Source organism: Vibrio sp. AH4, from assembly GCF_030710545.1.
Classification (GTDB): Bacteria; Pseudomonadota; Gammaproteobacteria; order Enterobacterales; family Vibrionaceae; genus Vibrio; species Vibrio metoecus.
This window is the reverse complement of sequence record NZ_JALAIV010000003.1, coordinates 57,672-115,342: the sequence shown is the minus strand read 5'-3', so window position 1 is coordinate 115,342 and position 57,671 is coordinate 57,672. Positions and strand designations below refer to the sequence as shown.

The 57,671-nt window shown below is 47.1% G+C and carries 45 protein-coding genes and 3 pseudogenes (2 of these 48 cut by a window edge); 28 read left to right on the top strand and 20 right to left on the bottom strand.

Annotation, left to right across the window (positions count from 1 at the left end; all coding sequences use genetic code 11):
• The 3 genes from glgB to MKA69_RS13690 all read right to left on the bottom strand — a co-directional run.
• Positions 1-723, bottom strand: partial view of a 1,4-alpha-glucan branching protein GlgB gene (gene glgB, locus MKA69_RS13700; protein WP_305848292.1) — the 5' portion only. 1,467 nt of this gene lie to the left of the window's left edge; the window shows 723 of its 2,190 coding nt (coding positions 1-723); its start codon is at positions 721-723; its stop codon lies off the left edge, out of view.
• A 212-nt stretch (positions 724-935) separates the two neighbouring features.
• Positions 936-3,116 (bottom strand): 4-alpha-glucanotransferase, encoded by a 2,181-nt coding sequence (gene malQ, locus MKA69_RS13695; protein ID WP_055027272.1) that lies wholly within the window; start codon positions 3,114-3,116, stop codon positions 936-938.
• A gap of 86 nt (positions 3,117-3,202) precedes the next feature.
• On the bottom strand, positions 3,203-5,656 hold the full coding sequence (locus MKA69_RS13690; protein WP_055030069.1) for a glycogen/starch/alpha-glucan phosphorylase: 2,454 nt from the start codon (positions 5,654-5,656) through the stop codon (positions 3,203-3,205).
• A 577-nt stretch (positions 5,657-6,233) separates the two neighbouring features.
• Here MKA69_RS13690 and malT point away from each other — a divergent pair.
• The gene (gene malT / locus MKA69_RS13685) at positions 6,234-8,942 is read left to right on the top strand and encodes an HTH-type transcriptional regulator MalT (protein ID WP_055030070.1); all 2,709 of its coding nucleotides are present in this window, start codon (positions 6,234-6,236) and stop codon (positions 8,940-8,942) included.
• Positions 8,943-9,010: 68 nt separating this feature from the next.
• On the opposite strand, the gene MKA69_RS13680 is transcribed toward malT, so the two are convergent.
• Positions 9,011-9,367 (bottom strand): YibL family ribosome-associated protein, encoded by a 357-nt coding sequence (locus MKA69_RS13680; protein WP_001050158.1) that lies wholly within the window; start codon positions 9,365-9,367, stop codon positions 9,011-9,013.
• 153 nt (positions 9,368-9,520) lie between these two features.
• Between MKA69_RS13680 and MKA69_RS13675 the strand changes: the two genes are divergently transcribed.
• Positions 9,521-11,182: a methyl-accepting chemotaxis protein gene (locus tag MKA69_RS13675; protein ID WP_055033840.1), complete on the top strand. Its 1,662-nt coding sequence runs from the start codon at positions 9,521-9,523 to the stop codon at positions 11,180-11,182.
• Between the two features lie 100 nt (positions 11,183-11,282).
• On the opposite strand, the pseudogene MKA69_RS13670 reads toward MKA69_RS13675, so the two are convergent.
• The 4 genes and pseudogenes from MKA69_RS13670 to MKA69_RS13655 all read right to left on the bottom strand — a co-directional run.
• Positions 11,283-12,185 (bottom strand): annotated as a pseudogene (locus MKA69_RS13670) (NAD(P)-dependent oxidoreductase); the annotation flags it as partial.
• 47 nt (positions 12,186-12,232) lie between these two features.
• The gene (locus tag MKA69_RS13665) at positions 12,233-12,952 is read right to left on the bottom strand and encodes a YebC/PmpR family DNA-binding transcriptional regulator (RefSeq protein WP_000533703.1); all 720 of its coding nucleotides are present in this window, start codon (positions 12,950-12,952) and stop codon (positions 12,233-12,235) included.
• Between the two features lie 87 nt (positions 12,953-13,039).
• Positions 13,040-13,249 carry a DUF3283 family protein gene (locus MKA69_RS13660; RefSeq protein ID WP_055027373.1) on the bottom strand — a complete coding sequence of 70 codons (210 nt, stop codon included), beginning with the start codon at positions 13,247-13,249 and terminating at the stop codon, positions 13,040-13,042.
• A gap of 161 nt (positions 13,250-13,410) precedes the next feature.
• A complete protein-coding gene (locus MKA69_RS13655) occupies positions 13,411-13,608 on the bottom strand; it encodes a PA3496 family putative envelope integrity protein (RefSeq protein ID WP_000026551.1) in 198 nt (65 codons plus the stop codon).
• A 317-nt stretch (positions 13,609-13,925) separates the two neighbouring features.
• Between MKA69_RS13655 and MKA69_RS13650 the strand changes: the two genes are divergently transcribed.
• Positions 13,926-14,390 carry a hypothetical protein gene (locus tag MKA69_RS13650; RefSeq protein WP_055030073.1) on the top strand — a complete coding sequence of 155 codons (465 nt, stop codon included), beginning with the start codon at positions 13,926-13,928 and terminating at the stop codon, positions 14,388-14,390.
• A 211-nt stretch (positions 14,391-14,601) separates the two neighbouring features.
• Here the strand turns inward: MKA69_RS13650 and MKA69_RS13645 are convergent, their stop codons facing one another.
• Positions 14,602-16,578 carry a replication initiator protein RctB domain-containing protein gene (locus MKA69_RS13645; protein ID WP_305848291.1) on the bottom strand — a complete coding sequence of 659 codons (1,977 nt, stop codon included), beginning with the start codon at positions 16,576-16,578 and terminating at the stop codon, positions 14,602-14,604.
• A 1,210-nt stretch (positions 16,579-17,788) separates the two neighbouring features.
• On the opposite strand from MKA69_RS13645, the gene MKA69_RS13640 reads away from it, so the two are divergent.
• On the top strand, positions 17,789-19,006 hold the full coding sequence (locus MKA69_RS13640) for an AAA family ATPase (protein WP_000817993.1): 1,218 nt from the start codon (positions 17,789-17,791) through the stop codon (positions 19,004-19,006).
• A gap of 7 nt (positions 19,007-19,013) precedes the next feature.
• On the top strand, positions 19,014-19,985 hold the full coding sequence (locus tag MKA69_RS13635) for a ParB/RepB/Spo0J family partition protein (RefSeq protein ID WP_000985771.1): 972 nt from the start codon (positions 19,014-19,016) through the stop codon (positions 19,983-19,985).
• A 59-nt stretch (positions 19,986-20,044) separates the two neighbouring features.
• Here the strand turns inward: MKA69_RS13635 and MKA69_RS13630 are convergent, their stop codons facing one another.
• The gene (locus tag MKA69_RS13630) at positions 20,045-21,079 is read right to left on the bottom strand and encodes a PotD/PotF family extracellular solute-binding protein (protein WP_305848290.1); all 1,035 of its coding nucleotides are present in this window, start codon (positions 21,077-21,079) and stop codon (positions 20,045-20,047) included.
• Between the two features lie 219 nt (positions 21,080-21,298).
• Between MKA69_RS13630 and MKA69_RS13625 the strand changes: the two genes are divergently transcribed.
• The 8 genes from MKA69_RS13625 to MKA69_RS13590 all read left to right on the top strand — a co-directional run bounded on the left by MKA69_RS13625 (position 21,299) and on the right by MKA69_RS13590 (position 29,888).
• Positions 21,299-23,305 carry a tRNA(Met) cytidine acetyltransferase TmcA gene (locus MKA69_RS13625; RefSeq protein WP_305848289.1) on the top strand — a complete coding sequence of 669 codons (2,007 nt, stop codon included), beginning with the start codon at positions 21,299-21,301 and terminating at the stop codon, positions 23,303-23,305.
• Positions 23,306-23,560: 255 nt separating this feature from the next.
• The gene (locus MKA69_RS13620) at positions 23,561-24,163 is read left to right on the top strand and encodes a thermostable hemolysin (RefSeq protein WP_000681792.1); all 603 of its coding nucleotides are present in this window, start codon (positions 23,561-23,563) and stop codon (positions 24,161-24,163) included.
• Positions 24,164-24,172: 9 nt separating this feature from the next.
• Positions 24,173-25,672 carry an AMP-binding protein gene (locus MKA69_RS13615; RefSeq protein ID WP_305848633.1) on the top strand — a complete coding sequence of 500 codons (1,500 nt, stop codon included), beginning with the start codon at positions 24,173-24,175 and terminating at the stop codon, positions 25,670-25,672.
• A 2-nt stretch (positions 25,673-25,674) separates the two neighbouring features.
• Positions 25,675-26,358, top strand: a complete 684-nt coding sequence (locus MKA69_RS13610) for a TenA family transcriptional regulator (protein WP_305848288.1) — start codon at positions 25,675-25,677, stop codon at positions 26,356-26,358.
• A 9-nt stretch (positions 26,359-26,367) separates the two neighbouring features.
• Positions 26,368-27,165, top strand: coding sequence for an SDR family oxidoreductase (locus tag MKA69_RS13605; protein ID WP_305848287.1), 798 nt, complete (start codon positions 26,368-26,370; stop codon positions 27,163-27,165).
• A 27-nt stretch (positions 27,166-27,192) separates the two neighbouring features.
• On the top strand, positions 27,193-27,825 hold the full coding sequence (locus tag MKA69_RS13600; RefSeq protein ID WP_305848286.1) for a tetratricopeptide repeat protein: 633 nt from the start codon (positions 27,193-27,195) through the stop codon (positions 27,823-27,825).
• A gap of 4 nt (positions 27,826-27,829) precedes the next feature.
• Positions 27,830-28,486 (top strand): response regulator, encoded by a 657-nt coding sequence (locus MKA69_RS13595; RefSeq protein WP_305848285.1) that lies wholly within the window; start codon positions 27,830-27,832, stop codon positions 28,484-28,486.
• 61 nt (positions 28,487-28,547) lie between these two features.
• Positions 28,548-29,888 (top strand): sensor histidine kinase, encoded by a 1,341-nt coding sequence (locus MKA69_RS13590; protein ID WP_305848632.1) that lies wholly within the window; start codon positions 28,548-28,550, stop codon positions 29,886-29,888.
• Positions 29,889-30,042: 154 nt separating this feature from the next.
• Here MKA69_RS13590 and MKA69_RS13585 read toward each other — a convergent pair whose 3' ends face one another.
• From MKA69_RS13585 to MKA69_RS13565, 5 genes are all read right to left on the bottom strand, one after another.
• The gene (locus MKA69_RS13585; RefSeq protein WP_305848284.1) at positions 30,043-31,686 is read right to left on the bottom strand and encodes a phosphoethanolamine transferase; all 1,644 of its coding nucleotides are present in this window, start codon (positions 31,684-31,686) and stop codon (positions 30,043-30,045) included.
• A gap of 263 nt (positions 31,687-31,949) precedes the next feature.
• Entirely contained in the window at positions 31,950-33,332 is a 1,383-nt protein-coding gene (locus MKA69_RS13580; protein WP_305848283.1) for an ABC transporter ATP-binding protein, read from the bottom strand.
• Positions 33,329-34,120: an ABC transporter permease gene (locus tag MKA69_RS13575; protein WP_000766238.1), complete on the bottom strand. Its 792-nt coding sequence runs from the start codon at positions 34,118-34,120 to the stop codon at positions 33,329-33,331. The genes MKA69_RS13580 and MKA69_RS13575 overlap by 4 nt, the downstream gene beginning before the upstream one ends.
• A 1-nt stretch (position 34,121) precedes the next feature.
• Positions 34,122-35,078, bottom strand: coding sequence for an ABC transporter permease (locus MKA69_RS13570; protein ID WP_305848282.1), 957 nt, complete (start codon positions 35,076-35,078; stop codon positions 34,122-34,124).
• Entirely contained in the window at positions 35,071-36,603 is a 1,533-nt protein-coding gene (locus MKA69_RS13565) for an ABC transporter substrate-binding protein (RefSeq protein ID WP_305848281.1), read from the bottom strand. The genes MKA69_RS13570 and MKA69_RS13565 overlap by 8 nt, the downstream gene beginning before the upstream one ends.
• 268 nt (positions 36,604-36,871) lie before the next feature.
• Here MKA69_RS13565 and MKA69_RS13560 point away from each other — a divergent pair, with 268 nt between their 5' ends.
• The 14 genes and pseudogenes from MKA69_RS13560 (at position 36,872) to MKA69_RS13500 (ending at position 50,437) form a co-directional block, all read left to right on the top strand.
• On the top strand, positions 36,872-37,141 hold the full coding sequence (locus MKA69_RS13560) for a lipid asymmetry maintenance protein MlaB (protein ID WP_000906364.1): 270 nt from the start codon (positions 36,872-36,874) through the stop codon (positions 37,139-37,141).
• A 10-nt stretch (positions 37,142-37,151) separates the two neighbouring features.
• Positions 37,152-37,511 (top strand): response regulator, encoded by a 360-nt coding sequence (locus MKA69_RS13555; protein ID WP_055027279.1) that lies wholly within the window; start codon positions 37,152-37,154, stop codon positions 37,509-37,511.
• A 47-nt stretch (positions 37,512-37,558) separates the two neighbouring features.
• A pseudogene (locus MKA69_RS18225) lies at positions 37,559-38,285 on the top strand (Hpt domain-containing protein); the annotation flags it as partial.
• 215 nt (positions 38,286-38,500) lie between these two features.
• Positions 38,501-39,742 (top strand): annotated as a pseudogene (locus MKA69_RS18220) (chemotaxis protein CheA); the annotation flags it as partial.
• Positions 39,743-39,751: 9 nt separating this feature from the next.
• Entirely contained in the window at positions 39,752-40,279 is a 528-nt protein-coding gene (locus MKA69_RS13545) for a chemotaxis protein CheW (RefSeq protein WP_001083298.1), read from the top strand.
• A complete protein-coding gene (locus tag MKA69_RS13540; protein WP_055027282.1) occupies positions 40,276-40,740 on the top strand; it encodes a chemotaxis protein CheW in 465 nt (154 codons plus the stop codon). Before MKA69_RS13545 ends, MKA69_RS13540 begins: the two co-directional genes overlap by 4 nt.
• A gap of 10 nt (positions 40,741-40,750) precedes the next feature.
• Positions 40,751-42,799 carry a methyl-accepting chemotaxis protein gene (locus tag MKA69_RS13535; protein ID WP_305848279.1) on the top strand — a complete coding sequence of 683 codons (2,049 nt, stop codon included), beginning with the start codon at positions 40,751-40,753 and terminating at the stop codon, positions 42,797-42,799.
• Between the two features lie 14 nt (positions 42,800-42,813).
• Entirely contained in the window at positions 42,814-43,644 is an 831-nt protein-coding gene (locus MKA69_RS13530) for a protein-glutamate O-methyltransferase CheR (protein ID WP_000881711.1), read from the top strand.
• Entirely contained in the window at positions 43,631-44,284 is a 654-nt protein-coding gene (cheD, locus tag MKA69_RS13525) for a chemoreceptor glutamine deamidase CheD (protein WP_305848278.1), read from the top strand. Before MKA69_RS13530 ends, cheD begins: the two co-directional genes overlap by 14 nt.
• Positions 44,281-45,321 (top strand): chemotaxis response regulator protein-glutamate methylesterase, encoded by a 1,041-nt coding sequence (locus tag MKA69_RS13520; protein ID WP_305848277.1) that lies wholly within the window; start codon positions 44,281-44,283, stop codon positions 45,319-45,321. Before cheD ends, MKA69_RS13520 begins: the two co-directional genes overlap by 4 nt.
• A gap of 28 nt (positions 45,322-45,349) precedes the next feature.
• Complete coding sequence (locus MKA69_RS13515; protein WP_055031853.1) at positions 45,350-46,504, top strand: methyl-accepting chemotaxis protein; 1,155 nt, start codon at positions 45,350-45,352, stop codon at positions 46,502-46,504.
• Between the two features lie 11 nt (positions 46,505-46,515).
• Positions 46,516-46,815 carry an STAS domain-containing protein gene (locus tag MKA69_RS13510; RefSeq protein WP_000116149.1) on the top strand — a complete coding sequence of 100 codons (300 nt, stop codon included), beginning with the start codon at positions 46,516-46,518 and terminating at the stop codon, positions 46,813-46,815.
• A 32-nt stretch (positions 46,816-46,847) separates the two neighbouring features.
• Positions 46,848-48,530 carry a SpoIIE family protein phosphatase gene (locus MKA69_RS13505; protein WP_000634459.1) on the top strand — a complete coding sequence of 561 codons (1,683 nt, stop codon included), beginning with the start codon at positions 46,848-46,850 and terminating at the stop codon, positions 48,528-48,530.
• Between the two features lie 236 nt (positions 48,531-48,766).
• Entirely contained in the window at positions 48,767-50,437 is a 1,671-nt protein-coding gene (locus MKA69_RS13500) for a DUF342 domain-containing protein (protein WP_055034776.1), read from the top strand.
• A 100-nt stretch (positions 50,438-50,537) separates the two neighbouring features.
• Here the strand turns inward: MKA69_RS13500 and MKA69_RS13495 are convergent, their stop codons facing one another.
• Genes MKA69_RS13495 through MKA69_RS13480 form a run of 4 tightly spaced genes read right to left on the bottom strand, consistent with a single transcriptional unit; the run spans position 50,538 to position 56,645 of the window.
• On the bottom strand, positions 50,538-52,652 hold the full coding sequence (locus MKA69_RS13495; protein WP_055027288.1) for a type I secretion system permease/ATPase: 2,115 nt from the start codon (positions 52,650-52,652) through the stop codon (positions 50,538-50,540).
• 14 nt (positions 52,653-52,666) lie between these two features.
• The gene (locus MKA69_RS13490; RefSeq protein ID WP_000177448.1) at positions 52,667-54,577 is read right to left on the bottom strand and encodes an EAL domain-containing protein; all 1,911 of its coding nucleotides are present in this window, start codon (positions 54,575-54,577) and stop codon (positions 52,667-52,669) included.
• Positions 54,578-54,582: 5 nt separating this feature from the next.
• The gene (locus MKA69_RS13485) at positions 54,583-55,245 is read right to left on the bottom strand and encodes a transglutaminase-like cysteine peptidase (protein ID WP_095459151.1); all 663 of its coding nucleotides are present in this window, start codon (positions 55,243-55,245) and stop codon (positions 54,583-54,585) included.
• Positions 55,246-55,253: 8 nt separating this feature from the next.
• A complete protein-coding gene (locus MKA69_RS13480) occupies positions 55,254-56,645 on the bottom strand; it encodes an HlyD family type I secretion periplasmic adaptor subunit (protein ID WP_000071272.1) in 1,392 nt (463 codons plus the stop codon).
• Positions 56,646-56,925: 280 nt separating this feature from the next.
• Between MKA69_RS13480 and pdxH the strand changes: the two genes are divergently transcribed.
• Entirely contained in the window at positions 56,926-57,561 is a 636-nt protein-coding gene (gene pdxH, locus MKA69_RS13475; protein WP_055030094.1) for a pyridoxamine 5'-phosphate oxidase, read from the top strand.
• 77 nt (positions 57,562-57,638) lie between these two features.
• On the opposite strand, the gene MKA69_RS13470 is transcribed toward pdxH, so the two are convergent.
• On the bottom strand, positions 57,639-57,671 hold the end of the coding sequence (locus tag MKA69_RS13470) for a PAS domain-containing protein (protein WP_001132607.1). It continues 681 nt past the right edge of the window; 33 of the gene's 714 nt are visible here — the last part of the coding sequence; its start codon lies beyond the right edge, outside the window; it ends in the stop codon at positions 57,639-57,641.

Sequence of the window (57,671 nt, the reverse complement as noted above, 5' to 3'; positions counted from 1 at the left end):
TTCCGTCACGGGACGCAGCTGCCATGCACTGTCTTGCCACTGATAGCTTTGATGATCGTATGTGACGGAAGCAAAAGAAGGGTATTGCTCGGCATAAAATCCCCAAGGATCGGCTTTATGCGGTAAGCCTTCTCCGTGTGGGCCTTTCAACTCAAATTTATATTGGGTGCCTTCCGGTAAGCCGGGGATAAAAATCCCCCAAATGCCGTAATCAAGGCGTTGCATCGGGTGGCGGCGGCCATCCCACTGGTTAAATGCGCCAATCAAACTGCACGCGGCAGCATGAGGAGCGTACACCAAAAAGCGCACGCCTGAGACCGCTTCACCATCGCGCTCTAAAGTGACAAATTGCGCACCCATGTGGTGATACATCTGCTTCGGTGTGTGCAGATCATCGTATTCAGCATAAATGGTGTGGTATTGGTACGGGTCATCCAGTAACTGCTCTGTACCTTCCCAATCAACAGCCAATTGGTAACGGGTAAAACGCAGGTTACGGCCATCTTTCAAAATAAAGCCGCTCTCACCTTCACGCTCTAACGTAACGCGCGGTTGCCCTTCAACCACCAACTCCACTTTATTGGCTCCCGGCATCCAGACTCGCAATGCGCCTTGTTCTGCGGGAATGTAAGGGCCTAAAAATGAAAAGGGATCAGCAAACGCAGCACGCGCCAACTGATCATAAATTTGTTGAACCTTGGATGTTTTTTTTGTGATTTTCAAACCTAACTCCTAACCTAGCTAGCGAAACATTCCCTTCCGGCTTAAAGATTTATGTCGTTTTGAATCGGTATCTTTAAGTTGTTTGGGTATAGCAGAAAGCCCGCAAACCGCGGGCAAAGCGTGTGTCCATCTTACCGGACTTCTCAAGGAGGAAAGAGTGACCAACCCTCAACTTCTTTGGGTCATAGTTAAGAAATTGGTCACTGAGTTCCTTATTGGCTGGCTTTGCTGCGCACTTCAGTCAGTCGAGCCGCAATGCGGTTCACTTCTTCGCGCGCAAAAATCTCATCCAGATTCATGGATAATTTACGTCGCCAGTTCGGGTATTCGTTCACCGTTCCCGGAATATTGACCGGCTTATCCATCTCTAGCCAATCTTCCAATTGCACACTCAGTAGCGCGGAGGAACCTGCCGCAACATGCAGTTGCAGCGCTTCGCTTAGGTAGGAATCCATCGGAACCTGCGTGGCATCGCGCCCCACTCCGGCAGGCAAATAACCGTGCCACGCCACCGAATCGAGGATGCCTTGTTTGGATTTCAGGCGATCATCAAACAAGCCTTGCAGCTGCTCTTCATCCGGATAAAGGCCAATTTCACGCCCCATTTTGAGATCATCACAGTGCCAGAAGCCGCGTAGGGTTGGCATATCGTGGGTACAGAGTGCCGCCATCGATTGCTCCGCGTAATGCGCCGGAGAAACGTAACCGCCATCTTCCTTCGAGGTTTCGAAGAAGAAGACTTTGTACGAATGCACGCCCGCATCACGCAGCAGCTCGACGATTTCATCCGGCACTGTCCCCAAATCTTCACCAATCACGCTGCACTGATGACGATGAGATTCAAGCGCCAAAATCGCCAACATATCTTTGACTGGGTAGTAAATGTACGCGCCTTTGGTGGCGTTTTCACCTTTCGGGATCCACCATAAGCGCAGCAAACCAAGCACATGGTCGATACGCAATGCGCCACAGTGCTTCATATTGGCACGCAGCAGTTTGATGTAAGCGTCATACGCCGTCGCTTGTAACACTTGCGGATTGAGTGGCGGTAAACCCCAGTTCTGCCCCAAAGGCCCCAGTACATCTGGCGGCGCACCAATGCTGACATCTTGCAGCAAGTTGCCCTGATCGGCCCACGTTTCGCTGCCAGAATCGGCCACGCCAACCGCGAGATCGCGGTACAGGCCAACGGCCATGCCTTTCTCTTCCGCTAATGATTGCGCTTCATGGATCTGCGCATCAGCGATCCACTGCAAATACATGTAGAGATGAACCTGATCTTTCTGCTCATCAATAAATTTTTGTACCGCAGCACTGTCGAAACGACGGTATTTCTCAGGGAAAACTGGCCAACCCCACACTGAAGCATCTTCCGCATGCAACTCGGCATGCAGCGCATCAAATGCCGCTTGATGCAGTAAGCTCTCACCGCCCTGTTCCACGAAATTCAAGAAAGCATGAGCACGATCAGAATGTTTATCCAGATGACGCTTTTTGAACTCAGCAAACAACAGCGGTAACACGCTCATTTTCAGCTCAGCCACTTCGCTGTAGTTCACCCAATGGGCATCACGCACTTTTTGCAGGCGCAGCTGGAACTCTGGACTCCCCACTTTTTGCTGCGCTTCGGCACTAAGTGCGAACTCAGGCACAGAGCTGACATCAATGTACAGAATGTTCAACCAACGGCGAGAGGATGGGCTGTACGGGCTTGCGCCCTCAGGGTTGGCTGGGAATAGTGCGTGAATCGGGTTTAACCCGACAAAATCGCCACCGCGCGAAGCGATATCCGCCACCAACTGTTTCAAATCGCCAAAGTCACCCATGCCCCAGTTGTGCTGAGTGCGCAGGGTATAAAGTTGAATGCTCGGTCCCCATAGCTTTTTGCCTTGTGCCAAGGCGGGTTGCTTGTAGCAAGCTTGTGGCGTAACAATCAACGTCATTTGGTAAGGTGCTTTGCGGCGCTTACGGGCAATCAATAAGGTGTGATAACCGAGCGGTAGATCATTAGGCAACGCAAACACTAATGGGCCGCCTTCAGCGCGCTCATCACGTACAATTTGTGATTGCAGATAACCTTCCAGCACCTCGCCTTGCTCGGTCTGCAAGCGCCAATCAAATTCACTTTCGCGCGCACTGACGCCGAGATAAAGCGGCACTTCAATCGCCGCACCTTGGTGCACCACGAGTACCGGATCCACCACATCTTTCTTGTGTTTTTTCTCAGCCGATTGCAGCAGGGCATCATCGCTGCTGGTGTCATAGCCAAGAGACGCCAAAAGATGACGGATTGTGTCATCTTCTACTTGAGCTTCACTGCCCCACGCGCTGACGTATCGATCGGCAATTTTTGCCATTTCAGCGACTTGTTTTAATGCATTGTCTTGATTCATCGCTCTCTCCGAAGGGACTGCTTTACCCTTCTATGTAGGGTATGTAGAAAAAGGTGAGCCAGAAAGATCTGACTCACCAAAGGGGCTTAACGCTGAACCGCGCTCAGTTTCCAAATGTTATTCACGTAATCACGGATACTGCGGTCGGAGCTGAATTTGCCCACTAACGCGGTATTGAGGATGGCTTTCTTCGCCCAGCCCGCTTGGTCACGATACTGTTTGTCGATCGCTTCATGTGCTTTCACGTAAGAGGCGAAATCCGCCAGCACCAGATATGGGTCGCCGCCATCGAGCAAGCTGTCATAGGTCGCGCGCAGTTTGCCCGCAGCACCCGGCGTAAACTCTTCGCCCACCAACAGATCCAGTGACGCTTTCAATAGCGGATCCGCATGGTAGAAATCGTATGGGTTGTAGCCACGCGCTTTCAGTGCTTCTACGCCATCCACTTCTAAGCCGAAGATGTAGATGTTGTCATCGCCCACTTCTTCGCGGATCTCCACGTTCGCACCGTCCATCGTACCTATGGTCAGCGCACCATTGAGCGCCATCTTCATGTTGCCAGTACCGGATGCTTCTTTACCTGCGGTTGAGATCTGCTCAGACACATCTGCCGCTGGAATGATGATTTCGGCCATGCTGACGCGATAATCCGGAATGAACACCACTTTCAGTTTGTTGCCGACCCGCGGATCGTTATTCACTTTTTGCGCGATCATGTTGATGGCGTAGATGATCTCTTTCGCCAAGTGGTAGCCCGGCGCTGCTTTCGCTGCGAAGAACACCACACGTGGATGCATATCAAAACTTGGGTCGTTGATTAAGCGATGGTAGAGCGACAAGATGTGCAGCATATTGAGGTGCTGACGCTTGTACTCATGCAGACGTTTGATCTGCACATCAAAGATCGCATTGGTATCGAGCTCGATGCCCATGTGATCTTTCACCCAATCGGCCAAACGCGCTTTGTTGGCTTTTTTCACTTCCATAAAGCGTTTTTGGAACGCGGCATCTTCCGCGTACTGCGCCACTTTGGTCAGTTGATCCAGTTTCGCAGGCCACTCGTGACCAATTTTCTCGGAGATGAGCGCAGACAAATCTGGGTTACAGAACTTCAACCAGCGACGCGGCGTGATACCGTTGGTCACGTTTTGGATTTTGCTCGGATAGAGCTCAACAAACTCAGGGAACAAGTCGCGCTTCACCAATTCAGAGTGCAGCGCCGCTACGCCGTTCACCGCATAAGAGCCGACCACACACAGGTTGGCCATACGCACCATGCGATGGAAACCTTCTTCGATGATCGAAAGCTTTTGCTGTTTCGCCACATCACCCGGCCATTTGGCACGCACTTGTTGCAAGAAACGGTGGTTGATCTCGTAAATGATCTCCATGTGACGTGGCAGCAAGCGTTGGATCAACGATTCGCTCCAGGTTTCCAATGCTTCTGGCAGCAGAGTATGGTTGGTGTACGCAAAAGTGTGTGAACAGATCGCCCACGCCGCTTCCCAAGACATCTGCTTTTCATCGATCAGAATGCGCATCAGCTCAGGGATCGCGATGGTTGGGTGCGTATCGTTAAGCTGAATCGTTTCGTACTTCGGCAGATCGGCCAACGCATGACCTACCGCTTCATGGCGACGCAGAATATCGCGCACCGATGCTGCACTGTGGAAATACTGCTGCATCAAACGTAGGGTTTTGCCTTTTTCGTGGTTGTCGTTTGGATACAAAACTTTGGTGATGTTGCCAGCATCGATCAACGCGTGCTGCGCTTCAAAGTAGTTACCGTTGTTGAAGCTTTCCAGTGAGAAAGGCGCGATTGCGCGACATTCCCACAAACGTAGCGGGTAAACCGTATCACTTTGGTAGCCTACTATCGGCAAATCCCACGGCATCGCTTGCACTAACATGCCCGGCACCCAGCGACGTCGCTCTTTGCCATTGTCATTGACCACTTCAACATGGCCATAGAAACCAATTTCTTGCTTCAGCTCAGGACGCGCCACTTCCCATGGGTAGCCTTCAACACCACACCATGCATCGGGGGCTTCTTTTTGGCGGCCTTCTTCGAAAGACTGTTTAAACAAACCATATTCGTAGTGCAGACCGTAGCCTACGGTTGGGAATTCTTGCGCCGCGCAAGAATCCATAAAACAAGCGGCAAGACGGCCCAAACCACCGTTACCTAATGATGGATCTCGCTCTTCTTCCAGTAGGTCAGTCAGGTTTTGGCCCAACTCTTCCATTGCTTGTGCAACGGCTTCGTACACACCCATGCTGATCAAGTTGTTGCCGGTTAAGCGGCCAATCAAAAACTCCAGCGATAGGTAGTTCAAACTTTTACTATTGAGGATGCGTTCATCCTGCTCGGTTTGCAGCAAATCAAAGGTGGTAAATTCAGCAAGGGCTCGTCCCATTGCCAAGTACCATGCACGCGCCGAAGCATGCTCTACTGTCGTAGCGTAGGTTGCGGTTAAATGGCGCTTCACGTTTTCTTGGAACGACTTCTTGTCAAACTGTTTCTGTTGAGTAGGTTTCATTGTGAACTCTCACTTTTTGGTTCTAATCCATCTGACTTCTATCCTGCCTTTACGACTTTGGCAAAACATCCTCCTACTTTTCTCATCAATTGGGAGGAGAAACTAAGGCGTAGAGACGCAGGTGTCTGGTGGTTAGTGATCTGGCTCGCATCAATTCTCTGCTCATGAACAGATAGCAGTGACTCTGATCACACCCCCCGCCGATTAACCATAGCTAGGCTTTATGAAAGTTCGGAAAACAAGAGGTTAAACATTTGTCCACTCTGCTAAATAGATCACTATAATTTCGTTTCCGTTACCCATTTTTCACTTATTTTCGTAGAGGCTGAGACAATATCCTTGCTCAGGCGCAGATTGATTAGTGACGGAAATCACAAATATAGGGCGTAGTTGTGAGCGAAACGTGAAGAACACAGAAAACTCAGTATGGATCAATAAACGCGCAGAATGACTTCAAGTAACATTCGTCCATCTGAGCGTGATATGCCTCGCGTATTCACTGCCACCCTACCCTTGGAACTGGTGTTCCAAGTTAAAAGAGCATGAAGCTCTGATTGGAATAGACGAGAGAAAGAAGATGTGGATCCCTTCGAAACTGACTCGCCCAGGACGTTTGCATAACGCCATCGTCCGTCCCCGTGTTCTGGAATTATTGCAACACGCGACTTGCTACAAACTCGTGCTGTTCCGCTCTCCAGCGGGTTATGGCAAAACCACCATGGCCGCGCAGTGGCTTGCCGATAAGCCGAATCTGGGTTGGTACAGCATTGATGACAGCGATAACGATCCGTTTCGCTTTATGAACTACCTGCTGCAAGCGATTAATAAAGCAACCCATAACGCCTGCCCCAATGCGCAAAAATTGGCAGAGAAGCGTCAGTTTTCGTCATTGCATTCGCTGTTTAGTGAAGTGTTTGCCGAGATGGCCGACTACCACGGCGAATGCTATGTGGTGCTGGATGATTACCATCTGATCAGCGATGAAACCATTCACGAAGCGATGCGCTTTTTCTTAAAACACATGCCCGATAACTTAACGCTGGTGGTAACCAGTCGTGCAACGCCACCTTTGGGTACGGCTAACTTGCGCGTGCGTGATTTAATGATTGAGATCGGCAATGAGCTTTTGGCTTTCGATACCGAAGAGACAACACGCTTTTTCAACCAACGGGTTTCCGATGGGATTGATGCACTGACCGCCCATCACCTACGCGATTATGTGGAAGGTTGGCCTTCGGCCATGCAGCTTATCGCCCTGCAAGCCCAGCATCAGCACCGCACACTCGCTCAAACCATTGAATCGGTTTCGCACTTTAATCATGCGCATCTTTGGGACTATCTGGTCGAAGAAGTGTTTGATCTGCTTGATGATGAAACTCGCTATTTCTTGATGCAGTGTTCGGTACTCGACCATTTTGACGATGCCTTGGTGAGCAGTTTAACTGGGCGTGACGATGCCTTGGCGATGATTGAATCTCTCAACCGCTTTGGCTTATTTATCTCGCCGCTGGAGGGGGAAACCAACTGGTATCGCTTTCATAATCTGTTTGCCGAATTTTTAGCGCATCAACGCCAAGCCCGCATTCCACAGCAAGAGCAAGATTTACAACGCGCTGCCGCCAAAGCATGGTTGGAAGCGGCAACGCCTCACCAAGCGCTGCGTCATGCGCGTTTGGCGCAAGATAGCGAGCTGCTGGCGAGCATTTTGAGCCAGTTTGGATGGAAGATGTTTAACCAAGGCGAGCTTGAAGTGTTGGAAGCGGCAATCAATCAGCTGACTCCCGCTCAACTGTATCGCGAACCTAAATTATGCATGTTGCAAGCGTGGTTGGCACAAAGTCAGCATCGCTATAACGATGTGGGTGCGTTGCTTGCCAAAGCGGCGCAGGAGATGCAGGCACTGAATGTTGAGCTCTCCACCAAAGAACAAGGGGAATTTAACGCGCTACGTGCGCAAGTTGCGATTAACCAAAACGAGCCAGAAAAAGCGCTGGAACTCGCCGAATTGGCTTTAAGTCAACTTGACCACACCACGTATCGTAGCCGCATAGTGGCGACCTCTGTCGTCGGTGAAGTCAATCACGTGTTAGGGCATCTCAGCCGTGCACTCTCAATGATGCAACAAACCGAGAAACTGGCGCGCCAATATCAGGTGTATCACCAAGCCTTATGGGCATTACTGCAACAGAGCGAAATTTTACTGGCGCAAGGCTATGTACAAGCGGCTTACGAGGTGCAGGATAACGCGTTTAAATTGATTGAAGAGCAGCAACTGCATCAAGTCCCCCTGCATGAATTTTTGCTGCGAATTCGCGCGCAAATTTTATGGTGTTGGAATCGCTTGGATGAAGCCGAACAAGCCGCTTATAAGGGGCTGAGTGTGCTAGAAAACCATTCGCAAAGTAAACACCTGCACTGTTATTCGATGCTAGCCAGAATCACCATCGGCCGCGGCGAATTGGATAAAGCCGGACGCTTCATAGAGCAGATCCAGCACCTGCTTAAGCAATCGACTTACCATGTGGATTGGACAGCGAACGCTTCACTCTCCCTACTACTCTATTGGCAAGCCAAAGAGAACAGCACCGAAATCCGCCAGTGGCTGCAATCCAGCATTCGCCCCGAGGAAGCGTGTAACCACTTCCTTCAACTGCAGTGGCGCAATATTGCCCGCGCGCAAATCCAATTGGGTGAACTGAATGAGGCGCGTGCGACTCTAGAATTTATTCAGGAGCAAGCGCAGAAATATCAGTTAGTCACTGATACCAACCGTAACTTGATTGTGGAAGCACTGCTGGCTATCACAACAGGCGATGACCAACAAGCTAGCGACAAGTTAAAACAAGCACTGCGCCTAACCAACCAAACGGGCATGATTGGTAACTTCCTGATCGATGGGGGCAAAATTGGCCACTTGCTCGAAAAACTGGTGCACAAAGGTGAGCTAGGGGATTTGGAGCGTCATCGCGCCCATCTGCTGCTCAAAGAGATCTCGACCACTCAACGCAGCCGCTCAATCCACTTTGACGAAGAGTTTGTCGAAAAGCTGGTCAATCATCCAAATATTCCAGAACTGGTGCGCACCAGCCCGCTCACGCAGCGTGAATGGCAAGTGCTTGGGCTTATCTACTCTGGTTTCAGCAATGAGCAAATTGCCCATGAATTGGATGTGGCAGGAACCACGATTAAAACCCACATACGGAATCTGTATCAAAAGCTCAATATCGCCAATCGTAAAGAAGCCGTGCAAACCGCCGAGCAGTTATTGCAATTAATGGGCTATTAACATTGCCTATCCCAAATGTAAAAGAGCCAGCGTTTGCTGGCTCTTTTTATTTCAATTCTTTACCGAATTTAGAATGGCTTAGGTGCAAACCCAGTCATCACTTCGACACGCAATGCTTTACCAATTTTGGTGGTAGGGTGTACGAGTACCAAGCCTTTTACCGACTTTTTCAGCTTACCCAAATCCGCTTGCTCAAGTTTCGTGATTTCGCGTGAGAAAGGCATATCAGCAATGGTTTTACGCATTTTATTCAGATCGTAATCTTGCTTGCCTTTCACACTATTCAAACGCTTGGTGAGCGTTTCTAATTCGTCGGTAAACTTGCTGACCATCTCTGAATCGGCGCGACTTTTTGCGGCATCCAACTTACGACGGCAAGTATCGATGCGATTGTTGAGTTGTTGAATATCGGATTTAAGGTTCATGATTGTCGCTCTATCGAACAGAAAGGGCGCAGAGTATAGCACGGCAAATGGGCGAATACCCAAACAACTTCCAATTGTTGACCACACAAGCTCTGCTTTTGAACTAGGCTTAGTAAGAAAGCTCCCATCGACACTACTCTGTGAGTCACTACTATGAGCCTAACTATTCGACAACGCCTATACATCCTTTCCTTGGTGCCTTTACTCACCATAGCGGTAAGTATGATGTACTTTAGCTTCAGCGAAACTCGCCAACTCAGCCAAGAGCAAATGCACAATACCCGTGAAGCCATGATGGAAATGAAGCAAGCCGAGCTGAAATCCTATTTGCAAATCGCGGACACCGCACTCACCCCACTCAAAGCCCGCCAAGCCTCACTAGAAGAAGCCCTCACTGTATTGCGTGAAATTCAGTTTGGGCAAAGCGGCTATATCTTTGGTTACGATTCAAAAGGGACTCGTCTATTGCTGGGAAAATCCACTAATGGGTTGGGCGATAACTTTATGAATATGCAAGATACGCAGGGGAACTACCTGATCCGAGATTTGATTAAAAATGCCAAGCTCGATCAATTCACCACTTACTACTTTCCGAAACCGGGTGAGCAAACGCCGTTACCCAAGTTGAGTTATTCGGTCTACATTCCGATGTGGGATCTCACCATCGGTACTGGCTTTTATACCGATGACGTGGATGCCGAAATTGCTGCAATGGAAGCTCGGGCAGAAGAACAACTGCAACAAGGCCTCTACACGATTGCCAGTATTACGTTGGTGATTGTTGTTCTGGTCAGTGTGATGGCAATTTTGATCAACCGTAGCATCATGCACCCGCTTGAACTGTTTGATCGCTCCATCAACTCCTTTGCCAGTGGAGATGCCGATCTCACCGCGCGAATGGAGCGTTTCAGTGTCCCCGAATTTTCGAAATTGAGTCAAAACTTCAACCGTTTTGTTGAGAGCTTGCAAAATATCATTAAGCGAGTCAATCAGGTTGGGCAGCAAGTTGTTGAAGAGACTAACGCCATGAGTCAACGTGCTGAACAGGTAGATCATTTGGCTTCCAACCAACGGGAAGAAACCGAGCAAGTGGCAACGGCGATGACTGAAATGACCACCACTGCACAAGAAATTTCCAACAACGCTAATAACGCCGCTCAGTCCGCTAGAGATGCGGAAGACAACGCAACCGATGTACATAAAATCGTGAATGCCGCGGCGCGTTCCGTTCAGTCATTAGCCGAAGAAGTCGCGGATGCGAGCAACGTCATTGGTAAACTGGAAGGCGATGTGAATAACATCACCTCGTCATTGGCAGTGATTCAAGATATCGCGGAACAGACGAACCTACTTGCACTCAACGCCGCGATAGAGGCGGCTCGCGCAGGAGAACAAGGCCGTGGTTTTGCCGTTGTCGCCGACGAAGTTCGTAAACTTGCCAGCCGAACCCAAGAGAGTACGCAAGAAATTCATACCATGATCCAGCAGTTAAAATCTGGTTCAGACGCGGCAGTCAAAGCCATGGAATCAAGCCAACAACGCAGTATTTCCACGGTACGTGAAGCGAACGCTGCCGCAGAAGCACTGCAAAAAATCCAAACCTCGATCGGAACCATTATGGATATGAACGCCTTAATTGCGACCGCCACCGAGGAACAAAGCATCGTAGGACAAGAAATTTCACAACGTATTGTGGTGATTTCTGATCAAAGTAGCGAATCAGCATCTCTGGCAAACCAAAATCGCCAAGGTAGCCAGGCCTTGAATGGACGTGCTCATGAACTGTATGAGTTGGTAGCACGCTTTAAGGTGTGAGTTGTTTACAGTGTAAATTGCACCGCTATACAACGGATAAACTCAACGTCATCGATTACCCAAAGCGCCTCAACTGAGGCGCTTTGTCTTGTAAACATCGTTATTTTTTGCCCGACTCTTTCACTGCTTTAATCAGAACCGAAGTATCCATACGGCCTAAACCTTGCCCAGAAAGGCGTTGATAAGCCGCAATGGTACTTTCTGTCATTGGCAATGTCAGCCCCAAGTGTGCCGCTTCATCAAGGCAGAAACCTAAATCTTTGATCATCCAGTCAATCGCAAAGCCAAAATCAAATTTCTCTTGGCTCATGGTGAGCGCACGATTTTCCATCTGCCAAGACCCTGCCGCACCATTTTTCAAACACGAAACCAGATTCGGAATATCCAACCCAGCTTGCTCTGCCAGCATAAGCCCTTCGGACAGACCATTCAGCACACCGGCAATACAGATCTGATTGACCATCTTAGCGCGCTGTCCTTGCCCTGCTTTCCCCATCAGAACCGAAGAACGTCCGTAAGCGGCAAAAATCGGCTGCATCTTGGCAAAAAGCGCGGCGTCACCACCACACATAATGGTTAAAACACCATTCTCGGCACCGGCCTGCCCACCAGAAACTGGCGCATCCATAAAATGTAAACCCGCATGTTGCGCAGCCGCTGAAAGCTCTTCTGCAAGCAATGCGGAAGTCGTGGTGTGGTCAATCAATACCGCACCCGCTTTCATAGCTGGTAGAGCCCCTGTCGGAGCCGTGGTCATACTGCGTACGTCATCATCATTGCCGACACAAGTCAGCACCACATCCGCATCCTTAACACATTCAGCGACTGTTTCAGCGTATTTCCCACCAAACTGTTTCGCCCACGCCACGGCTTTCGCTTGAGTACGGTTAAACACCGTCACCTCAAAACCAGCCTTTTGCAAATGCCCCGCCATGGGATAGCCCATCACGCCTAATCCAATGAAGCTGACTTTCATTTTGTTCTCCTTATTGTTTTTGTTCTTTTCCTAAAAGAAAAAGCCGAGCTTTCGCTCGGCTTTTAAGATAACGATTACTCGATATCCGCGTTATGGTAAACCTGCTGTACGTCGTCGCAGTCATCCAGCATATCTAGGAACTTCTGGAATTTTTCTGCGTCTTCGCCGCTGACTACCGTGCGGTTTTGTGGAACGAAAGTGATCTCTTCCACATCCAGAGTCAGATCTGGGAAAGCTTCGTTCAGAGCGGTTTTGACTTTGAAGAACTCAGTGTTAGGTGCAAACACAGTGATCACGCCATCTTCTAGTTCAATGTCTGTCACTTCCGCATCAGCCATCATCAGCGCTTCAAGAATCGCTTCTTCATCATCGCCTTGGAATTGGAAAACAGCTTGGTGATCAAACATGTGTGCAACCACACCAGGAGTACCAATTTTTGCTCCAGTTTTAACAAAGCATTGGCGAACGTCTTGGTAAGTACGGTTACCGTTGTCACTCAAACAGTCAACGATCACGCTTGCGCCGCCTGGGCCAAAACCTTCGTAACGTGCTGGTTGGTAATCTTCACCCGCACCGCCACTGGCTTTATCCAGAGCTTTTTCAATAACGTGTGCTGGTACTTGGTCTTTTTTCGCTTTCGTGATCAAATGACGAAGCGATAAGTTCATGTCAGGGTCAGTACCGCCGTTTTTCGCACAAACGTAAATCTCTTTACCGTATTTTGAGTAAACTTTAATTTTTGCGCCTTGAGTTTTCGCCATAGAGGCTTTGCGCACTTCAAAACTTCTTCCCATTGGGATGTTCTCTCTAATTCAATTTGTTGCGACGGATTTTAGCAGAAGGCTTGCTGTTTGCAATTTGCCACCTACAGAGCATAGACGCTACGCAACGCCCATCACTCTTTTGTACTTCTCTACCGACTGTTGAAACCACTGTTTTTCGCTTTCAGAAGCAATCTTGGTCATCTGCTTAGTGATCTCTTCCGGTCCTGATTTTACCTGCTTAAGTCGCCAAACAAGATAAGAAGCTTGTTTATCAAGTTCTACTTTGTTTTTCTCTTCCGCAGTCAGTAATGCAAGGTTGAAAGACATTAGTAAGCCCACAGTCAGTAAAATCGTGGAGCGAAATATAACATAGGAATGTAGAAAATTAAGAGTCAAAATGTTGCTTTGAGTGCTCAAAATCAACTAAAGCGATAAAAATAAGTAAGGGTGACCCAAGTCACCCTTAATCGATTGTTTGATGCCAAGCGCTAGTGTAGCAATCCAAGCTCTTTGGCTTCCTCTATCGTCAGACCGCTCTCACGAATCTCACGTAAGGTTTCAATACGGCGTCTTGCTTCCGCTGACTTCACGTTTTTTGTGGGTCGCTGGGATTCAATTTCTTCAATTGAATCCCATTTGTTGGTAATGCTCGTCATATCATCATGGTCAATTGAATTAATGGACATAAATACCTCCGAAAAACCATGCTAGGAACAACTCATCTGTAGCAAAGGGGCGATGCTTTGTTAAGTAGATTTAATCCGTATTGTGACTGTGGCAATACTTCACAAACCTTATCATTAAAACTATAGATATTCTTTTTGCCAACCCCCAAGTTCCTCGTTAAATTAGCCGACTATTTCGCAAAAGTCCCATCAAGACACCTTTTCCTACAACGCGTATTTGGCAAAGAGATCGATCCTCAACCACACTACTTGAACGTAGAGAAACGGGTATTCACTGAGTGTTCCGTTTCATTTCTTTGATCATCGGATCTGCCTATATGAATGAGTTGCAAGATTGGTTGAATGACGTTCATCACTGGTATCAGAATCGCAATAGCACTCCTGTGACTGAGTTACAGCCATTGATATTTAATGTCCCGCCCCAACTTTGGGGTTCGCCATTAGATGCCACTCAAAGTAAAGCCATCGCCTGTTGGCTTGATGCATGTCTACGTCAATTTGAGTTTTATCGCACTAGCAATGGATCTCAGGCTCTGCAATATCTCAATCTCGCATACAGCCGCTTTCAGTTTTGCGTTGCTCAATCTGGGGGCGATTTGGCGTTAAAATCTTGGTGTATGCGCAGGATGCAGCAATTGATGGTGCTCAGCCTTGAGCATCTCAATCAACAAACAGATGGAGAAGCTCTGTCTCATGATCTGCTCGAAGCTCATGTGAAATTCATGGCATTCCATGCATGGAACGATGATCAAGGAGTAACGCATCGCACACCCGAGCAATAACAAGGATCTCTGTTGCGGATAGGCAAATTGCAGACAAAAAAATAGCGAGTGGTTAAACTCGCTAAAAATATATGAGCCAATCTACAATTCATCAGATAGGACAAAAGGTTGTCTATTCGTGAAGCAGTGTATCCATCGCCTACGCTCAAAATGTCAACGGCTTGTCAGGTTTAAGTCACAAAAGTGACGTAAATTCACGCCCCTTTCACACTCAAACACCGGCTGCCATTTCATCTAATGCGCGATATACCGTTTCATCAACATGTCCATCTTGAACCATCTTGCACACTTTACGGCGTACGGCTAGCCCTGCAATCAGTTTTTCAATCGAAAGGTGCTTGCTCTCATTCTGGTTGTTGTAAAGCTCAAGGAGCTTGCTCAAAGTGGTATATTGAATTACATCATTTTCAACTCGTAGCCAATCAAGCTTGTCAATCAGCTCCACACACTCTTCTTTGATTGATGAAGGGGCATGTCCAGTCATGGCCGCTAAAGCCGTTATACTGCGTTCTAGCGCCTCTGGAGAGGTATAACGCGATAAAGTGATCGTAATTTCATCCGCATTGATCTCAACCAGATGTTTACGCAGTTTCACACGGCGACCCAACCGACCTCGTGGCGACGGTGCTTTACGTTGAATTGGCTCAAATTCACCATCAATAATGCTCGAAAGCTCTGCCAATTTTTGTTTAGAAACCAGTTCGTTACGCAGTGGGTTAGGCAGGGTTGGAGCCATGTTACGTTTACCGGCATTGGTCGTTTTGGCACGCGAGTAACGCAGAACTTCCTCTACATCACATTTGATGTCTACTTGGTAATCCACCACTTTGCTTTTTTCTTGCACTGTGGTCACTGTGAGATGGTATCCCCACAAGTTGACGACAAACAGATCTTCACTCCCCTTCCCTTCTGAAAGACGGCGCAGCTCGCGGATCAAATCCATTGAGAAACGCCGCCATTCAATATTTCTGGCGAGTTTCTGGTTCAATTCACTGAGCATCATGACATCTGAATGCCGACGCGACATGCGGCTACGGAAGTAGGAGTAGAGTTGGAACACCAATGTATGCTGTTTTAAGATCTCCGGTGGGAACAAGAAGAAATAATCACGTGTGAGCAATTCTTCAAAAAATGACGGCTCCCATACCAAAATGTACAGGTTCGGTTTGATGCGAATTTCGCCATCACTTCCCTCGACAGGAGCCTCTTCAGACGCTGTAATGGTGCGAGCTAAAAAGCGAAAACGATCGCTTTTGAAACCTTCTGGCATGTTTTCACTTAGCCAACGTCCTGTCAGTTCGTGTAACTGAAAATCGGTAAATTCAATGCGATCAATACTATCACGGATAGAGTCACGCGCCGGACCACTGTCTTTTTTGCCACGTAGCGAAAGAATATCCGTGATGTACAGTGGCGTCTTGTTGGGAGCTTGCTTGGCGTTAAAGTGATAGTCATCTTGATGGTGATCATGGTATTGAACGGTTAACGTAAACAGCGCAAACAACGTCATCAGATCATCGACAGTCATGATGTTTTTAGACGATCGTGTTTCGATCACTGCGCGAGTACCGGAAATCGAGACCATTGATTTTTGATAACTTTTACGGGTTCTGGGTGGCGCTAACGCTTGATCAATGATCCCTGCCCAATTGGTGGGTGATACCACAAACTGATCGGCTTCATCTTTCATTGCTGGTGGAGTATTTAAGCCATGCTCATGCAGCAAACGTTGATTTACTTGTGTTTGTGCTAGTGCTTTTGAACGTTTTTGTTTTTCACTTTGCTTTACAGACTCTGTGACCAAGCTGGTTGATCCTAACACGGAGATCAATTGGTTAGGATTGATAAAACAATGCAACATGGTTTTACCGGCTAGCCCTTCCTCAAAGCGCACTGGAATTTGTTTAAATAACCCAATAGCAACTGCTGCTCGCAGACGTTGCTGAATTGCAGCGCGAGTGAGTTGGCCATCCGTAGCATCAATTAGCTCTGTGGTTGAAACTAATCCATCTTTGCTGCGCAAACCGCGTAGTGAGATAAGATTCAACAGCTCAACAATACTTTTGGTCACCCCTTTAAAGTGTTGATACTGTTCAATCCAGTCGATTGCAGCTTCAGAGACCTCAAAAAGATGACCATCTTTGTGAGTTCTTGGCAATTTGATCAAGAGTTTTTCTTCTGAGCTCATGGTTAGATCCGTATCACACTTACCGTAATATCACTATAGTTCCAAGAGAATAAAGAAAAAGAGATCATAAATAAAGAAAAATTTATTGTTTTTAAATAACTGATCTTTCTGATTTAAATGATTAATAGTGATTAGAGTGATCTTATGATCTGGGCGCTTATTTTGGTTTAATTTATTGTAAAATAAGACTATTTTTTTTAGCCTGATAGAAGCATGATCATAGACCTAAGGAAACGATGATCAATATGAGATCGAAAGCATGATCATTTTTCTCCTAAAGCATGATCAAATGCCACTCGTATCAATGATCAACGTGATTGACTAAGCATGATCAAGGTAGCGACACAGCTTATCCACAGATCGAATTTGGAATTTAGGCATTTTCCATCTTTCCAGCTTTGAGGTCATCATTTTCGTCTCGGAAAGATGATCAAGAGTAGGCTGAATTTTGTCCTAATTGGATAAACGCTTTCCGATTCGATGTTCGATGAGCAGTGTATCTCAGTTCCTACGCCCTATATTGTTTGGTGATTTGCTTATGAAAGCATGATCATGGTGTGGGTTCTGTTTGTTGCACCGAAACTTATCTTATTATGTGCTTCGTATTTTTCATCGATTGAGGGTCAAAGCCTTACTCTGTCTGACATCATCCGTAAATTAAGATTAAATTTACATGCTTCCGCCAGTAATAGACTCTTGATCATCGATCCGTAAAAAGATCATGTTGATAGGATCATCTTTCTTCAATCTCGTAGAGATTAACCTACTTGATCATCTTTCCGGTTTATCTCTTTTCTTACGGAAGCATGATCATGCGAACCTTCTTGATCATCGTTTCGACACCATCTCGATATTGACTCAGTGGGGAGTGATGTGCGTTTTTCCTTTAATTCATCTCATACTCCAAGTGTAAATTGCATTAACCGTAAGTTAGTTGGTAAGTTCAATCGTTCCGAACCTTACTTTATTTTTGTTGGCTTTACATTGTAAATAAGTGACGTTGTAATATTTAAAATTTATTGTGGTTTTTGATGCATTATCTTCTTAGTAAATCTTCATTTTGTTGAGCTAGTTTGTCTATTTAATATCAATTTTCTGTTAGAGCTCTAATATATGTGATTTTAATACAGAGTTTACTGTTCACCTTTTTGTTGTTTTGTGTAATTTATGCTGTACAATTGGGTTTAAGTCCTAATAACGGAAATTGGCAATGAAAAGAGAACAAACGATAGAGAATCTCTACCAACTTGCACAACTGACTCAACAGGTGCAGGCGGATCGTATTGAGATTGTATTAGAGGAGCGCCGTGATGAGCACTTCCCTCCGATGTCAAAAGCGTTGATGGAAACGCGCTCTGGCCTGACTCGTCGCAAGCTCGATGAAGCGATTGCGAAAATGGAAGAAGCAGGGCATCAATTTACGAAAAATAATGCCAACCACTACTCTATCTCTCTTTCTGAAGCCCATATGCTTATGGATGCGGCGGGTGTAGCTAAGTTTCATGAGCGTAAAAAGAACAATGAAAATAAGCCTTGGATTATCAATGTGCAGAACCAAAAGGGCGGGACTGGCAAATCGATGACGGCTGTCCATTTGGCGGCTTGCTTGGCGCTCAACTTGGATAAACGCTACCGTATTTGTTTGATTGACTTGGATCCTCAAGGTTCTCTGCGCTTATTTTTGAATCCACAAATCAGTTTAGCGGAGCATACCAATATCTATTCTGCTGTTGATATTATGTTGGACAACGTGCCAGATGATGTACAAGTGGATGCTGAATTCCTGCGTAAAAACGTGATGTTACCGACGCAATACCCGAATTTGAAAACCATTTCAGCCTTCCCTGAGGATGCGATGTTTAACGCCGAGGCATGGCAGTATCTATCACAAAACCAATCATTGGATATCGTTCGTTTATTGAAAGAAAAGCTTATTGATAAGATTTCGGGTGATTTTGACATCATTATGATTGATACAGGGCCACACGTTGATCCGCTGGTGTGGAACGCTATGTACGCATCAAATGCATTACTGATCCCCTGTGCTGCGAAACGACTCGATTGGGCTTCAACGGTGAACTTCTTTCAACATTTGCCAACGGTTTATGAGATGTTCCCCGAAGATTGGAAAGGGTTAGAGTTTGTCCGTTTGATGCCGACGATGTTTGAGGATGACAACAAGAAGCAAGTTTCAGTACTAACTGAAATGAATTATTTGTTGGGCGATCAAGTGATGATGGCCACCATTCCACGTAGCCGAGCTTTTGAAACTTGTGCTGATACGTACAGTACCGTGTTTGATCTCACGGTAAATGACTTTGAAGGCGGTAAAAAAACGCTCGCCACCGCTCAAGATGCCGTTCAAAAAAGTGCACTCGAACTTGAACGTGTGCTTCATTCTCATTGGCCTTCACTTAATCAGGGGTAAGTAACTTATGGCAATTAAAACTTCTGAACTCAACGCAAAACTGTTTGGGAAGGCGGATAAACGCCGCGCAACTACGCCAGCTGAAGCTCAATCGGCGGCGAAAGCACAGGCGCAGATGATTGAACTGGCTGTGGCGGGGGAAGAGATCGTCACTTTTGAGCTGATGCGCATCCCAGCTGATGAAGTAGCAGAAAAGACGGTTGTGTTTGCTCAAAATGCTCGTGAACAGGCCTTTTTAACCGAACATGCGCTTTCTGATGTACTGACAACCTTACGCGAACGGGGGCAGCAATATCCTGCTGTTGGCCGTAAAACCGCAGAGGGCAAGATTGAAGTGCTCGATGGTAGCCGTCGTCGTATGTCTTGTATCTTAGCGGGTAAAGAGTTTTTGGTTTATGTGGCCGAAAATATTAATGCCGAGCATGCCAAGTTCTTATCCGATGTTGCGAACGCGCATAAACCTCTTTCGCTGTATGAAAAAGGCAAAGAGATGCAAGCGAAGCTCGATAGTGGGGAAGCAGAAGATCAAAAAGCACTCGCCAAAATGTTTCAGTGCAGTGAAGCCTTAGTGAGTGGTGCACTAAAAGCCGCTGCACTACCGTTGGAGCTTCTACAAGCGTACCCAAGCGTCGTTGAATTAGGACGCCCAACAATTGTGAAATTGCATAAGCAGTTTAATGAGCTGAATGAGGCTCAGCGTGACCAACTGTTGGCAAAATGCCATCAGGAGCAAGGATTCGTTTGGCAGCTTTCCCAAGCTCAAGGTGTAGCGCGAATTACCAAAGATGTGACAGAAACCATCGAAAGTTGGATTCAAGATGTACTACCGCCGAAACGCACTGAAACGCCCAAAGTTGAATGGATTAAAGGGCGTGCAAGCTATGCGCGCAAAGGCAATAACTTAGTGCTGAATTTGAAGAAAATCGATGATGAATTGATGCAAGATATTCTTGATTTTGTACAGCGTAAGCTCAATTAGTTGTGCTCGCTAATAACAAAGCCCGCTTTAGCGGGCTTTGTACGTTTTGGTTGTCAGTCTTATTGGTTTCTTAGACGCTGCCAGTATTTCTCGTAGATCGCCAACGTCTCTGAGCCAACATCGTTGATGAACTCGCCTTTTTTCATATCTTCATCGGATGGGAAGATAGTCGGGTTATCGCGCAGTTCTGCCGGTAGCAGCGCACGACCACCTTTGGTGGCAGAAGCGTAACCTAGGCTTTTTACAATTTCTGCTTGGTTTTCTGGCTGGTACATGAAGTTGATGAACTTATGCGCCAACGGGATATTTGTGCTACCAGAAGGAATAGTAAAGTTATCCATCCACAGAACTGCACCTTCTTCAGGCATTACGAATTTCAGCTCAGGCATTTCTACTTGGCCTTGATACGCGTTACCGTTCCATTGCATACCCAGTGTTGCTTCACCTGAAACGTAAGGCACATGTGGAGCATCTGAGTTATACAGCAGTACGTTATTTTTTAGTGCTACCAGCGATTCGTACGCTTTTTTGATTTCATCTTCATTTTTGGTGTTAATGCTAAAGCCATTGAGCTTCAGAGCCATGCCAAAAACGTCACGAATATCGTCGATCAGCATAACTTGCTGTTCATATTGCTTGTCCCACAGATCCGCCCACTTGGTGATACCATTTGGCAGTGTCGCTGAGTTGTAGTAAAGGCCGGTAATACCCCAAATGTAGGGGAGCGAGTATTCGTTTTGAGGATCATGTGCCAAACCGAGTACCGTTGGCATTGCATCTTTCATGTTCGGAATTTGGTTGTGATCGATTTCTGCGAGCAGCCCTTCACGGCCCATTTTTTCGATAAAATAAGCAGACGCAAACACAACATCATAACCGGTACCTTTCAGAAGTTTGAGCTTGGTGTACATTGACTCATTATTCTCAAAGGTTGAATAGTTAATAGTTACGCCTTCTTGTTGTTCAAAAGCTTTCAGCGACTTCTCTGGTAAATAACCGCCCCATGCATACACGTTAAGTGTAGGTTGTTCAGCATAGACTTGAGATGACGCAACAACTGCAGAAAGTACCAATCCTTTAATGAAAGTTTTCATTGCATTTTGATTCCTTTTTAGCCCAGCCCAATGCCGGGATTCGAGTGCATAATTAGTGAATTCTTTGTTCGGATAAAGCAAATATAATTTGTCGTTAAGAAAAAATATTTTAGCCTTCTATTAACAAATAGCGGCGTTGCTTGTGATGTGTTTCAAGGCGTTATAGCGATTTGTCCGCATGTGCTAACATAGCGCATCACCTTTGGAAATTCGTTTGTTATGACTCAATCGCTCACCGACTTAGTGCGTCTTCACCAACTGGCTAAACAGCACCATACTCGCTTTGGATGCTGGTTACGCGGTGATCCACAATGGCAGTCCTCTTTACTCAACTCATTGATTAGCCACTTTACCGATCAATCGATATTTATGTTAGGCAATACTGAGTTGGATGGTGTGACTTGTGTCGATTATCGCCAAGGTCAACAGTGGTTGGGAAAAGAGTGCCAGTGGCTGATTTGTGATTTAAACCAAGGATGGGATGCCAATAGTTTTAACGCAGCGCTTGGTACGTTAGTCGGTGGCGGATTACTTTTAGTGGTAGGCGAACCTTGTTCGCTGAATTGGGCTGCTCGTAATTGGTTGGAGTCTGCATTAGGTGAGTTAATTCAGATTGCTCCACAGTCGATATGTGCTCTGCCAAACTGTGCTGAAATTTCCTCTGTGCCAACGTATGAACAACAGGCACAGGCGATTGAGGGGATTATCAAAGTCGCGACGGGGCATCGTAAGCGCCCCTTTGTTCTTACTGCGGATCGTGGACGTGGCAAAACCAGTGCGCTTGGGATGGCTGCGGCGCAATTGATGCCGTCACGCACAATGAAGATTATTGTGACCGCGCCAGCATTAGCGTCTGTCGAACCGCTGTTTGTCCATGCTCAGCGTAAACTCTCGCATGCGAGTGTTAAGCGCGGTCATATACAATCGGGAGAATCAAGCCTAAATTTTATGGCTCCTGATGAGTTGCTTCGCAGCCAACCCGAGTGCGATTTATTGCTGGTTGATGAAGCGGCTGCACTGCCATTACCTCTATTAAAACGCTTGGTAGAGAAATATCACCGAATAGTTTTTTCATCGACCATTCATGGTTATGAAGGGTGTGGCCGTGGTTTTTCGCTCAAATTCCAGCAGTGGTTACGAGAGCAGCGCCCGCAGATGCGCGCATTGCATCTTGACCAACCGATTCGCTGGGCGGCGGGAGATACCCTGGAGCAGTGGCAAAATCGAGTGTTTTTACTGCAAAGTGAGTTAACGGAATTGCCGCCATCAGCACATCATGCATTAAGTTTCTCTCCTTTGACTCAAGGAATGGCCGTCCATCAACCTGAACGTTTGGCACAAGTGTTCTCATTGTTGGTCAATGCACACTACCAGACTTCTCCCAATGATCTGTTTTCTCTACTGAATGATGATGCGATGACGCTGTTTGGCGCTTATCAAGGGGATGTTTGTGTGGGATGTGTGTGGGCGGTGCGTGAAGGGGAGCTAGATGACGCATTGATTGATGCCATACAACGTGGTACTCGTCGCCCTAAGGGACATTTAGCCCCTGTGACACTCGCCAATCAACTAGGGATTACTGAAGCGGCGCGTCAGTCTTGTTGGCGAATTTTGCGGATTGCCGTTCATCCTGCTTGCCAGCGTGAGGGGATTGGTAGCCAATTACTCCAGCAATTTATTGAGCACTATGAGGCTGACTATTACGCGACTAGCTTCGGGGTGAGTGAAGATTTGCTGCCATTTTGGCTGATGAATGGGTTTGTTCCGGTGAAATTTGGCTCACATCGCGATCAAGCCAGCGGTTGTTATTCCATTTTAATGGTACTGGGAAGTGGGTTGAGTTGGCTGGAGCAAGCTCAACAACAATTTACCGCGCATTGGATTTTTGAACTCAGTGATTCGTTGCAAGCACTAGAACCTGAAATTATTCAGCAGTTGTTACCTCTATGTGCACCAACCCACAAAACACGGCCGTGTGTTGGATTGATTGAGCGTTACGCGCAAGGCGGCTCTAACTATGAAAGTGTTGCCGTTTGGTTATTTGCTTGGTTACTGGAAATATCGGGTTTAAACCTGACTCTTTCGCCTTTGTTGATCAGTAAAGTGTTACAACGCAAAAACTGGGGAGAGTGTGCTGAGCAGTTTCAACTTACGGGTAAACGACAAGTTGAACAAGCCTTACGTGATGATCTTTCCGCTTTGCTGAGCAATTTACACTGTAAATAACCCTCTTCTTAATCTGACCAGTGTGATGTTACAGATTTAGCCTGTTTCGGCGATTGGATGGAGAAGCCGCTCTGGTGTTGTCTTTTCTTGATCTCTTATGATTGAGCATTTTATCTTGCGCGATATCTTCGTTTGGGTGGCTCCAATAAGAGGCATTCAGCGTGCCTCATTTTTGCGTTCCTTAATTAGTGACTAAGTGATTCTTAAGTTAAGTGGATTACTTTTGGCTTAGAGAGTAAGCAAAGGGAAACGCTGATGAAACACTTACCTTGTCTATCGGATCTCACATTAGAAGTGATCAACCCAATGCACCCGCGTTGGAATGAGGCGACAGCATTGGTACGCGAGCGTTACCAACAAGCTTTTGATGCTCACCTCACGGCTTATATGCCCGCCTATTTAGCTCTGCTTGATCACAATGAAATGAAATCGGTGTGTGGTTTTCGGATTGCCGAACAAGAGTCTCTCTTTCTTGAGCAGTATCTCGATCAGCCCGCTGATGAAATTCTGGCTCAACGTTTTGCCTGCTCAATTCCTCGTGGCAAATTAATTGAATTTGGTCATCTTGCTTCATTTGGCCGTGGTTTATCGGCCTTCCATTTTCTGTTGATCGCCCAGCAATTAGTGGCGATGGGGTTTGAGTGGTGCATTTTTACCGCGACAGATCCGCTGCACGCGTTAATGCGCCGCTTTGGTTTACAACCGACTTTGATTGCCAAAGCCTCTTCTACTCGTATTCCCAATGCGTCCCAAGTTTGGGGAACTTACTATCAACACAGCCCCCGGATTTTGGCTGGGAATTTGGCACAAGGTTGCGAGCGTTTAAATCAATTATCCCTCAATCAAAAACAAGCGTGAGTCTGAATGATGAATCGAATTATCACCGCGTTACAGCAACATGCTCTACATCAACCACAAAAACTGGCGTTTGTTGGTCATGATGCGCAGCAAAAACCAGCGAGTTTAAATTATTCACAGTTGCTAGACGAAGTTAAGCAGACCGCGCAGCAGTTACAGCAATGGCAAGTAAAGTGTATTGCGCTACGTGCTGAAAATAGCTTGGATTGGGTTGTGATGGATCTGGCTGCGATGTGGTCACATATTGTGATGGTTCCGGTTCCCACGTTTTTTACGCATGAACAAGTGGCACATCTGCTGAAGGCGGCTGAAGTGGATCTTTGTGTTGGCGATTGGCCGGAGTTGGGCGAGCCCATCGCACCGTTAGGTCGGTTTTCCGCTTGGCAGTATCAATCCGATAAATCAGGTCGTGTTTTGCCAGATACGCAGAAAATCACTTTTACTTCAGGTTCGACTGGCACTCCTAAAGGCGTCTGTCTTAGTGAACAAAATTTAGAGCGGGTTTCAGTGGCTATCGCAGAGCAGATGAACGCACAAGTTGAGTTGCACTTAGTCATGTTGCCGCTATCCACCTTGCTCGAAAATATTACAGGCATCTATGTGCCGCTATTATTAGGGGTGACATCGACAGTATTGTTTGGTGAACAAGTGGGCTTATCAGGCTCTAGCCAGTTCTCCCCCGTTTGTTTTGCTCAGGCCCTCAGTCAATATTCTCCTTCGAGTTTGGTACTCACGCCAGCCTTGTTGATCGCGTTAATCCATGTGGTCAAGCAAGCCCCGATTTTGGCTCAACCGTTACAGTGGGTTGCGGTAGGTGGGGCAAGCGTTGCTGCCGAATTGATTCACTCCGCTCGTGCGCTTGGTATTCCTGCTTATGAAGGGTATGGCCTTTCTGAATGTGCTTCCGTGGTCAGTATGAACACCCCACAACATGATCAACCGGGTAGCTGTGGCAAGCCGCTAAACCATCTGCAAATCAAACTGGCTGATGATGGCGAATTGTGGGTTCGTGGCAATCGTGCACTTGGGTATATCGGAGAGCCATTTTTGGATGACTGGTTGGCTACAGGCGATCTTGCGACACTCGATGCCGAGGGTTTTCTGAGTATTGTCGGGCGCAAAAAAAATCTCATCATTACACCATTTGGGCGCAATATCGCCCCAGAATGGATTGAATCACATGCTCAAGTTTGGATGCCAGAATGCCGAGTCGTCGTGGTCGGTGATGATGAAGCCGGACTCACCGCCGTCATTGATCGGCCGTTACCTGAACTTGAACAACGGGTTCGAAAACTTAATTGTAGTTTGCCTGACTACGCCCAGATTCAGCATCTACTCTTAGTGAGTCAGCCGAACGTTTGGCAAACCTGGTTAACCGCCAATGGTCGACCGAAGCGTGCTTTGATTGAACAGGCACAACGACAGTACCGCATGGGTGTTATTGCTCCAGATTCTGGCTGGCAACGCCTATCGTTTCCCCTTTCTTCCTCTTTATTGCTAGGAGAATGATCATGACTTCATTTTTTCAACGTTTAAAAATTGAAACGCAAGCCGCGCAACAACATATGTTACAAGCTCCCATCTTTGAAGCCTGTGCTCGGGGTGAAATTACGTTGGATATGTACTTACGCTTTCTGACTCAAGCCTATCATCACGTGAAACATACGGTACCACTGCTGATGGCGTGTGGTAGTCGCTTGAGTGACCGCTATGAATGGGTGCGAATTGCCATTGCGGATTATATTGATGAAGAGAAAGGTCACCAAGAATGGATACTGAATGACATTCGAGCCTGTGGTGGTGATGCGCAAGCGGTACGTAATAATCAAGGGGAAGGCGGTGTGAGTACGCCAATCGAATTGATGGTGGCTTATTTGTATCACCAGATTGATCGTGCCAATCCACTGGGTTTATTTGGAATGGTCTGGGTGCTGGAAGGCACCAGTGTTGGGGGGGGTGGCAACATTGCACGTTTGGTTAAACAGCAGCTTAATTTGCCAGATAAAGCGATGAGTTATCTCACATCTCATAGTGAACTGGATCAAGACCATATCCGTTTCTTTGAATCTCTGATGGATAAAATCACCAAAGAAGAAGATCAGCAAGCGATCATCCATTCAGCAAATCAAGTCTTTTATCTTTATGGGCAGATGCTGCGTGAGTTAGTGCCGCTCACCAATCAGAAGGCGGCTTAGGAGCCTACAATGGACATTAAACACCAATATGTGTTGTTGACGGGAGCGTCTGGTGGAATTGGGGAGCAAATTGCTCGTGCCTTGGCGGCACGTGGAGCATGGTTGATTCTTGTTGGACGTGACAGTAAAAAGCTCGAAGTGTTACGCCAATCATTACCCACAGCAGAAAAGCACACCATTTTGAGTGCTGATTTGAGTTGTGAAGAGGGCGTGGCGCAACTTCAAGCGCTCGCTGAGGAGTTTGGCCTGCGGCATCAAGCGATCAGCGTTGTGATCAACAATGCTGGAACAAATCAATTTTGTTTACTCGCGCGGCGATCAATCGAATCGGTACAGCGTGAATTGACCTTAAACTTAATGACGCCCATCCAGATTACCCAAATGGCACTACATTGGGTCACTAAACCGGAACTCATCGTGAATATTGGCTCAAGTTTTGGGGCGATTGGGTACCCCGGATACTCGACCTATTGCGCGGCGAAAGCGGGATTGCATCGCTTCAGTGAAGCGATGAACCGAGAATTGGATGGTACAGGCGTCAAAGTGCTCTATCTGGCACCTAGAGCAACCAATACTGCTCTGAACAGTGAATCAGTCAAACAGCTGAATCAGGCATTGGGGCATCACAGTGATGAACCTGAATTTGTGGCCGAGCAAGTGGCGAAGATGATTGAAACCGAACAAAGTGTGATGTGGTTGGGTTGGCCTGAAAAATGGTTTGTTCGTCTCAATCAGCTGTTACCGAGTCTTGTCTCGGGAGCCATTAAAAAACAACAACACATTCTATTGTCATTTTTAAATCGTTAAAGCGTGAGAGTTCAAGGAGATCAAGGCATGAACACTGTGTTTAAATGGATAAGTATCAGCGCAATATTGGTGGGTTATACGGCGTCGGCGTATGCGATTACCCCTTTAGAACAAGTGCAGGCGGACTGGGCAAAATGCCAATATCAAACGCCGTCTGGCGATGAGCAAGAAAGTTGTTTTGAACGTACGATTGCCCGCACTCGGCTTGAGCTAAAGTTGGCAGGAGATAACCCAGAACTCAAAGTATGGTTAGCGATCAATGAATCCTCATTAGCTGGCGTTAGAGGGGGATTAGGTGCACTCTCGTTAGTGAAAGAGGCCAAAAGTTTATTTGAAGAGGTCATCGCGCAAGCGCCAAATACTCTGGAAGGCTCCGCGTTGACCAGTTTGGGCACGCTATACTATAAAGTGCCGGGTTGGCCTGTCGCCTTTGGGGATAAAGAAAAAGCAGAGCAGCTGCTTAAACAAGCCTTGACCGTGAATCCCAATGGCATTGATGCCAACTATTTCTACGGAGATTTTTTGCTGCAAGAAGGCCGTAGCGCAGAGGCAAAGCGCTATTTGCTGCAAGCTCAGCATGCACCCGCAAGACCGAAACGAGAAATTGCGGATGCGGGACGTCAGGGAGAGATTGCGCACTTATTGGAGAGCATCAAGTAACCTTATGCGTTTACTATTAGTTGAAGATGACACGTTGCTCGGTGAATCAATGCAAGTAGCGTTAAGCCGACAAGGCTATACGGTTGACTGGCTGGAGCGGGGTGGTGGTGTCGTGACCGCCCTGAAAACCGAGCAATTTACGGCACTGATTTTGGACCTCACCTTGCCAGATATGGATGGCTTGGAAGTCCTGCGCCAAATTCGGCGAGCGGGTTACACATTGCCTGTCATGATACTCACGGCACGGGATGATATCAGAGATCGGGTCAAAGGGTTGGATGGCGGTGCAGATGAGTACATAGGTAAGCCATTTGCTCTTGAAGAGCTGCTCGCACGCTTACGGCTGATTATTCGGCGAAGCTCGGGGAGTGCAGAGGAACTCATCTCCGTAGGCGATCTCGACCTTTCTCTCTCCAAACAAGAAATTTACTACGCTCAGCAACCTCTGAAGTTAACGCGGAATGAGTACAAAATCCTTGCCAGTTTGATGACCCAAGCGGGAAGAGTGATGAGTAAAGAGCTATTGCAGCAAGCACTGCACGGCTGGGATGAAGGCAGCAGTGATAACGCAATTGAAGTACATATTCATAATCTGCGTAAAAAATTGCCGGATAACCTGATCCGGAACGTGCGAGGTGTGGGGTACATGATTGAAAAATAAACCTCTCTTTTCCATTAAACGCCGGCTTACCCTGACTTCTGTTCTGCTGAGTACCGGTTTGATGCTGGTCTCGTTTGGATTCAGTTATTCCAACGCCCAACATGAAGTGGGAGAAGTGTACGATGCCCGTCTTGGGCAGTCCGCCAAATTATTACTGATCGCTACTTCTGTTTCGGCCAATGAATTTGCAGATCGCAATCAGCATGAGCAGTTCGATCTGTGGATGCAGCATATTCAGCGCCTCTCCAAAGCCAATGATGATGCCGCTACACTCTTTGGTCACCCGTATGAGCAGTATTTATTATTCCAGTTTTATCAAGAGGGTGAGCTTCTCTTTAGCTCTGATACTCACTTGCCTGCGCTGAGTCTCGGCCGTGATGCGAATGGTTTTAGTGATATCACGCTCAATGGCGAAAGCTGGCGTTATTTCCAGTTGAGTCTCCCTGATCAAGAAAAGGGTAAACAGTATGTTTTGGTTGCAGAAAAGCAGAGCATTCGTGATGAAGCGATTAATGAGATCGCCTTATCCACCGCACTTCCGCAATTAATCTTAATTCTGTGTTTGATTGTGGTTTTGGTGGTGCTGATTGAACGTAGCTTTCAGCCAATCCAAGCGCTGAAAGCAGCGATTGCTCTGCGCAGCATCCATAAGCTAGATCGAATTTATGTCGAAAAGCCTACGGTGGAACTTTTGCCTTTAGTGGAGACGTTGAATCAACTGCTCAATGAGCTAGAGCAAGCATGGCAGCGTGAGAAACGTTTTACTCGAATGGCGGCACATGAGTTAAAAACCCCGCTGACCGTTTTAAGAGTGAATGCCGAAAATGCCCTGCGTAGCACCAATCCGGAACAGTTAAAGCAAGATTTAGAACGTATTTTCAAAGGCATAGAGCGCACCGATAGATTGATTCATCAGCTCTTAATGCTGGCCAAAGTAGAAAGTACACAAACCTTAGCGAAACAGCCGGTTGAGCTGGCAAACCTCATTAAACAAGTGATAGCGGATTTGGCGCCTATCGCTTTTAAGCAGGATCAGCAGCTGAGTTTTGATGGCGAAAGTTCGCGTTTATGGGGAGATGAGTTACTCCTAGGCATTTTATTTAAAAATCTGCTGGATAATGCCATTCGTTATTCCGGCCACTCTAGCCAGATAGCGGTAGAGCTTAGTGACCACGATGGTGAGATTGAAGTGCGTGTGTCGGATTCGGGGTCTGCGATTGACGATCTGACTCGTGAAAAAATGTTTGATAACTTCTACCGTGCCAACAGCCAAAAAGGCGATGGCGCAGGGCTTGGCATGTCGATCTGTCGTGATATTGCAGCGCTTCATGGCGGTCAAGTGCTCTTGCTGCCACGTACTGATGAGCGCAATACCTTTGTTGTGCGTTTTCGCAATTGCTAATAACGTCCTAACTTATCATGTGACTTTATCCCCTTCCTGCTTAACGTTGTCGCGGTGTTGGCAACGTTCGTTTACCCCAAGCCATAGAGCTTGCCTATGCTCTTGGGGATGCACTCATTTGCCCGCTACCTAAGGCTAAGTTGTTTGGGTATGGCTAAGATTGGCTGGTTCTACACTTTGCAAACAGATCCAAATTGGCTTGGTACGCTTTGGTTGATACATCCATCACGCCGAGCAGTGAGTGAAACAGATTCTGGTGCGCATAAGGTAATTCACTGTTGCTGCGCAGGCATTCAACATCAATCCCTTTACTTTGGCTAAACCCAGAGGACATCCAGATAAGGAGAGGGACTCGAGTCTGGTACTCAGGCGCTAGGCTATAGGGCATACCATGCAAAAACAGGCCATTTTCACCTAATGATTCACCATGATCGGAGATATAAATCAGCGCGGTATTATATCGGTCTTGCAGTGAGTCGAGCTTGGCGAGGAGCTGCGACATCACATAGTCGCTGTAGCGGATGGTGTTGTCATAAGTGTTCACGATCTGCTCGACGCTACAGTTTTCAATATCTGCTCTTGGGCAGTCAGGCTGGTAAACTGCCATCTCTTTTGGGTAGCGTTTAAAGTAAGTGGGGCCGTGGCTACCGATGAAATGCATGAAAATCATTCGGTTACCCTGCTGCGTGGAGATCTCCTGATCTAAATTCTCTAACATCGCAATGTCGTAACAGGTGTCGCCATCGCAAATCCCTTCTCGGTTATCTCTAGCTAACTCTTTAAGCGGGATATTCTTCGCGACATTTTTATCGCCACCGTCATTTTCCTTCCAGAGCAGACTGATGCCCGCACGCTGCAGAATATCCAGCACATTGTCTTGGTTGTCCGCTCGAGAGCGATCAAAATTTTGGCGATTCATGTTGGAGAACATACAAGGCACAGAAACGGCGGTTGCTGTACCGCAACTCGCCACATCTTTAAAAAAGATCGGCTGGAAAGGGGCGGTATAAGCATTGGTATCACGCGGATAACCCAAGTATTGGTAGTTTTGTACTCGTGCAGTTTCACCTAACACAAAAAACACTAAGGTCGGCTTTTGGGGTGCCTGACGAATGGCGCTTGGCTTTTGCTGCGCATCCTGACCGATCTCCTGATACACCATTGGCTCCGTGAAATAACGCTGTTTGACTAACCCAAAACTGCTGTAGAGAAAATGGGTCGGGATGATCATTTTTTTGAGTGAGCTGTTGTTGCGTCCAACAGACGAGTAATTCTGATAATAAAGCCCAGCGATCACGCCAATCACGACAACGGAAACCAGCATGGATAGCCCTTTTTTCATCAAAAAACGCAGGGCACTTTTTTCTGGGCGGATTGGGGTAAAAAGCAGAGCTAGCGCAGGCACGAGGCCAAACCCGAGCAACCAAAGTACAGAGTAGATTGTGAGATAAGATCCCGCTTCGCCGCGGTCGGTTTCCAACACATTCACTAACATATCTTGATCGACAATCACACCGTATTGAAAGCCAGCGAAGCTGATTAAGGCCGACAGCACAAGTAACACAGCAAAAAAGGGCTTGAACAAGTAAGGCCAACTGAAAATCTGGAAGATAAAATTCAGTGCAAACAGGAAAAATAACGGAATAGAGAGGGCGAATCCCCAATCAAGGGACGTAGATTGGTTGAAAATATGCGCTAATTGAGCGTAAACCGGAAGATTGAGTGGCAGCGCAAAATAGGCAGCCAGCAAAAAGACTAATTGAAGATAGGAGAATGGCTTAATGTTGAATGTCGGCATGATGACCACGCTAAATTCTGTGAACGTTAAGCCATTTATAAATGGGGTTTCTTAATACTCGCTTAAGAAAACGGTATGAGATAAACCAAAGGGTTAATCCATGTGGATTATCGGTTTACCTGCACCATTGACTGTGTATCCCTTCCTATTTGCTGCTTATCAGCCACTTTAAGTTGCTTGGGGTAATCGTATTTACACTGTAAACGAGGGTGAAACAAACGAATTCATGAGGCCATTCGGCCCCATGAATGACAAGACTCGTCTTACAAAGAGAGTACACGATGGCAGGTTTTCTCAAGGGCGAGCTTGTCGTGACTGATCAAGACCAAAGCGCAGCCGATCTCTTGAGTTAACTCGATGATTAACTGCAAGGTACTCGCTGCCGTGATGGGGTCAAGTCGCGAGGTGGGCTCATCGGCGACTAAGAGAGTTGGCCGCGTCAGTAAAGCGCGCAGAATCGCAAATCGTTGTAATTCTCCGCCTGAAACTTGATTGGTTTTGCGTGACAGTAAGTTGGGTGACAAAGCGAGGCGTTCCAGTAAACGAGGAATGTGGCTGCGTTCGACCGTATGCTGATGACACACATCTTCCAATAGTGTTTGTAAGGTGACGCTTTTCGCCAAGGCGCTAGGCGGATCTTGATAAAGTTTTAGTGCTTTACCGACCGGGATCGCTTGTGGGCGATGAATACGGCCTTGGCTGGGTTTAAGTAACCCGAGTAATAGGTCGGCAAGGGTAGATTTTCCGCAGCCGCTATCACCACTGATGCCAAGAATTTCTCCGGCGCTGAGGGTAAAACTCAGCGAATCAAACAAGCACTTCTCCCCGCGATGCATGGCGATATTGTCCACGGTCAACAAGGGCTCTCCTGTTTTACTCTGCGGTGTGGTTGGCCAATATCTGGGGTCAGCGCTAATCAGCGCCTTGGTGTAATCTGATTGAGGATGACTCAGCACTTGTTGGGCTGGCCCTTGCTCTTGAATAACACCTTTGCGCATCACAATGATGGTTCCACCGAGCTTTTCGGCAACTTCGATATCGTGAGTGATGGTTAATAACGCACCACGAGTTAATTGTGCTTGCAATAAGGCAATGATTTGATCGCGGCGGCTGGCATCTAAACCTTTGGTTGGTTCATCGGCGATAAGCAAAGGCGCCTGCGTTTGGGTGGCACACAAATAGGCGACGCGCTGCGCCATGCCGCCAGAGAGCTGATGTGGGTACTTGCTCTGATCCTGATGAAGCGCCACTTGCTGAAAAGCGGAGTCGGTTAATGCTGCGCTAGCGGCGTGATTGCCCATCACCAAGCGATGCACCTCTGCCACTTGTTCGCCTGCGCGCATGATCGGGTTGAGTGCATGCCAAGGCTCTTGGGGCAAGACGGCAAGTTGTTTTCCCCATAGCGCTTCACGTTCTGCTTGAGTTCGCTGATGTTGATATTGGCCAAATAACGCAATCTTACCTTGGCTACGCAGCCCAGCGGGCAAATTGCCAATAATCGCGTTCGCCAACAAGCTTTTGCCCGAGCCCGTTTCACCTAATATCGTCAGCGCTTGGTGAGCATGCAGTTCAAAGGACAAGCTTTCAACTAAGGTTTCTTGCGCAGTAGAAATCGCGAGTTGTTGTACTGAGAGGAGCGCGGTCACGATATTTTTCCTTTGGCCAGCAGTTGAAAACTTAACACTAAAATAAACACCACTAAGATGGGTTGGGCGAGTACCCAAGGGGCTTGGTGATAGTAGCGAAAGAGCTCCACCATCATCATGCCTAATTCCGCTTGGGGTGGCTTAAGTCCAACATAAAGAAAGCCGATGGAGGCGAGCGCTAAAATCGCGTTACCCGCACCAAAACAGGCCAGCGTGAAGAGATCTTCCCTTAGCTCAGGCCAAAGATGTCGGCGAAATAGATACCAAGCATTGAAGCCATACAATCGTGAGGCTTCAATTTGTGGCTGTTCAAGTAATGAGAGGGTTTTGCTGCGCACTACGCGGAAAAATTCCACCCATAACATTAAGGCAATAGCGAGATAGAGGATGAAAAAAGAGCCCGGCACCATAGCGCCAAACAGTAACACCAGGATTAAACCGGGCATGGCCAGCAACATGTTGAGTAGCCAAGAAAAGCCTCTATCCCACCAACCGCGTTTCCATGCTGCGACCACGCCAGTGACTAACCCCAGTAACGCGGAACTGCTTACGCAAGCGACGGCCATGGTTAACGAGGTCGCAATTGCAGAGCTTAAACGTGCGAAGTTACTGCGCCCATAGTGATCGGTACCCAGCGGTTCACCCCAACTGGGGGCGGCTAAAGCGCGATTGAGATCTTGTTTGGCCGGATCGCCGCCATACAGCAGATGTTCGATCAGCACGAGCATTACGAGCAAAATCAGCAGGCTCACTCCAAGCCATTGTGGTTTCGATAAGTGCAGTTTCATGTTAGGCCTCTGGTTGAACATGTCGGCTTAAACGTAGGCGAGGGTCTAATGCGTATTGGGTTAAGTCGACCAGCGTATTGAGCGCGACAAACAATAATCCCATCACCAGTGCAGAGCCTTGGATCATTGGAATATCGCGTTGGAAAATCGCATGTGACAAGGCATGCCCCACGCCGGGCCAAGAGAACAGGGATTCAATCATCACTATCCCTTCTACTAAGCTCACCGCCTGAATGCCGACAAACGCCATAACAGGAAGGGCGATATTAAGCTGTGCGTGGCGCTGAAAAGCTTGCTCGTGATTCAAACCTTTCAAACGCGCGAAAGCGTAATAAGGGGATTGCAGCACTTGTGCGGTCGAGTTACGGATCATGCGACTCGACATTGCTGCCATACCCAGCGCTAAAGCTAGTGCAGGCAGAATAAGAAATTTGGGATGACCAAATCCAGCAACAGGCAACCAATTCAGTTGTAAAGCAAACAGGATGACAAGCCCCAGACCAATCAAAAATACTGGCTGCGCTTTAATCATGATTGAGGCGAGCAGGGCAAGGTTGTCTGCCCACTGATCGGTACGTTTTCCGCAATAAACCCCAATTGGGATCGCGATAAACAGCGAGAGCAGTGTTGCAGCACCTGCAAGTAAAAGGCTGTGTCCGAGATTATGCATAATCGCATTAATGACGGGTTCACTGCTGACCAGAGAATGGCCTAAATTAAGATGCAGTAAATCCCATAGCCATTGCAAGTAAAGCTCAAAAGCGGAGCGATCCAGTCCTAGCTCAGCACGCACTGCAAGCGCGGCGTCGGCATTGACATAATCATAGCCATAGCGACCTGCTGCAATGCGATAAGCCACATCACCCGGAATAAAGCGCATCAAAATAAAGGTCAGTGTGCCGACGGACCAGGCCACAAAGAGGGCCTGGTAAAAACGGTGAACAAGAATCTTAGTCATTGAAACTCATCTGCGCGACGCGGTAGTTAATTTCAAAGGGATCAAACGAAAATCCAGCAACTCGTTTATTGACCGACACAATCTGGCGGTAATAAGTCACAGGGATGAGCGGCATCTCATCGGCCAGTAATTGAGAGGCTTGAGCGGCCAATTGCTGATAACGCGCATTGTCTGATTCGGTCGAAAGCTCAGCCAATAGTTGGCTAAACTGAGGTGATGACCAATTGGTTGGGCCCCAATCCGATCCTTGATGCGTTGCAAAATCACTCAAAAGCAGTGGCAGAGGATCGGCAATCGTGCCGAAGTTGCGGGCAATCAAGGCCATTTCTAGGGTGCCATCATGATGTTTGGCGGGGATGGCACTTGAGTTATCAATCGCAATATCCACTTGAATGCCAATCTCTTTGAGCTGGGCTTGTAGCGCGGTGGCAATCAAAGGTAGTTCAGGGCGATCAGCATAAGTCAGCAATTGAATTCGGAACGCTTGGCCTTCTCGCTCCAGTAAACCTTGGTCATTGAGCGTCCAGCCTTGATTGGCTAGCAGGGTTTGCGCGGTCGCTAAATGACGTTGCGGCTGTGATTTTTCTGCTAAGTGCCAAGCTCCGAGTGCGGGAGAAAAGAGTTGATGCGCTTCTGATCCCGGTAACTTAAGTACCGATTGAGCAATACCTTCACGATTGATTGCCAAACTGATTGCTTGACGAACATCGGCGTGATTAAGCAAAGGGTGTTCGTTATTGAGTTTGATCAGAACCGTACGCGGCATCGACTCAATGTAGAGATCCAGATTGTGGCTCTGTTGCAAACTCGGAATGCTAATAGGGTCAAGGGTGTAGACCAGATCGGCTTGCCCAGTTTGTGCTAACAAAGCGCGGCTTTCTGAGCGGTGGCCTGCCAGATAATTGATGGTCTCGATACTGGCGGGTTGACCCCAGTAAGCGTTAAAGCGGGTAACACTGGCTTTATGAGGCGCTTGCAACTGTGCGATTTGATAAGGGCCCGTGCCTAAGAGCCGAATCACGTTACCACTGGCATCATAAGAGCTGGGGGAGGCAATTGCGAGCGAGTAGTGAGCAAGCACCGCCGCGAGCGGACGATAGACAGTATTAAGTTCAATCACTACTTGGTCGTTTTGCGCGGTAATCGCCTTGATCGGCACTTGTTTTATTACTCCCGGCTTACCTAGCGCATGATTAAGAGCCGTCGCCGCCGCTTGTGCCGTCAATTGGCTGCCATCGTGAAATTGTACTTCAGGACGTATTTGGAAACGCCACACTAATCCATCATCACTTACCGTCCAGCTTTTGGCCAGCAAAGGGTATGGTTGTGAGTTCTCATTGATGCCAACCAAGGATTCAACCACTTGTAGACGCGAAAACAGGAATCCGTCCTTGGCCAAATCTTGGCTGTTAAACTCAAAGGGGCCTGAAATCTCTAGCGAACTCGGTGCAGGCTCCGTTTTAGTCAACCAAATCCCTGCGCCTCCTAGCGCAAGAATCAAACCGAACAACAACCTTTTTTTCATCAACATGTCCTTAATTAAAATGTTATAACATAACAATTAATTAAATCATGAGAATGAAAATCATGTCCATATGTGTCTGGTTGAAAAAAGAAACAATCTTGAAACTCGGGATCCACTGATGTTTGCCGATTGCTGAAAGGGGATCACACACTGATGCTGGTGAGACATTTCTTGCTGCATTTGATAATTGGCTAATCCCTCCTAAACTCAAATACGAGCAGTAAGAAAATGGTTGATTATTCTATTCATCTTAAAGTTTGGGTTTTCCATGTTGATACTAAATGAAGCACTAGATATCGCGCATGTGCAGGAGTGTAAGCTGCAATTTTTGCCGTGGATTAGTCAACACGAACCTATTGCGGTGGACGGTTCAGCCGTGGTGCGTGTCGATGCAGCAGGTATTCAGTTACTGGCATCACTATGGATGACGGCTCAACACAACCAGCTTGAGATTTACTTTGACCAATTATCTGACGTGTTAGCAGAAGGAATAGCCCTGTTAGGGATGGCAGACCTGATGCAAATGAAGAGTGAATGAGGGAAACACTATGGCAAGAGTTTTGGCAGTAGATGATTCAATTTCGATTCGACAAATGGTCTCCCACACCCTTCAAGATGCGGGGTATGAAGTTGAAACGGCATCGGATGGGCGTGATGCGTTGGCCAAGGCGCAAAAGTCACGTTTCGACGTGATTATTTCTGACGTCAATATGCCAGTTATGGGCGGCTTTGAGTTTGTGAAAGCGGTTCGGTTACAAAGCCAATATAAATTCACTCCTATTTTGATGTTAACCACCGAAACCAGCCCAGAAAAAAAACAAGAAGGTAAAGCGGTGGGTGCCACCGGATGGTTAGTCAAACCCTTTAACCCAGAAACCTTGCTAAAAACTTTACAGCGCGTTTTATAAAAGCTGAGCTCTCAAATAATCAAAATTATTCAGTTGGCGGGTGAGTTATGGCTTTAGATATGGAACAACTGCGCAAGATTTTTCATGTCGAGTGTCGTGAAAATCTTGAGACTTTGGAGGGGGAGTTGCTACAACTAGATCCCTCCCAAGTAGACATTGAAGTATTGAACACCATTTTTCGCGCCGCTCATTCGATTAAAGGAGGCGCGGGTACGTTCAATTTGCATGAGATCAGTGAGTTCACCCATGCTGTGGAAACGTATCTTGATTTGATCCGCACGCAGAAAAAACAGCTGACACCGCAAGGTATTGATACTCTACTCAAAAGCTGTGATGTGATTCGTAACATGCTAGATAGCCGTGAACAGCAGACGGATATTGATAATGTGTTGAAAGAGCAGGTGAGTGCCGAGTTACAAACATTACTCGCAGATACCTCAACAGTTAAAGTGGCTATACCATCAGAAAGCGTTTCAGCTTGTGCTGCTGAGGCGCCGCAAATGACGCCAGCAATAGAAGGGTGGCGCATTCGGTTTATACCTCACCAAACCTTGTTTTATAGCGGTAATGATCCGTTGCGCATCTTGCGCGAGGTCCGTGAGTTAGGTTCTCAGTACCAAATTGAAGTACATCAGCAAACGCTGCCAGAACTTGCCGAAATGGATCCAGAACTTTGCTATTTAAGTTGGAACATTGATCTAACCGGTAATGCTTCAGAAAGTGAAATTCGTGAACTGTTTGACTGGGTTGCTGATGAGTGTGACTTAGAGATGACTCCTTTGTCGGGGCTTGCCACAAATCAGGCAGAGTCTGATGAAATGGGCGGCGAGACCGAAAACCTTTCTTTGCCTTCTATGCCAATAGCAGCGCAGGAACACGCTCAATCCACCGTCTTGAATGATTCGGCTGCTCATGAATCGTCGCAGATGCTTCCAACGGCATCAACAGAAGTGAATTCTTTGCCCAATCCAGCTGCGCCAAGTAAAAAAGAGGCGGCCAACAAACCAGCCAAAATGGACTCGAGTGTTTCTTCAATTCGGGTTGATATTGAGAAAGTCGATAATCTCATCAACCTTGTCGGTGAACTCGTTATCACACAATCGATGCTCACTGAACTGGGTAATGACTTTTCAATGGACAAGTTGGATAAGTTAAAAGCCGGTTTAGCGCAGCTGCTGCAAAACAGTAAAGATCTGCAAGAAAACGTACTTAATATTCGCATGTTACCGATGAGTTTTGCGTTTAGCCGTTTTCCCCGTTTAGTCCGAGATTTGTGTGGTCGTTTGGGGAAAAAAGTCGATTTACAAATCCAAGGTGAACAAACGGAGCTAGATAAAACGGTGCTTGAACGCATTGTTGATCCCTTGGTGCATTTGGTACGCAATGGTATCGATCATGGCGTTGAAATGCCGGATGTACGCCTTGCCAAAGGCAAACCAGAAACGGGCGTGATTACGTTACAAGCCTTTCATCAAGGTGGTTCGATTATCGTCGAAATTCGTGATGATGGGGCGGGAATTGATTGCGACAAATTGTGGCGCAAAGCGGTAGAAAAAGGGGTGTTGGAGCCACACACTCAACGTGGCGACCTTACCGATAAACAGATCATCAATTTAATTTTTGCCCCCGGATTTTCGACTGCAGAACAAGTCTCCGACATCTCAGGTCGTGGTGTTGGCATGGATGTGGTGAAACGCAATATCGAGGAGCTCGGCGGACAGATTGAGGTCGAGTCAGAATTGGGGCGTGGCAGCCGTTTTACGATTAGCCTTCCATTAACGTTAGCCATCTTGGATGGCCAGCTTGTGAAAGTGGCTGACCAAGTTTATGTCATTCCTCTGCTGACCATCGTTGAGTCCATTCAAATCAATATTGCCAGTGTTAAACATGCTGCGGGTGGTATTGAGCTGTATCGGCTGCGTGAAGAAAACATTCCTATTCTGCGTCTGCAGGATGAACTTGCGATGGGGCGAAGTGGTGGTTTAGAGAAACGGCTACTCTGTTTTGTCGAGTCGGCAGGACATCGAGTGGGGCTGTTGGTGGACGATTTATTGGATCAACAACAAGTGGTGATCAAAAGCCTCGAATCGAACTATGCCAAAGTGGCGGGTATTTCTGGCGCCACCATTCTAGGTGATGGCTCCGTCTCTTTAATTCTTGATATCCCAGGTTTGATTGCGCATTTCATGAAGCGCACAACGTCGCCTGTGAATAAAGGCAAAGCGGCGTAAGGAGTCGGCATGAATTCAGCTCATCTTGATACTTCACTCTCGGCATCATTGGTTCCCATTCTTTCTATGGACATGGGGTTAACGGGGGGCGCTGACTTCTTAAGCTTTATTTTGGGTTCAGAGCTTTATGGTGTGGCGCTATCTCATGTGGAAGAAATTCGTGTTTGGGAAGCACCGACGCCGATTCCAAGAGCCCCGCATTTTGTTAAAGGCGTGATTAACTTGCGCGGCATGATCGTTCCTATCATCGATTTACGTCTGCGTTTTGGGCTAACACAGTTCGATTATTTACCGACCACAGTCGTGTTGATTCTGAGCATACATCTGCAAGATCAAAAGCGCCTGATGGGAGTGGTGGTTGACTCTGTCAGTGATGTGATTGGGCAAGGAGAGGCAGTGTTAAACCCCGCGGTGGGGGAAAGTCTCGTAGTGCCTTTTTTAAGTGGAATTTTAAATGTCGGGGATGAAGTCATGTCTCTGCTTGATGGTAATGCATTGCTGGATATGGACAGGATCCTCAGCGAGGGACAGGCATGATGCAGCGAGAGTTTCTGAGCTTCATTTTAGATGATGAAGAATACGGTATTCCGATACTGGAAGTGCGAGAAGTGCGAGGTTGGAGCCCTGTTCGAGTGATTCCCAATGCTCCCCCTTTTGTGATCGGCTTGCTGGATATTCGTGGTGAATACATTCCGATTGTGGATCTCAAACGCCGCTTGGGTTTGGTTCCGGTTGAGATTAACGCGACCACGGTTGTTGTGGTGATTAACGCGGCTAGCCAGCAGCCGCTAGGCTTAATTGTTGATGCGGTAGCGGAAGTGTATGCGTTATCCGAACAAGAAATAAAGCGCGCCCCCAGTATTTCAACGGTAATTGGCAATCAGTATGTCAAAGGGATTGCTGCAATAAAAAATCGACATTTAGTTCTAATTGATATTGATGCGCTGTTCGATGTTGAGGCGCTGAACCTAAGCTCCACTGCCGAAAGCACGCAATGAGGGAAAACACATGGCATTTTGGAATCGTAAGCAACAGGTTGTGCCGCAGTTTGTCGAGCCAGCCAAAGAGAGTGTGATCAGCGAGTTTGAAGAACCAGAAACAAACGGCGGATTATCGAATTATCAATTATTGTCTGCTCTGAACGCAGCGCAAACGGCATTGATGATGATTGACCGTGATTTTCGAATCACTTACTTCAATCATCAAACACTCCTATTGCTGAAACAGCATGAAGCACTATTTCGCTCAGTGTGGCCTGATTTTCGCGCTGAAGCCGATTTCCTGCAGGGTTATTGTATTGACCATTTCCACATTAACCCTCGTCATCAACGTAGCATGCTCGCGGATCCTAAAAATTTGCCCTATACCACAGTGATCAACATTAAAGGGGTGAAAATTGAGCTGAATGTTGGGGCGATCATCGATGATCGTGGGGGTTACATCGGCAATACTCTTGAATGGCGAGATGTCACGGAAGAGATAAAACGTGAGCAGCAAATTGGCCGCTTAGCTTCAGCTGTGGAAGGGATGACGACGAACCTAATGATGGCGGATAAAGAAGGCATCATCCAATACCTTAACCCTGCGCTGTTACAGCTTCTCAGCCATCGTGAACCTGAACTGGCTAAAGCGTTTCCGGGGTTTAAAGCGGCTGAGTTGGTGGGGAAAAATATCGATATTTTCCATAAAAATCCAGCGCATCAGCGTTCCATCATCAACAACCCCGATCGCCTACCGTTCAGCTCAATGATTAAAGTCGGCTCGTTAGAATTCAACCTCACTTGTATTGCAATGCGTGATGGCAAAGGGGAATACGTAGGCCCTGCGTTACAGTGGGTAGATATTACCGAGCAACGCGACGGTCAGCGCCAAGTTGAAACGCTCATCCAAAAAGCGATCAAAGGCGATTTACATGATCGGATGAATACCAGTGCCTATACCGGTTTTATGCGTGAGTTGGGGGATGGCATCAACAATCTGCTCACGACCTTAGTTGAGCCTCTTGGGCAGTGTATTGCGGTCATGAGCCGTGTGGCAGAAGGTGATTTAAACACCAATATGTCGGAAGAGTACCAGGGGGAGTTCGGTCGATTAGCCAGTGCGGTCAATGCTTCGATCGTCAACATACGCAATATGGTGGACAAAATTACGGTCTCTTCTGCTCGTGTTGCTACGGCATCAACAGAAATTGCTGACGGAAATAACGACCTGAGTCAACGAGTGGAAGCGCAAGCCTCTAACCTCGAAGAAACCGCCGCTAGTATGGAGGAAATCACCGCGACTGTACGCCAAAATGCAGACAACGCGAAAGATGCGAATGTGTTGGCAACCGATGCGGCGAAAAAAGCAACTCGTGGTGGGGAAGTGGTCGGAGAGGCTATCAATGCGATGGGAGCCATTAATACGGCGAGTAAGAAAATTGCCGACATTATTAGTGTGATTGATGAAATTGCCTTCCAAACCAATTTACTCGCGTTGAATGCGGCAGTAGAAGCGGCTCGGGCGGGAGAGCAGGGGCGTGGTTTTGCAGTGGTTGCAGGTGAAGTACGTAATCTGGCTCAACGCAGTGCGGGCGCGGCGAAAGAGATCAAAGGTTTAATCAATGACAGTGTGGACAAAGTGAATGAAGGTTCACGCTTGGTCAACGAGTCCGGCGCCACATTGAAAGAAATTGTGGAAGCGGTCGCGAGAGTCTCAGATTTGATTGCGCAGATCGCTGCCTCCAGTGTGGAGCAATCGACCGGTATTGATGAAATCAATCGTGCGATTGCCGCGATGGATGAAATGACCCAACAAAATGCTTCGCTAGTGGAGGAAACGTCAGCCGCTAGCCAATCCCTCAAAGATGAAGGAAAAGAGCTGCTCAATCTCATGAATTTCTTTGTAACAGAAAACAACATCACGACTTTTGAGCGTAAAACGGCACATCAGGCTGCTACACCCTCTAAAAGTAAAGCCGTTGTTGGCATGCATAAAGAGAAAGCACCTGCGAGTAAAGTGGTACATAAAATGCCACCTCGTGCAGCTGATGAAAGTGATGAATGGGAAGAGTTCTAATCCAAGGATGACGTATGTTGGCGGTCAATGAGCAAGAGTTTGAACTCACTGATAAAGATTTCAAATTCATTCAATGGTTTATGCATAAAACGGTGGGTATTTATCTGCCCGACTCCAAACGTGCAATGGTATATGGTCGTTTGAGTCGGCAGATGCGCCGTAAAGGGCTGCGTCGTTTTAAAGAATTTCGTGAACTGATTGAAAGTGATGATCAGGAGCGCATCCACTTTATTAATACGCTGACTACCAATAAAACGGAGTTTTTCCGTGAGATTCACCACTTTGAGTTTATTGAAAAAGTTCTAGTGGAAGAGTGGCGTAAAGAGCCTGTTGATCAACTGCGGATCTGGTCCGCAGGGTGTTCAACCGGTGAAGAGCCTTACACATTGGTTTCTGTTCTTGAGAATGCGGGGGTTATGGATTTTTGCCCAGATTTGAAAATTTGGGCAACTGATCTGGATACCGCCGTATTAGAAAAAGCACGTTTAGGGATTTATCCCATTGAGTCACAAACCTCGATTCCGGAGCCTTATCTGCACCGTAGTTTTGTTCGGGGGGTGAGAGGGCAACAAGGCAACATGAAAATCAAGCAGGAGCTGCAACACTATGTTGATTTTCGTCCTTTAAATCTGATTCAGGCTTGGCCATTTAAGCAGAAATTGGATCTGATTATGTGCCGGAATGTGATGATCTATTTTGACCGCCCGACCCAAGAACAATTGATTGAACGTTTTCATGAACAACTTAAGCCGGGTGGTGTTTTGATGCTAGGCCATTCGGAGAGTATCGGGCGCTGTGTGTCCCTTTTCCATCATCTTGGGCATACCATTTATGTTAGACAGTAAAAACGCCACACAGCGCAGAATTGAACGGGAAGAGGCGAATGGTCACTACCATCGTTTCAATCATCCTAGCGATCATCGGTATTGGGTCAAAGTGATGCCGGGCGGAGTCTACGCGACTGGCGAACAGGAAATTATTCATACGGGATTAGGTTCCTGTGTTTCAGTATGTGCTTGGGATAGTGAGTTAGGCATTGGTGGTATGAACCATTTTTTACTGCCCTTTAACAGCCAGTTTGAGAGCCAACATTGGCATCCTCAAGCGTTGCTATCGGATGCGTCACGCTACGGTTGTTATGCCATGGAACTCCTGATTAACCGTTTGTTATCGATGAATGCTGAGCGAGAAAGATTGCATTTCAAGCTGTTTGGGGGGGCCCATTTACTGGGGTACCAATCTCAGGTTGGAGAAAAAAATGTCGAGTTTGTTCTTGAATACGCCAAACGAGAAAAGCTGCATGTGGTGGCTCAAGACTTAGGGGGATCACAACCTAGGAAACTGCTGTTTGATCCTAAAACCGGTCAAGCATGGATCAAACGGATCGGGTTTAGTGCCGCACACGCAATCAAACAAGATGAAGAGCATTACCAACACAAGATGGATAAACAAAGCCCCTACAATGATGTGGAGTTGTTTCAATGAAAAAAATCAAAGTATTGATTGTGGATGACTCTCCTGTATTTCGAGCTCTTTTGACACAACTTATCGAAAGTGATCCGGCTCTGGAAGTGATTGCGAGTGCGGAAGATCCCTATCAGGCTCGGGAGTTAATCAAGTTGTATAAGCCGGATGTTCTTACCTTGGATGTGGAAATGCCGAAAATGAATGGCGTACAGTTTCTAAAGAACCTGATGCGCCTCCATCCATTGCCAGTGGTTATGATCTCAACGCTCACTCAACATGGCGCTGAGGCGACGTTGGCGGCACTAGAACTTGGCGCGGTTGATTATTTCCCTAAACCCTCGTCCGATAACCCAGCAGAAATGCTCAGCTACAAAGCTTTGGTTAATGAAAAAATTAAGATGGCTGCACAAGCTAATGTCGGGGGAGGACAAAGTACATCACCTTCGCCAAGCCTGAAAGGAGGGGCGGCAAGCGAATATCAATTGATCGCGATTGGATCATCGACGGGAGGCACGGAAGCCGTTAAGCAAGTGCTATCAGCTTTGCCGGCAGGATTGCCCCCCGTTGTGATGACACAACATATCAGTGCACTGTTTACCCCATCATTAGCTAAACGTCTCAATGACAGCAGTGCGCTTCAAGTGCAAGAAGTCACGCAGCAAACAACCCCTCTGGAGATGGGGTGCGCTTATTTGGCTCCGGGGGATAAGCACATTGTTGTCGTGAAACGAAGCGGAAAATTGTATGCCGAGTTAGATGATCGGCCCGCTGTCAATCGGCATAAACCCTCGGTTGATGTCATGTTTGATTCGATTGCCCAAGCGGTAGGCAGTAAAGCGTTAGGCATTATTTTGACTGGAATGGGGCAAGATGGAGCAAAAGGCATGCTAGCCATGCATCAGCAAGGTGCAGTCACTGCGGCACAGGATGAGCAATCGAGCGTGGTGTGGGGTATGCCACGAGTGGCGATTGAATTAGGTGCGGCCGACGCAGTGAAACCCTTAGGGTTGATGGCGGCATGGATCATAGAACAATTACAAAAAAAGCCGAAATAACCCCAAGTTGGACGTCGAGAGGTTCAGGATGATTACCCAAAAACACAAAATAACACTGATACTGATTGGGCAAATACTCTTACTGTTGGTTGTTTTCCAGTTTGGGTTGGCTTGGTGGCTTGTTTTACTCGCCGCGTTGGGGGCGCTATTGCCTTGGTTTGCGTATTTCAGCCACCAGCCCCAGCCTAAAGATGCAGGTCCCCCTGCTGAAAGTACGTTACCGACTGAATATAAACAGGTATTAAGTCAAATTGAGCAGATCCTAAAAGAGAATATTCAGCGCATAACTGACCCTTTGGAAAAGCAAAACCAAATAGTGAAAGCCTCAGCTGAAACCATTAACAACAGTTTCTTTGGTTTACAGAGTGTGAGTGAAGAGCAATCCGCAGTCTCCACTCAGTTGGTCAATAACTTACTCGCTAACCAAGGCAGTGAATTTGACTTAATGGAGGTATTGCCCAAAACGGAAGCGATTATTCAACAGTTTGTGCAAATACTGGTGGATGTTTCGGAAAAAAGTATTTTGGCAGTACACAGTATTCACGATATGTCATTGAAACTAGACGTGGTTTTCAAGCTTCTGCAGCAAGTTCGTGGCCTTTCAGAACAGACTAACCTACTGGCTCTGAATGCGGCTATAGAAGCAGCAAGAGCCGGAGAAGCGGGACGCGGTTTTGCCGTGGTGGCGCAAGAAGTGCGTAACCTCTCCATTCAAGCTGCGAATCTGAATACACAGATCGAAACCGAAATGAAGATTGCGCAAGATACGGTCGAACTCGCCAACCGAACAGTCGGCGAAATGGCGTCTTTCGATATGACACAAGCCATTGAGTCAAAAGAAAAAGTGGATTATATGCTGCGAGGCGTACAGCAGCTTAATACCGAAATTGAACAAGAAGTCACCAAACTTCAGCAGCTAGGGCAACAGTTAACTCTACAAGTTCGTGAAGGCACGCGTGCCTTACAATTCACGGACATCGTCTCTCAACAAGGCGAGTATGCGCTGGGCTCAATCAGCTTTCTACAAGAAGCAACCGGTTTGCTTAAAACACTACACAGTAGCTCAGGTAGCAATCAGCAACTGGTAGATAAGATTGCAGCGTTGCAAGACCGTTCACGTAACCGTGGTGCGTTGGCGGCGAATCAACACAGCATGGATGAAGGCGAAGTAGAGTTATTCTAGGAGAGATTGCGATGAGTGTGCAGACCGACATCGATAGTCACAACAAACACATCACCATTTCGATTGAGGGCGCTTTTTGCTTCAATCTTGTGCACGAGTTTCGAGCGAGTTATACGAAGCGCTATGACCACCGATTTACCATTGACTTACGGAAAGTCGATTACATCGATAGTGCAGGGCTTGGCATGCTGCTCAACATGCAGAAATATTTAGAGCAGGCGGATGGAGCAATTCGAATTACCAACACCTTGCCGCAAGTCCGTAAGATCTTACTGCTGTCGCGTTTCGATAAAAAATTCGATATCGAATAACCAAGTTGTAGGGAGAAGTGCCAGTGAGAGTAATGATTGTTGATGATCATGCTACCAACCGCGAATTGTGCCGTTTTATTTTGGCGCACTTAGCATCCCACATTGATACTTTCGAAAATGGGCAGCAAGCCGTGGATGCGATGCGTAATATGGAGACGCTTCCCGATGTCATTTTGCTTGATGTGATGATGCCGATTAAAGATGGATTTGCGACTGCGAAGGAGATTCGTCAAGCGTTTGTGAAACACCATATCCCAATCATTTTTCTTACGGTATTGGACGATCGAGATTCATTCGAAAAATGCTTAGCGTTGGGGGATGACTTCATACTCAAACCGGTTGAACGCAGTGTGTTGATCGCGAAAGTTCAGGCTCATTACCGGATCGTGAAAATGCATAATGAGGTGATGGATCAGCGTGACGAATTACGCCATTTTCGTGAGCAAGTGCAGTACGATTACGCGATTTCAGAATCCATTTTTACGAACTTGATGGAAGAGATGTGTCATCAAGTGGAGCAGATTTTCGGTATTCATTATATCTCTACCCCTTCGACCATTTTTAATGGTGATTTGATCGTGGTCGCGAATCGGCCGCATGGTGGTGTGTATGTGATGATTGCGGATGCGACAGGGCATGGTTTACCCGCCGCAATTTCGACGATTCCTGCCACCCGAACGTTTTTCTCCACGGCACAAAAAGGGTTATCGTTAGGGGAAATGGTGATTGAGTTAAACCATTCTCTGGAGCGTTTTTTACCGATTGGAATGATGTTAGCCGCCAGTGTTTTTGAAGTTCGAGCCAATGGCTTCGAGATCTCTTGGTGGGGTGGAGGGCTGCCGGAAGCTTATTTGCTTGATCATCAGGGTACCATTGTCAGTCGTTTGGTTTCGAATCATATGCCATTGGGAGTGCTCTCTTCAGATGAGTTTGAAGCGGATGTTCAACACTTCAAATTGGAACCCAACCAAAAGTTAGTGTGCTATACCGATGGCATTATTGAAGCCATGAACGAACAAGGTGAGCATTTTGGTGAAGAGCGCCTTGAGCAAGTACTGACCCAAGCCTATTCTGAGGCGTTAATCCCAACGTTGTACGATGCGGTTAAAAAGTTTTCCAACCGTGGTAAGGGGGATGACCTTTCTATTTTGACCATGACTTTCCCGATCACCAACAGCAACCAAAGCGACAAAGCGTTGCCCAAAGTTGTGCTCAGCTGCATCCCATTACAAACGGAGCTGCATTTCCCAGCCGATGTATTACGCAAAGTATCGCTGATGAATGAGGTTCGCCGCTTTTTAACCGGGATTGTTAGTGGAGGAGAACATCTTGATTTGCTGTGTTCCGTGCTTTCCGAGCTGTTCGCTAATGCGATTGAACATGGGTTATTGGAGCTGGATTCTTCACTCAAAGATACGCCGGATGGTTTCTTTGAGTTTTACCAATTGCGTGATAAGCGCTTAAAAAACTTGCCCGAATACCACTGGGTGATCCTGAAAGTGAACTATCAACCAGAAAAACAGCAGATAGAGATCGATTTAGAACATAGCGGTAAAGGATTCGATTGCAACCGCATCAATGTGACGAGCACAGAAAGAGTGTATGGCCGAGGAATAGTATTGGCGAAGCAGCTGTGCGAATCATTGGAATACTCCAATCAAGGTCGCCGAGTCACGGCGGTTTATTCTTTTGTGCAGAAAGATCTTTTGCTGTAACCGATGCTTTTCCTTGCGGTAGTTTACAGTGTAAAAGCCTTTACACCGTGTAGCTTTTTGCCTGTTTGGTGGCGGAATTTTACGCCACAACACTTTCTGTCTAGCTTTCAAATACATCCTTCTGGTTATTTACAGAGTGACATAAGCCTGAATTTACAGGCTGTAGAGTTCAGCAATCGAGATTCTTCTTATACACTCAATTCATGGAGATTCTGTACCGTAAAAGATAAAACGTTATGTGGAAAGAGATACTCGAATTCACGCCAGATAGACAGCAAGTGCTTGCCAAATTAGGCGCACAAACCGCAGCCAAAGAGCTGAATCGGACTGAGCTGCCTATGGTGTTGGCGCAAATTGGAGCGGGTAAACTGTTCATATTGGATGAAGCTGTCACTCGTTTTATCAATAGCGTTAAAGAAGGCAAACGCGCCGCGTTTGAAGGCATCGTAATTGCGGAAGTGCGTAATGCGACCGTTTCCGTGGTGTTGGGTGAGAAAGAAATGCTTGCGAGCATGGTTGTCACTGGGGCGTATGGTGGGCGAGGCTTACGTGGCAATGAGCTGGTACACGCTCTAGCGCAAGCGAGCGTGTTGAAAGGTATCAACAAACTGGCGCTAAAAAAAGTGCTGTTGGTGAGTAGCCAATTGAAACCAGGAGAAGTGTTTACCCAGCCAGTCGCGCGTGGCAAAGAACCCATTCAAGGACGTGATACCCAGTTTGTCCCATTAGTTGAGGATGTCTCGAAACGGGTACTCCGTCCACAAAAGAAAGCCGGTGAAAACAAACTCGATATGCGCAATTTGGGTGAAACCATCACGGTAGGAGAAAATGATCCCGTGATGCGTCGTTTACCCGCCACGAAAGGCGAAATCGGCTATACCGTTCAGGGTAAGCCTATTCCGCCCAAGCCCGGTAAAGAATCGGTACTTGTGGCAGGCAAAGGTACACATATTTCTCCCAATGACCCGAATTTATTGCTTGCTAGCCAAGCGGGCATGCCCCTCATCAAAAAGAACACCATCGAAGTGGATAGCGCGCTTTGCTTGAATCATGTGAGTGTGGCAACCGGACACATTCGTTTCAAAGGGAATGTGGTGATCGCAGGAGATATTGAACCGGGGATGATTGTTCGCGCGACGGGTTCAATTACCGTTGGGGGATTTATTGAATCTGCCAACGTACAGGCACAAGGCGATATTGAAGTTGGCAAAGGTATTATCGGACATACGGTGACGGATGATGAAGAACACAGCTGCGTGGTGAAATCAGGAGCCAGTATTCGTGCGACTTATGCACAATATGCAGAGCTACAAGCCGCAGACTCGATTCACCTTGCGGTGCACAGTATGGGTAATATTATTCGCTGTGGGAATGATCTCACGGTGTTAGACAGCAAGCTTACCCAAGGTACCCTTAGTGCTGGAAGTGCGAAAGTTGGAGGAAAAATCCTTTGCTTTAACCTTGGGGTAGAGGGGGATACTGCCACTCACGTTGAAGCGTTTGCTCGTTACCAAAGCTACAAAGAGCGGATCAATAAACATAAGGATCTCTATAAACAGGCGCAAGATAGCACAATGGAACTGATCCGCCGTGAAATCGAGTTTAAAAAGCGCCCCAAAGCGGAACGTAGTGATGAAGAGGCGCAAGAGATTGACGCTGCCAAAGTGGAAGCTACAACGCAAATGGAGAAGATTAAGCTCGCTTTGGATATGCTCAATGAAGAGTTTGAGCAGCAATTAGCTGAAAACACGGTAGAGGCCAAAAATAAGGTCTTTACGCATGTCACTATCCAGTTTGGTGACGAGCGGGTTTTGACGAAACGCGCTCATGGTCCCTCCACCTTTATGTTCAATCAGCATGAGATTAAATTTTCTTCATTGCTAGAAGCGGTCGATATCGGGCTTTAAATCGAAAGGAAGCCGCAGAAAAACAAAAGGGAACCAACTAGGTTCCCTTTTTGTGTGATGCCTCAATACAGGCTATCGCGCGGTTTTTTGACCGTGGCAACTATTGCACTGCGCGAACATTCCCTTGACGCAGATCGTTGAGCACTTCGTGTTTCGGCCCATCGGCAATCACACAGCCTTTTTCCATGACAATGACACGATCGACGACATCCAGCATCGAGGTTTTATGGGTGATCAAAATCAGCGTTTCGCTCGGTTTTAGTTGGCTGAGCTGCTGCTTAATATGCATCTCTGAGCGATTATCCATCGCGCTGGTGGGTTCATCCATCAGCAGTACCGGAGGGCGACCAAGTAAAGCTCGTGCAATGGATACGGATTGACGCTGTCCACCAGAGAGTAGCATACCGCCTTCACCCACTTGGCGTTCTAATCCGGCGGGATCTTGCTGAGTAAAGGCCGTCACCCCTGCTCGGTTGGCTGCATCCATCACTTCACGATCATCGGCCAATGGACGGCCAAGTGTAATGTTGTCGCGAATTGAACCGTAAAACAGCACGCTGTCTTGTGGTACACAAGCAATATTACGGCGAATATCGATGTGGTGCAGTTGAGATATGTCGGTATCGTCGATGCGTACATGCCCTTCCGTTGGCTTGTACAGCCCCATAATCAGGCGCTCAAGCGTGGTTTTCCCTGAACCAATTCGGCCTATGATAGCGACTTTTTCACCGGGGTTAATGGTGAGGCTCAAATCGCGAACGGAAGCCATTGGGGAGTTGGGGTAATGGAAGGTCACGCGATCTAGCTCAATTTTACCTTGAATGATTGGGCGGTGAATGTAACGTTTGCCTTCCTCTTGTTCATCCGGCATCGCCATCACTTGCTCAATAATGGTCATGGATGATTTGGCTTGATTATAACGAGTAGAAAGCAGAGAAAGTTGCACGAGTGGGCCAATGGCTCGACCGCTAAGCATGGTTGCCGCAATCAATCCACCCATAGTCAAATCCCCCTTGGAGATGAGATAAACCCCAACGATGATCATGCCGATATTCGCAGCCTGTTGAACAAATCCTGCCGTATTTTGAATGCTGTCGGTAATCCGGCGGCTTTTAATGTTCCAGTTAGCCATGTGGGCGACGGCTTCTTCCCAGCGGTACTGGAATTGACCTTGCGCACCAAACAGCTTCACGGTTTCTAACCCATACAGGCTTTCAATTAAGTTGGCGTATTTTTGTGAGGCGAGCCGTGAACCCTCTTCGATGGCTTTGCGTAAGGGGCCTTGAATTAAGATTGAGTAAACCACCAACACCAGTACACCAATGATAGGAACCCAAACTAGGTGTCCTGCCATTAACCAGATCAACACTAAAAACAGCAGTGCAAATGGCAAATCAATCAGTGATGAAATGGTCGCTGAGGTAAAAAACTCGCGAATCGATTCAAACTCCTGCAAATGGCGTGCAAAAGCCCCGACTGAAGGTGGCCGAGCCTCCATACGAATGCCCATCACTTTGCTAAACAGCTTGGAGGAGATCAAAATGTCCGATTTTTTCCCAGCTACGTCGATGAAGTAATTGCGTAGCATTTTGAATACGAAGTCGAATAAAAAGATCACTAAGATGCCGCTAGATAACACCCATAGAGTTTCAAAGGCCAAATTCGGCACAACTTTGTCGTAGACGATGCGTGAAAACATCGGAGCGGCGATCGCAAATAAATTAATCAATAGTGACGCGATCAACACATCACGATAGATGTGTTTCGATTTGAAAATCGTGCTCCAAAACCAGTGGCCATCTCTCGATTTAAGCACTTCTGGTGAGCGTTCATCAAAGCGAAACTGTTTTTTGACCATGAAGTAGCGGCCAATATACAAGGCTTCTAAATCACCCATCGGATAGGCAACCGGAACCATACCCGATTCGGCGGTAACAATTTCAGCTTCTTGAGTTTCTTGGTTAATGCTGTTGAGTACGCAAGCTTCCCCACCTTTGAGCAGCAATACCACTGGGAAAACCAAATGTGGGATTTTGTCTAAAGGCGCGCGGTTTTCTTTTGCGATCAGCCCTGCTCTTTCCGCAGAGCGAGGGAAAAGAAAGGGCGTCAGCTTACCGTCAGCCAAAGGTAGGCCGTTGATCAGAGCTTCAGGAGAATTCGCTAAGCCGTAATAGCGGCTTACGTACACCAGCGAATTGAGTAATGTATCTTGCATGCCTTTGGCCTTGGTTACTTATCTACAATGAAGCCTTGGAAGACTTCAATAAAATGTTCTGAAAGAAAATCGAGCTGGGTCTGTGTCTCAACCCGAGAGGCAATTGTCGTGATCCCCAAGTTATGCGCGGTGCGCGAAATGGACGTCAGGGTGAATTTTTGGCGTTCGTCATCCAAGTTATGGGTGAACAGATAATCCAACTTCACATACTTAGGACGGAACTCGTTGATGTAATCGAGAGATTGGAAGTTACGCCCATAGTTATCGACCCCAAAATCCGCGCCTGCGTTGCGTACGGCATTACAAAATAGCGCGGTGTAATGGGGTTCATTCACAAAACAGCCTTCGGGGATTTCAAAATGCAGTAAGTTCGCGATGGAGAGATGCTTGCTTAACGTCTGACTAATCCAACGAATAAAGCTTGGTTGAGAAATACTGCCTTGAGCAATGTTGATCGCGAGAGGCTCGGTTTGTTCGCCTTTTTCCAGTCGATGGATGACTTGTTCAATCACATATTGGTCGAAAATGTGGCTGGCGTTGAGCTGTTCTAAAGCGAACAGGAACTGGTTAGCGGTGTAGCGAACACCGTCTTTTTCAAAGGCAGAGAACACTTCACGGTGGAACGTTTGTCCCCAACTGCTGTTCGCCGCTTGGAAGCGGAAACTAAACCAGTCGTTATGGATGGCTTCTTCCACCAAGGTTTTCCACTGCTGTTTACCTAAAATCACCTTGTCGGTATCGCTGCTGATAAAGCCATAATTCAGTTCTGGATTTGACTTAGCCTTGGCAAGGGCATTATCTAGCAACGAGAGCAATTGGGTTGTCGAGGATTGACGTTTATTGCTGACTACCCCAAGCGAGAGATTGGCTTTCGCCATTCCTGTCGGGTCGGGGTTAATGTCTTCGACACAAGTCACAATGCTATCGGCAACAATTTTTAGTTCGCTTTCATCCATATTCGGCATGATGATACCGAACTCATAAGTAGAAATACGCGCAATCGAAATGTCTTTGGTGGTAATCGAATTTTTCAGGCGGTCCGCTAACTCACGAACCATGCCGTCACCGGATTCATATCCCTTATCTTCATAGAGTTCTTTAATGAACTCAGCTTGTAAAATGGCCACTCCGCCAATACCACTTTCTGAAAGCCAGCCACTCAACTGGCTCATGTAATAAGCTCGGTTACCTAGATGAGAAACAGGGTCAAGATAGGCACGTTCACGCAGTTGTTGAGCTTCTTTGGCTTGAGCTTTAAAAGCTTTTTCAACCTGTTCAGACATCTTATTGATGCCATCCACCACATAAATCAGGTCTTGGGTATTTGGGCGTGGTAAGGGCTCACCAAACTGGTTGTTCGCGACTTGCTCCATTTTGTTGACGATCAGTTGTAGTGGTTTGAGTGAGCGTTTCAAGATAAACGCAACGGCTAGCATACCGATCACCAAAATGGCAACAAAGGCAGTGCAGAGGCGGATCAGGGCTTCCCACAGTTGGGCGTAGGCAGGCCCAGGGTGACTGACGATTTCCACCTCTGCGAGCTGCATCCAACCACTGGTCACCACTCGTCGGTCATGGATTGGTTCGAAAAGATTTAATTGGGTAAACCATTTCGGCACATCACTGGGTTGAATTGGATAAGAGCGGAGGATTTCGGTGCCATCATCGAGGAAAATCAATCGCACGACCGAATAGCTACTGCCGTCAAACAGCGCATTGATCACGGATTCTACCGCAACGTTATCCTTCTTCTCCAAGTAAGGAGCCAACGCCAACCCCACCGTGTTGATGGTGTTATTGACCTCAGAACGTTGTTGTTGCTCAAGACTGTTGCGGGTGGTGTTGAATTCGATAGTAAAAACCGAAACCAACAACAGTATAAACACCGCGATCATCCCTGCGACCAGTTGTTTGTATAGCGTCATAGTGCCTACTCATCATAGCTAACTAGAGGTTTATTCAATTTTAGTGAGCGCTCTCTGGCTCTTAAATCATTCCACAAACTCAGTCTCGAAGAGTCACCCGCCAGTTGTCCGTTATTGGATTTCATGAGCCACAAATTCTTACCATTGAAGCTGTAGATAGGCAGTAAATCTTTGCGAGTTGAAGCGGGTTTAATTTGTGGATTGAGGTTATCCAAAATCACCGGTTCGGCACTCGGGGTTGAGTAATACGCCAGAACCATATGAAATTGATTTAATTCAATCGCTTTAACATACACGAGACGGAGTTTCTTATCTGATACACCCAGCTCTAACAGCGAGAAATACTTCGCAATTGTGAAATCTTCACAATCACCTGCATTACTTCCAAGAAACTCCAAAGGCGTCGCCCAGTAATCGTTGACGCCCCAAAGGTGAATATCGTTCACAAAGTTGAGTTGGTTAAAGAACGCATTCACTTCTTGCAGTTGCTCTTTCTCGGACATCGATGCCAACTGGGCCATCTTTAGCCGCCAAGTTTCTACGCGTTTGCCTGCTCGCGGGCCATAAGTTGCTTTCACCGCATCCACCCACTGCTGCTCTTTAGTATTGAGCGCCAGCGAGAATGAGGAGACACAAATGACCAGAGAGAGAACAATCCAACGTTTCATAGGGCGGACTATTCCCTCAGCGCATTATTTTGCGCACTCAAAATCGGTTTGAGCAGATAATCAAGAACCGTTCTTTTACCCGTAATAATATCCACCGAGGCCGTCATCCCAGGGATGATCGGTAAGTTTTTATCATGGCCAATGGTGGTTTCTTTGGTGCGAACTCGAACAAGGTAAAAGCTATTGCCTTCTTCATCTTGAGTGGTATCGGCGCTGATGTGTTCAAGAGTACCTTCAAGGCCACCATATCGGGTGAAATCGTAAGCGGTGAATTTCACAATAGCCGGTAACTCAGGGCGTAAGAACGCGATGTCTTGTGGCGCTATCTGTGCCTCGACTAACAAGGTATCTTCAGTGGGAACGATCTCGACGATGTTCATGCCGGGTTGAATAACGCCGCCCACCGTATTCACATAGAGCGTTTTTACTGTACCAGTAACCGGTGACACCACCACGGTGCGATTTACTTTGTCTTCCAAGCCGACAGCCGATTCGGTTAGCGCGGAGAGTTTGTCTTGCGCTTGGTTTAGCTTGTCTTGCTGTTCGGTACGAAACTTTTGTGCAGCGTTAATGCGGCTCAACATGGCTTCTCGTACCGCGGCGTTGAGCACCGGAATCTTTAATTCGGTAGAAGTGAGTTCACGACGAGTATCGTTGACTTGGCGCTGCAGTTTGAGAAGTTCAATCTTTGGTACCACACCTTCATTAGCGAGTGGTTCAGTGATTTCCAACTCTTTTTTTGCAAAGTCATAACCTTGACGAAGGCTTACCACCCGTGATTCTGCTTCAACCAAATCTTGTTGTTTTTGCTTAATTTGCTGAGAGAGTACTGACAGTTGGTTACGCAGGTTATCCAAATCTTGTCGGTATTGATTACGTTGACGTTCCACCAACTCTGGTTGTGAATCACTTAAAACGGGCGGAAAAGCAAGTTTGCTGTAATCAAGTCGGACACTGTTTGACCAGTTTTTCTCTTCGAAGCTTTCATCAATAATCACGCTAGAAATCGAAGCAGACAGTTGTAATACACTGGCGGTTAAGTTGGCCACTTGCTGTTCGCGCTCGCGAAAGTCGGAGCGAAACCGAGTATCGTCAATCAGAATTAACTGTTGACCCTTCTGCACTTGTTCCCCTTCTCGCACCAGAATTTGTTTTACCAATCCCCCTTCCAAGTTTTGAATAACCTGAACTTGAGAAGAGGGAACCACTTTGCCTTGGCCAACGGTGACTTTATCGATTTCTGCCCAGGAAGCCCAAGTGACAGCAAGAATGAAAAAAGCCACCATAACCCAGAGAATTATTCGCGCGCTGTGCGGGGTATTGAGTAGCAAAGCGGCGGTTTTATCATCCACGTAATCCAATTCTTCGGCAGTGAGCTTGTTATAACTGCGGTTGCTCATGAGTAATTCCTGTTTCACACCATCCCAGAGCTTTAGAGATTACCGCCGTGTTCACGGTAACACTAAGTCGTATAGGAATATTTAGTCGGTTGATTTTATTATGTGTGCCAATAATTGTTAAGGATATGCTATCTGCGGCGAAAGGCCTATTCAGCATTTTAATAAATTACTCAATTTTTAAAATTTGTGATCTTATTTTGCCGTGCTTGCTTGTGGGTTGCTCGCTTGAGTTATCAGCGGGATAGGCGCACAATCGGGCAAAAATAAGTGAGGAGCAGAAATGGATCTTTCAGATATTCGCCGCGAATACATTCATGGTGGGCTAAGAAGAAAAGATTTACAGGCCAACCCTATCGAGCAATTTAACCTGTGGTTACAACAAGCGATTGATGCCAACTTATCCGACCCTACCGCGATGACGGTTGCCACGGTCGATGAACATGGGCAGCCTTTTCAACGTATTGTGTTACTGAAGAATGTCGATAATGCGGGCTTTGTGTTTTACACCAACTTGGGCAGCCGTAAAGCGCAGCATATTGAGCATAACAATAAAATCAGCCTTCACTTCCCATGGCATCCGTTGGAGCGCCAAGTGCATATCACAGGCGTTGCGGAGAAGTTGAGTGCGATGGAAAACATGAAATATTTCCTTTCGCGTCCGAAAGAGAGCCAAATCGCGGCGATTGCCAGCCATCAAAGTAGCCGAATTTCGGCTCGTGGTGTATTGGAAGGTAAATATCTTGAGCTAAAACAGAAGTTTGCGAACGGTGAAATTCCAGTGCCAAGTTTCTGGGGTGGCTACCGTATTAAACCGGAAAGCATTGAATTTTGGCAAGGTGGAGAACACCGATTGCACGACCGTTTTCTCTACTCGCGTGAGGGAGAAACATGGTCGGTGGATCGACTCGCACCATAAGATTGTCAGCCAGTGACGATGTGATTGAAGTGACCTCTGTGACGAGGTTACTTCAATACTTCCTGTTTTCGGCTTCGTTAACCCACATGATCACTGAGTACCACCGAAAG

Bases quoted from the DNA above. Each gene is read 5' to 3' on its own strand.
- malQ (WP_055027272.1), bottom strand. From the start codon at position 3,116: ATGAATCAAGACAATGCATTAAAACAAGTCGCTGAAATGGCAAAAATT.
- MKA69_RS13690 (WP_055030069.1), bottom strand. From the start codon at position 5,656: ATGAAACCTACTCAACAGAAACAGTTTGACAAGAAGTCGTTCCAAGAA.
- malT (WP_055030070.1), top strand. From the start codon at position 6,234: ATGTGGATCCCTTCGAAACTGACTCGCCCAGGACGTTTGCATAACGCC.
- MKA69_RS13680 (WP_001050158.1), bottom strand. From the start codon at position 9,367: ATGAACCTTAAATCCGATATTCAACAACTCAACAATCGCATCGATACT.
- MKA69_RS13675 (WP_055033840.1), top strand. From the start codon at position 9,521: ATGAGCCTAACTATTCGACAACGCCTATACATCCTTTCCTTGGTGCCT.
- MKA69_RS13665 (WP_000533703.1), bottom strand. From the start codon at position 12,952: ATGGGAAGAAGTTTTGAAGTGCGCAAAGCCTCTATGGCGAAAACTCAA.
- MKA69_RS13660 (WP_055027373.1), bottom strand. From the start codon at position 13,249: ATGTCTTTCAACCTTGCATTACTGACTGCGGAAGAGAAAAACAAAGTA.
- MKA69_RS13655 (WP_000026551.1), bottom strand. From the start codon at position 13,608: ATGTCCATTAATTCAATTGACCATGATGATATGACGAGCATTACCAAC.
- MKA69_RS13650 (WP_055030073.1), top strand. From the start codon at position 13,926: ATGAATGAGTTGCAAGATTGGTTGAATGACGTTCATCACTGGTATCAG.
- MKA69_RS13645 (WP_305848291.1), bottom strand. From the start codon at position 16,578: ATGAGCTCAGAAGAAAAACTCTTGATCAAATTGCCAAGAACTCACAAA.
- MKA69_RS13640 (WP_000817993.1), top strand. From the start codon at position 17,789: ATGAAAAGAGAACAAACGATAGAGAATCTCTACCAACTTGCACAACTG.
- MKA69_RS13635 (WP_000985771.1), top strand. From the start codon at position 19,014: ATGGCAATTAAAACTTCTGAACTCAACGCAAAACTGTTTGGGAAGGCG.
- MKA69_RS13630 (WP_305848290.1), bottom strand. From the start codon at position 21,079: ATGAAAACTTTCATTAAAGGATTGGTACTTTCTGCAGTTGTTGCGTCA.
- MKA69_RS13625 (WP_305848289.1), top strand. From the start codon at position 21,299: ATGACTCAATCGCTCACCGACTTAGTGCGTCTTCACCAACTGGCTAAA.
- MKA69_RS13620 (WP_000681792.1), top strand. From the start codon at position 23,561: ATGAAACACTTACCTTGTCTATCGGATCTCACATTAGAAGTGATCAAC.
- MKA69_RS13615 (WP_305848633.1), top strand. From the start codon at position 24,173: ATGAATCGAATTATCACCGCGTTACAGCAACATGCTCTACATCAACCA.
- MKA69_RS13610 (WP_305848288.1), top strand. From the start codon at position 25,675: ATGACTTCATTTTTTCAACGTTTAAAAATTGAAACGCAAGCCGCGCAA.
- MKA69_RS13605 (WP_305848287.1), top strand. From the start codon at position 26,368: ATGGACATTAAACACCAATATGTGTTGTTGACGGGAGCGTCTGGTGGA.
- MKA69_RS13600 (WP_305848286.1), top strand. From the start codon at position 27,193: ATGAACACTGTGTTTAAATGGATAAGTATCAGCGCAATATTGGTGGGT.
- MKA69_RS13595 (WP_305848285.1), top strand. From the start codon at position 27,830: ATGCGTTTACTATTAGTTGAAGATGACACGTTGCTCGGTGAATCAATG.
- MKA69_RS13590 (WP_305848632.1), top strand. From the start codon at position 28,548: ATGCTGGTCTCGTTTGGATTCAGTTATTCCAACGCCCAACATGAAGTG.
- MKA69_RS13585 (WP_305848284.1), bottom strand. From the start codon at position 31,686: ATGCCGACATTCAACATTAAGCCATTCTCCTATCTTCAATTAGTCTTT.
- MKA69_RS13575 (WP_000766238.1), bottom strand. From the start codon at position 34,120: ATGAAACTGCACTTATCGAAACCACAATGGCTTGGAGTGAGCCTGCTG.
- MKA69_RS13570 (WP_305848282.1), bottom strand. From the start codon at position 35,078: ATGACTAAGATTCTTGTTCACCGTTTTTACCAGGCCCTCTTTGTGGCC.
- MKA69_RS13565 (WP_305848281.1), bottom strand. From the start codon at position 36,603: ATGAAAAAAAGGTTGTTGTTCGGTTTGATTCTTGCGCTAGGAGGCGCA.
- MKA69_RS13560 (WP_000906364.1), top strand. From the start codon at position 36,872: ATGTTGATACTAAATGAAGCACTAGATATCGCGCATGTGCAGGAGTGT.
- MKA69_RS13555 (WP_055027279.1), top strand. From the start codon at position 37,152: ATGGCAAGAGTTTTGGCAGTAGATGATTCAATTTCGATTCGACAAATG.
- MKA69_RS13545 (WP_001083298.1), top strand. From the start codon at position 39,752: ATGAATTCAGCTCATCTTGATACTTCACTCTCGGCATCATTGGTTCCC.
- MKA69_RS13540 (WP_055027282.1), top strand. From the start codon at position 40,276: ATGATGCAGCGAGAGTTTCTGAGCTTCATTTTAGATGATGAAGAATAC.
- MKA69_RS13535 (WP_305848279.1), top strand. From the start codon at position 40,751: ATGGCATTTTGGAATCGTAAGCAACAGGTTGTGCCGCAGTTTGTCGAG.
- MKA69_RS13530 (WP_000881711.1), top strand. From the start codon at position 42,814: ATGTTGGCGGTCAATGAGCAAGAGTTTGAACTCACTGATAAAGATTTC.
- cheD (WP_305848278.1), top strand. From the start codon at position 43,631: ATGTTAGACAGTAAAAACGCCACACAGCGCAGAATTGAACGGGAAGAG.
- MKA69_RS13520 (WP_305848277.1), top strand. From the start codon at position 44,281: ATGAAAAAAATCAAAGTATTGATTGTGGATGACTCTCCTGTATTTCGA.
- MKA69_RS13515 (WP_055031853.1), top strand. From the start codon at position 45,350: ATGATTACCCAAAAACACAAAATAACACTGATACTGATTGGGCAAATA.
- MKA69_RS13510 (WP_000116149.1), top strand. From the start codon at position 46,516: ATGAGTGTGCAGACCGACATCGATAGTCACAACAAACACATCACCATT.
- MKA69_RS13505 (WP_000634459.1), top strand. From the start codon at position 46,848: ATGATTGTTGATGATCATGCTACCAACCGCGAATTGTGCCGTTTTATT.
- MKA69_RS13500 (WP_055034776.1), top strand. From the start codon at position 48,767: ATGTGGAAAGAGATACTCGAATTCACGCCAGATAGACAGCAAGTGCTT.
- MKA69_RS13495 (WP_055027288.1), bottom strand. From the start codon at position 52,652: ATGCAAGATACATTACTCAATTCGCTGGTGTACGTAAGCCGCTATTAC.
- MKA69_RS13490 (WP_000177448.1), bottom strand. From the start codon at position 54,577: ATGACGCTATACAAACAACTGGTCGCAGGGATGATCGCGGTGTTTATA.
- MKA69_RS13485 (WP_095459151.1), bottom strand. From the start codon at position 55,245: ATGAAACGTTGGATTGTTCTCTCTCTGGTCATTTGTGTCTCCTCATTC.
- MKA69_RS13480 (WP_000071272.1), bottom strand. From the start codon at position 56,645: ATGAGCAACCGCAGTTATAACAAGCTCACTGCCGAAGAATTGGATTAC.
- pdxH (WP_055030094.1), top strand. From the start codon at position 56,926: ATGGATCTTTCAGATATTCGCCGCGAATACATTCATGGTGGGCTAAGA.